The organism is Thauera terpenica 58Eu, assembly GCF_000443165.1.
Taxonomy (GTDB): domain Bacteria; phylum Pseudomonadota; class Gammaproteobacteria; order Burkholderiales; family Rhodocyclaceae; genus Thauera; species Thauera terpenica.
The window spans coordinates 1-43,511 of the sequence record NZ_ATJV01000057.1 but is presented as its reverse complement, the minus strand read 5'-3'; the positions used below and the strand labels follow the sequence as shown (position 1 = coordinate 43,511).

The window sequence follows — 43,511 nt, the reverse complement described above, 5'->3', positions numbered from 1 at the left end:
GGACGGGGGAAAGGGGCGAATCATGCCAAAATCTCAGAATCTAGGCCATTGTTATATAAGCGTTTGTTAATAGTGCACCAACGCCGACGGCGCCCCTTGTTGCCCGTGGGTTCGACAGGCGCAGGCGTTTCGAGCTTGACGCGCCACTGGCGGTAGCCCTTCTCCCGCAAGATCGGGTCGATCAACTCATAGCGAGTTTCGGCTTCGTTGTAGGCCACGTGGTCGCTCCCTCATTCCTGTTCTTTGTGCTCGTCGGCACCACCTGCACGCACCCATTCATCAACTTCGGACACTTTGAACTTCCACAGACGCCCGACGCGGTGCGCGGGCAGATGCTTGCGGTCGATCCAGCGGTAGATGGAATCGCGCGTGACGCCCAAGTGCTCGGCAATCTGTTCGACAGACACCCATGGCTCACTCATGGAAGGTCTCCAGTTGATGAAAGACGGGTGGCATAAAGTCGCAATCGGTCGTAAAGACCATAATTTATCAGCTACAGGCTGGGTCAGCCAGATTTCGATGCAAAAAGCATCCGATGGACGCTTGGCTTCTTGATCGTTCAGCGCGTGAATGGTGGCGTCATCCACCAACCAAGGAGCCAGCCATGACCGCCCAGTCCACCGCCCTCGACACCTACCTCCAGCGCCTGCCGATGATCCTCGACAAGGTCGAGGCCCTGCGGCAACTGGCCGACGACCACTTCGGCCACGATCCGGACGCCATCCACTGGGGCCACGTCGGTGACCTCGGGCGGGTGGATCAGGCGCTGGATGACCTGCTGGCGATCTTCGACGGCCAGGCCGAGTGACGGAGGCCATGATGGAGACCCTGCTCAAACTCTCCCCGGCTCAAAGCCTGCTGCTCCGCACTGCCGCCCGCCGTCCTGATGGGCGAGTGATCCCGCCCGACACGCTGCGCGGCGGCGCACGGGTCAAGGTGCTGACCTCACTGCTGCAGCGCGGGTGGATCGAGCCTGCCGACGACGGCCACGTCATGACCGACGCGGGCTACGCGGCCATCGGCCAGCAGCGACCAGCACCGCTGGATGACGTCCAGCCGATGGACACCATCGACGATCTCCAGCTTCTGGAGGGCATCCCGGTGCGATCAGGCACCAAACTCGCCGCGATGGTCGTGGCGCTGCGTCGCCCGCAGGGTGCGACCAGCCTGCAACTGATGCTGGCGACCGGCTGGCAGCCGCACACCGTGCGTGGGGCGATTTCCGGGATGCTGCGCAAGAAGCTCGGCCTGAACGTGGTGCTGGCCCACAACAACAGCGGCGAGCAGGTATACCGGATGGTCTGATCTGCCGCCAAGGGTGTCCAGTTTCTGGAGGCCCTTGCCGATACCCAGGCGCGTCTGACGCATCGGACACAGGTTGTCGTAATTTCCCGTGAGGCGCGCACACGCGCACGCGTATAGAGAGTTACGTAGAGATGTGTCCGATGCGTCAGACGGTTTTCATCGCGCTTTTGCGCACCCTCACCGTTTTGCCCGGTTTTTGACCATCAACGGTCGCAAGTCCCCGCCAGTACTGGCTTTTCCACGGTCACCGAATCTGGTTCGCTCGTGGGCCGATTTCTGCAATTCAGGCGGCAAATCAGCCGCAACCCCGCACCAGCATTGAGTTTTTGTCCCTGGCCATTTTCCGCGCGGACGGGGTGCAAACCTGCAAACCGGGTACGCACCCAGGTTCGCACCTTCTGCGTTACCGCTATCCCGCACAGGCCCGCGCTGATGCGGAATTCAACCCATCGACCCGCGCCGTCAGGTGCGAACCGCAAACCCTGCAAACCTTGTTTTCTGGCCAGACGGTAGCGCAATGCTGCGCTTGCGCCCCCGTATTGGAATATCGCTGGGAAGGACCCCTTTCGCCTGGGACTTGTATGCGTGCGCCGACCATAACAATAGGCGGTGACCATCACCATCGTCACAACCATCACAGGCACTGGCCCGGCGTGACAGTGGTGATGGTTGTGACGGTCGCCCCTTATTGTTTACACCGGCGAAAGCACAGATATGCCCTTGGCACGATCATCACGCAGGGCGCGTAGCGGCGGATCGCACAGGGCGATGGCGAACCAGTATGGATGAACGTGGACGGTGCTGGACCGCCCTCGGTAGACTGATGGGCAATGAACCCGCATCTGCTGACCCTGGCCCTGACCACACCGCTCGAACAACTGCTGGAGTTGCCAAACGCGGTGCGGATTGCTGCCTGCGCCCGAGAAGATTTGCAGCGCTTCAGCGCAGAGCAGTTGCAGCGGATGTTGGCCAGCATGGATGCAGCCATCACCGATACCGTGACATTGGCGCAAATCAAGAACGGCGGCGAGTTGGTCGATCGTCACGAACAGCGCGACCTGGACTGGTTCATCGAGGTCACCAATCAAGCCGAATGGCCACGCCTCAGGTCAGCCACTGCAACGGACCGCGATTACCTCCGCCTTTTGGCGCTCTACAAGTTGGGCGTGGTGATTGAGGCCACGGCAGATACCCCGCCCGGGATCATCATCAGGCCGGCGGTTGATGCGCTGATGGAATCGCTGGAATCCTTGGTGCTGGCCGATCTGTTGCCGGAACCGCCATCAACAGAACAGATCATCGAAGATGCGTGGAAGACCGGACTCACGCCAGAGCCCGTTGCCGCCGACGAAGTGCGCAAGGCGCAAAGCAAGGCTGTCAGACGGGCGGCCGATGCTCGCCACGCCAGCAACCGGGCCGCCAAGCAAAAGGCTCTGGAACTGTTCGCTTCGAATACCTACCGCACCAAGGAAGAAGCCTACCGCATCATCGGCGCGCAGGTCTGCAAGGCACCGGGCACGATCAAGAATTGGATCGCGGGCATTCCAAAGGACTCGCCGCCCAAGTAATTTCACTGCGAACCTTCACGCTGCGCGCAGCGTGATCATCGTGCGCGCACCGTGTCTATGAATGCCGATTCTTGTGGCATTCAATACAGAGCATCCCCAAACGACCACGGATGCTCGCCATGTACCAACCCCGTCCTGCACTGCCCGAAACCGGCTTCGTTCGGTTGCCGCAGATTCTGTCCCTGATCCCCATCAGCCGTTCGGCCTGGTGGGCGGGTATCCGGGAAGGCAAATTCCCCCAAGGCATCAAACTCGGCAGCAAGACCACGGTCTGGCGCGCTGAGGACATTCGCAATCTCATCGAACACTCGCGCTGATTCGGGCTGTGACGATGAGCGCGTCCATCCCTTCTCCGGACGGAGTAGTAGAGAACGACCGTCACCACCATCACGACCATCACACGGTCGAGATGGATGCTGAGGCCGCTCCGGCACCGACACCTCACACCGATCCCGTTGGTGTGATCGAGGCGGCACTGGTCCGTCTGGTCGATGACGTGGGCGTGCTAGCCGAGGAAGACGTGGTGCGCGCCTTCTCGATCCTCAAGGCCACGGACCTGCCCGGCTACTTTCGCCTGCGTCACGCCGCCAAGAAGGCCAATCGCGATTGCTCGGTAACGGTGCTCGACAAACTGGTGCGCGACGAACTGCCCGGCAGCGATGACGATGCCAGCGCGCTCGATGAACTGGTCGCCTTGGCCCGGGCGCAGTGCCAGTTGCACCACGATGCCGATCGCAACGCGGTGGCCGTCATTCCGATGCCAGGTCGGCGCGAAGTGTGGCGCGTGTATTCCTCCGGCTTTGAGGACTGGCTGCGTGCCGCGTACTGGCGAGCTAAGGAAATGGGCGTGCCGGAGACCACGATGAAATCGGCACTGGCCACGCTCGCCGCTGCAGGCATCAATGATGGCGACGAGATCGAAGTGCACGTCCGCGCCGCCCGGTATGACGATGGCTACCTGATCGATCTGGCCGATGAGCAGTGGCAGGCCATCCACGTCACCCCCCAGGGCTGGCGGGTGGTGAACGAGTCGCCAGTGTATTTCACCCGTACGCCCTCGATGCGTCCGCTGCCGATGCCTGTGCCGATGGGGGTGACCCATGGCGATGTCGGATTGCTCTGGCAGCACACCAACATCCCGCCACACAGCCGTGTGATGGTGCTGGCGTGGCTGCTGGACTGCTTGCGCCCGGACACGCCGTTTCCGGTGCTGGAGCTGGTAGGCGAACAAGGATCGGCCAAGTCCACCACGCAGTCCGTGCTGCGCAGCCTGGTCGATCCCAACAAGGTGATGCTGCGCGGGCGGCCCAAGACGGTGGAGGACGTGTTCGTCGCCGCCGCCAACAACTGGCTGGTCAGCTACGAGAACCTCTCTGGCCTAACGCCCGAGCAGCAGGATGCCTTTTGCACCCTGGCCACTGGCGGTGGCTTTGCCTCGCGCCAGCTCTACACCAATGGCGAAGAGCACGTGATGGAGACCAAGCGACCGGTGGTGCTCAACGGCATCGCCGTGGTTGCCACGCGACCGGACCTGATCGACCGGGTGATCCACGTCGACCTGCCGACCATTCCCGCCGATGCCCGGCGTGACGATGCCGATACGCACGCGGGCTGGGAACGTGATCAGCCCAAGGTGTTTGCCGGCTTGCTCGATCTGTTCTCGGCGGCGCTGGCCATCCTTCCGACGGTCAAGCTGACCCAGAAGCAGCGCATGGCTGATTACGAACGGCTGGACGAGGCAGTAGCCCGCGCCCTGGGGTTTGCCGCTGGTGAATTCCAGCAGCAGTATGCCGAGCTCGTGCGTGCGGGCATCGACCGGGCCTTGGAAAGCAACGCCGTCGCGCAGGCCCTGGACAAGTACCTCGCGGACCGTGTGCTGCCCTTGAACTGGCAGGGCACCGCCGGCCAGCTCTACGACCTGCTGAACACCCACAGCATCCCCGACCGCAGCAGTTGGCCGCGCTCGCCCAAGGGACTGTCGGATCAGTTGCGCCGCATCGCCCCGGCCTATCGCGCCAAGGGCATCGACATCACCCACCTCGGCCACAGCCGGGAGGGAGCGCGCTGGCGCATCGCACAGATCCGTTCCCAAACCAATCCTGCCACGCCACCCGGCATCGAGGGTGGCACTCGATATGGAGCTCACCGTGAGTAATTCCAATTTGCACCCCGTCTGGGCCAAGGCCCTCGGCGTTCCTACGCCGTCATCGACAGTGTTGCCGCCCAAGCCAGCAAACGCCTCGGTTACGGCATCTGAAGCGACAGACGGCTGGCAAGTCATCGCCGCCGTCAATCCACGCCCCGGCGCACCGGTCGGCATCAAAAAGCAGGTCGGTCCACACCTGTGGATCAGCACGACCGTGCGTCCCGGCGACCCGCGTTACCCATCCACCCTGCATGTCTGAAACCCCAACCTATTGGAGCCACCATGAGCCTGCTTTCTCAACTCAAAACCACTGTCAAGAAGTCACCTGCCAAGCCCGCCGTTCCGGCCATTGAGCCCCCGACGCCTGCGGCTACGGAATCTGTTTCAACCAGTCCTGCCGACGATATCTGCGATCTGGAGACCCTGGCCGGGATGCTTCAGCAGCTGCAGACCCGTAATCAGCAGTATCAGCGCGCCATTGACGCTCTGGTCGCCGCACGCCGTGTCGTCAACGGCTGGGACCCGAAGCCCGAACCCGAATTGATCTGGTCGGTGCGCCGCGAGGTGCTGGTGGCGATGGATGACCAGGATGTCCTGGCGCGCTTTGACCGCGACCACGCGCAAGACCTGGCGGCCGAGCAGGCTGCACGCCACGCGGCCACCCAGCAAGCGCTGGAGGCACCGGCACGGGTCAAGGCCCTGGAGCAGTGCATCAAGGACCTCGCTGCTGAAATGGCGGGCGATGTGGATGAGAGCTTCATCCACAAGGAAATGAAACGGCTGTTCGAGCCCAGTGCACAGCGGATGCTGACGGCGGCACAGGCTTTCGTACAGGCGTGGAGGGAGATGAGGACGGTCGAGTCCAGCCTGAAGAGCGCGTTTCGGCTGACCCACTACAGCGTCCAGGGTGATCGCCGCAGCGGTTACGAGATGTCCTTGATCGGCAAGGCCAACGATGGCGACCTACTGCCCAACCTGATCGAAGGCGTTGCTTATGACGATCTGGTGGACCTGAATCGCCAGTTCCGCCGTGGTGACGATGTGCTGTCGCGCCAGATCAATCAGCAACTGACCGAAGCCGGAATTTCTGCAGGGACCCTGCGTGTGTATCACCCTGGCGCTGCCAGCGACGACCGTCCGATCTACGCCCCCGATCCGAACCCGCCGCGCAAGCGCCCTCCGGAGTCGCCCTTCGGCGGTGCCACCGTGGTCACGATCCAGACCTGAGGCACTGCACCCCAGGCGAAATGGGTCCTTCCCCGCCATCAAGCAATACGGGGGGCGCGAGCGCGCTGCCCCGCCAGTGACAGGCCCCGAAACAGGGTTGCCAGTTACCGCCCCGGTTACCGCCCGGCGCCGTGCCGGGTTACCAGCCTTCAAGGAGTTGAAATGAACGTCACGACAACCAACAACATTATTCCCGGCCAGCCTTTGGCTCACTACGACCCTGAGGTCGCACAGCGCGTGCAAGGTTGGCTCGACGGTGGGAAGCCGCTGGTCTGGATTCCCATCCTCAGCCAGGAAAACTTCCCCGACACACCACCCGAGATCCTGCAGTGGGCGGATTCACATCAGGCCGCATTCCACGTGCAGATCCACGAACCCGCTGACCTGTTACTGATGCCAGAAGGTGTGACCGGGTGGTTGATGCCCACCGATGCGAACGACACCGATGTGGCCTGCGGCGTCTGGAATGGCGAGGTCTACATCCTGGGCGTCAAGGACCAACGCACCGGGCGTGCGCAGACCCTGCTGGGCGAGCGTTTCGATGTGGCGACAGGTCAGGTCGATGACGTTGACCAGAGCGCGGTTTGACTTGGCTTCTGGTCGCCACAGCGCGTTCATGGACCTGTCTCAACAACAGGAGCAATTGAAATGACGGACACCCACAATGGCAGCGTCTCGGCCCAACTGGCCGCGCTGCCATCCCTGCCGATGGCCGATCTCTGGGCGCTGTGGGATCAGCACTTCCCCAGGCGGCCCAGCCACCGCAATCGCAACTATGTCGAATCGCGTCTGGCCTACCGCATCCAGGAACTGGCCTACGGGGCTCTGCCCACCAACATCCGCAAGATGCTGGTCGAGGCCGGTGCCAAGCATTCCAAGATCAAGACCAGTGTCGGCCGCAGCGCGCAGACCCTGTTGATGCCCGGCACCACGCTGATCCGCGAATGGGATGAACGTCAGCATCGTGTGACCGTCACGCCCGATGGCCTGTACGAACTCAACGGACAGGTGTTCAAAAGCCTGTCGGCGGCGGCGCGCCACATCACGGGCACGCGATGGAACGGGCCGAAGTTCTTCGGCCTGCGCGATGGCAAGGCAGGTGGCCAATGAACGCGCCCCTGCTTGTGCCACAGACCACACCCATGCGGCGCTGCGCGGTGTACTGCCGCGTGTCCAGCGACGAACGGCTGGACCAGTCCTTCAATTCCATCGATGCCCAGAAGGAAGCCGGGCACGCCTTTATCAAGAGCCAGAGCCACGAGGGCTGGATCGCCGTGGCCGACGACTACGACGATGGCGGTTTCTCTGGTGGCAATATGGAACGGCCTGCCTTGAAGCGACTGATGGCGGACATCCAGATGGGCAAGGTCGACATCGTGGTGGTCTACAAGATCGACCGCTTGTCGCGCTCGTTGGCCGATTTCGCGCGAATGGTCGATGTGTTCGACCGCCACCGCGTCAGCTTCAGCGCCGTCACGCAGCAGATCAACTCGGCCACCTCGATGGGGCGGCTGATGCTCAACGTGCTGCTGTCCTTCGCGCAGTTCGAACGCGAAGTGACCGGGGAACGCATCCGCGACAAGATCGCCGCCAGCAAGGCCAAGGGAATGTGGATGGGCGGGCCGCTGCCGCTGGGGTATGACGTGCGCGACAGGCTGCTGGTGTTCAATGAAACCGAGGCTGCCCTTGTGCGCCGCATCTTTGATGACTTCGTGACCGTGCGCTCGGCGACGCTGATGGCCAAGGCCTACGGCGCAGAAGGCGTGCTCACCAAGGGCGGCAAGCCCTTCACCAAGCAGACCCTCTACAAGATGCTGCACAACCGGATGTACCTGGGCGAGATCGTGCACAAGGGCCAGAGCTTCCCCGGCCAGCATCAGGCCATCGTGACGCAGGCGCAGTGGGATGCCGTGCAAGCACTGATCGCCACCGATGGCATCGAACGGCGGCGCGAGACCAACGACCACCAGCGGGAACCGGTTCTGCTGCGTGGCCTGCTGTTCACGCCCGACGGTGAACGGCTGGTGCCCAGCTACACCGTCAAGAAGGGCAAGACCTACCGCTACTACACGCCGATCAAGCATCGGCGCTTTGGCGCGTGGGCCAGCCAGCACGGGCCGTTGCCGGCGGCGCCCATCGAGGAATTGGTGACCCAGCAGATCGTAGCGGCGCTGTCAGCGCCGCACATCGTGCAGTCGGTGCGGGATCGAATTTGGACAACCCGCCCAGACCTGTCAGAGCCTGAGGTGGTGTTGCCGATGCGGAATCTGGCTGGCCTATGGCAACAGCTGTTCCCCGCTGAACAGTGTCGACTGGCGCAGTTGTTGATCGAGCGCGTAGTGATTGCCGACGGCGGGCTGGAGATCATCTGGCGCGACCACGGGTGGCAGGAACTGGCCGGGGAACTGCTGCCCGGCACCATCGGCGCGGAGTTGCAGGAATGGGAACAGCAGGAGGTGGAGGCATGAAGCCGAAAGTGCAGGCTTTGGGCGGACCCGTTGCGCGCGAACGCCGGGATGGCGGCCAGGTGAAACTGTCCACCTTCATCCCGCTGAAGATCAGGAAGCGCGGCGCCAGCAAGGTGGTAGTACGGCCGGATGGGGCGGTCGAGTCGCCGGGCAGGGTCACCAGGCAGATTGACCAACCCCTACTGGTGGCCCTGACGCGGGCCTTCTACTGGCAGCAGTTGCTCGATGATGGAGTGGTCGACAGCGGCAGCGAGATCGCCCAGCGCGAAAGCCTGCACCACTCGACGGTCAACGAGCTGCTGCGACTGACCCTGCTGGAGCCGGCCATCATCCAGAGCATCCTGGCCGGGCAGCAGCCCCGGTGCATGAGCCTGCTGTGGTTCCAACGGAACCCACTTCCGACCGACTGGGTGGCGCAGCGGGAGGTGGTGGCGAGGTTTGATGCTTGACCGGGTTACGAGCCCTCGATCACCCGTGCCACATCACCGTGGCATTCGGCGCACTTGCCCACCAGCAGCAAGTCGCCACCCTTGATGGCGCCGCTGAAATTGGTAATCGTTGTTTCGTGACGGCACTGGCCGCACCAGACGTTGGACAGCAGCCGCTGGCGAATGTCGGCAGGGATGGATTCCCAGCGCTGACGGGCGGGTTTGGTGAAAGTCGGCAGTGATTCAATCGCCACGGATCACTCCTCGAACAATTCAGAGTGCGTGCCCGTCCGCACAAAGATGATGGCGTTGCCATACAGGCGGTAAATGAGCAGGAAGTCGCCGCCGATGTGACATTCGCGGTGGTCGGCCCAATCACCCCTCAGCGGGTGATCCAGCCATTCAGGCCCCAGCGGGGCATCGTTGCCAATGAGCAGCAACATCGCCTCCTTCAGCCGCTTCAGGTCGTAGCGGCCCGAACGCGAGAGGCGTTCCCAGTCTTTGAGGAAAGTCTTGGTGTAATCGCTCGCCCTGGGCAGCGGCGCCCGCTTACTGCTGGCGGGCTTTTTCGAGGTCATCGATCAGGGCGTCTGCAGACTCAAAACGGGCGGTGCGCGCCTTGGCTATGGTGCGGGCTTCTTCCATCGCCGCGCGGGTCTGGGCGTTAGGCACCTTCAACTCCAGCGGGAAGGCCTGGTCGTTCACCACGCGCTTGAGCAGGATGCGCACGGCATCAGACACCGACAGCCCCATGGCTGCCAGAGCCTCACTGGCTTGCGTCTTGATTTCGTCGTCCACCCGGACGTGCAGCATCGTGGAATGAGCCATGATCGAATCCTCCGTTTCCGCAATTATGTATCTCGATTGCGATACGGTCAAGTAACCGCTGACGATGCTCTGGCGGCCTTGGTTGACGATGAACCGCCGCGCGCAAGTTGTTGATTTTGCTAGGTCACCATCTGCGCCTACCCGCAGGCCAAACGGAGAACGGAGACGGCTTTGGCAGAGAAAGTGGCCGATTTCGCGCGTTTCAGCGGGTGGCCACCCGCCGCACGGATGGCCAGAACCCCCGCATGGAGCGGGGATTTCAGGCAAGAAAAAGGGCCCGGAGATTATCCGAGCCCTTCAATTTGGTGGACCGAATGAGGATCGAACTCACGACCTCCGCATTGCGAACGCGGCGCTCTCCCAGCTGAGCTATCGGCCCTGAAAGAGGGCAAATTATAGTAAGCCGGCGGATGAAATGGAAGCCCTTTCCAGCGTGATGCCGCCGGACAAATCCGCAGCAGGCGCTTGGCTCCAGGCTAATCCGCCGCTGCCCCCGAACCCACCGCCGCTCGCCCGAGGCGATCGGCGAGCGCGCGCCAGGCCAGGCCTTCGGGTAGGGCTTCGATGAGGATGAAGTCGGCGTTGAGCGCATCGAGCGCGCGCAGGCTGGCGTAGAGCTCTTGCGCGTAGGCGGCGGGGTCGGCGGGCATGGCCTGCCAGATCAGGCGCGAATCATCGGGATTGGGCACGGCATGCGCCAGCACGGCAACCCGGCTGCCCTCCCCCGCCAGCACGGCGGCGTGATCGGCAAGCTGGGCTGCATGCACCAGACGCAGCGGCGTGCGCGGGGCGTAGTGGGCGGCAAGCGCGCCGGAGACGCGGGGCGCGGGTGTTGCGGCGGCAGCAGCGCTGCCGTGAGCAGCAGCATCGGTGGCGGCGTCATTGGCCGCTTCACCGGCAACACCGCTCGGCGCGGTCTCGCCACGCACGCGCGGCCGGCGGCCGATGATGCGGGCGATGTCCTCGGCGGTGATCGCCCCCGGGCGCAGGATTTCCGGCACATCGCGCGAAAAGTCGAGGATGGTCGATTCGATGCCCACCGCGCAGGGGCCGCCGTCGAGGATCATCGCCACGCGCTCGCCGAGCTCTTCGTGCACGTGCGCGGCAGTGGTCGGGCTGATGCGGCCAAAGCGATTGGCGCTGGGCGCGGCGATGCCGGAGTCGAACACCTGTAGCAAGGCGAGCGCAATGGGGTGCGAGGGCACGCGCAGGCCGACGGTATCCTGTCCGCCGGTGACTTCGTCGGGCACCTCGGAGGTGCGCTTCAGGATCAGCGTCAGCGGGCCGGGCCAGAAGGCGCGCGCGAGCGCGATGGCGTCCTTGGGGATGTGCGCGGCCCAGCGCGGCAAGTGCTCGGCCGAGGGCAGATGCACGATGAGCGGATGGTCGGCGGGGCGGCCCTTGGCGGCGAAGATCCTGCTCACCGCCTCGGGGTTGAGCGCATCGGCCGCCAGGCCATAGACGGTCTCGGTCGGCATGCCGACGATGTCACCCGCACGCAGCAGCGCGGCCGCTTGGCGGATGGCGACCAGCGTGGGCGGCTCGATGCGACCGCGCGGCGGCGCGCCGGCTGCGCTCATCGACGGGCTCTCATCGCTGCGGCCTCACTCGTCGCGGATGCCGATTGCGGCGCGCGCCTGCAGGGCGCGCTCCAGCACCTGGGCGGGGTCGTCGCCGATGACGACGAAGTGGCCCATCTTGCGCCCGGCGCGAGCGTGGTGCTTGGCGTACAGATGCAGGCGCAGGCCGGGCACCGCGTGCAGCACCGACCAGTCGGGTTCGCGATAAGGGCCGTGACCCTTGCCATCCTCATACCAGAGCTCGCCCAGCACATTGACCATGACCGCGGCCGAATGCTGGCGCGGCGTGGCCAGCGCCAGGCCGCACAGCGCCCTGACCTGCTGTTCGTACTGGCTGACGTCACAGGCGTCGATGGTGTGGTGACCGCTGTTGTGCGGACGCGGCGCCATTTCGTTGACGAACAGCTCGCCGCCGCAGACGAAGAACTCCACGCCCAGCGTGCCGACATAGCCGAGCTTATCGGCGATGCGCTCGGCAATACGCTCGGCGCTACCTTGCATGTCCGCACTCAGACTGGCCAAGGCCAGCGCCGGCGCGATGGTGACGTCAAGAATGCCGTTGCGGTGGCGGTTCTCGCCGGGCGGGAAGGCACGCACCGTGCCCGCCTCGTCACGTGCCAGCACCACCGAGACTTCAAAGTCCAGGGTCAGCATCTTCTCCAGCACGCAGGGCTCGGCCTTGAAGTGCTGGAAGGCGGCCAGCGCCTGCTCACGGTCAGCCACGCGCGCCTGACCCTTGCCGTCGTAGCCGAAGCGCGCCACCTTGAGCACTGCGGGAAACAGCCCGGCATCGGCCGCACGGATGTCGTCCTCGCCACGGATGACCGCAAACGGGCCGTGCGGCAGGCCGTGCTCGGCGAGAAAGGTCTTTTCTGCGATACGGTTCTGGCACACCGCCACCGCGCTCGCCGCCGGATGCACCGGGATGAACTTGCTCAGGTAGTCCAGGGTGTCGGCGGGAACGTTCTCGAATTCGGTCGTCACTGCAGCGCACTCGGCGCCCAGGGTGTCGAGCGCCACGTAGTCGTCGTAGGCGGCGATGAGGTGGCGGTCAGCGACGAGGCCAGCCGGGCTGTGTGGATCGGGGTCGAGCACCCACACCTTGTAGCCCATCTCGTGCGCGGCCGAAACGAAAAAGCGGCCGAGCTGGCCGCCGCCGAGCATGCCAAGGGTGGCAGGCGGGAGGATCATGATGCGGCTCTCAATCCAGGGTCATGTCGAGCACCGCCTGGGTCTGGCGGGCACGGAAATCGGTGAGTCTGGCGGCGAGCGCGGCATCTTCATTGGCCAGCAGCGCCACCGCGAACAGCGCAGCATTGGCCGCACCCGCCTCGCCGATGGCGAAAGTGGCCACCGGGATGCCCTTGGGCATCTGCACGATGGACAACAAGGAGTCCTGCCCGGACAAGGCTTTCGATTGCACCGGCACGCCCAGCACCGGCAGCGTGGTCTTGGCCGCCACCATGCCCGGCAGATGGGCTGCGCCACCGGCACCGGCGATGATGGCCTTGAGCCCGCGTTCGCGTGCGCTCTCTGCATAGTCGAACATCAGGTCGGGGGTGCGGTGGGCGGAGACGACGCTGGCCTCGAAGGGCACGCCGAACTCTTCCAGCACCCTGGCCGCGGCCTTCATCGTGGGCCAGTCCGAGTTGGACCCCATGATGATGCCGACAACGGGCTTGGCTTCAGTCATCCTGCCTCCTCACTTGCGTGCCGCGCGCGCAACGCGCGCCGCGGAAATCACGGTATTTTCCAGCAACATGGTGATCGTCATCGGTCCCACGCCACCGGGCACCGGGGTGATGGCCGCGGCCACGGCCTTGACCGCCTCGAAATCGACGTCGCCACACAGCTTGCCCGCATCGGGGCCATCCTGCAGACGGTTGATGCCGACGTCGATCACCGTGGCACCGGGCTTGACCATGTCGGCGGTGACAAAGCGCGGCTTGCCGATGGCGGCGACCAGGATGTCGGCACGGCGGGTGTGGGAAGCAAGATCACGCGTTTTGGAGTGGCACACGGTGACGGTGGCGCCGGCATTGGTCAGCAGCATCGCCATCGGTTTGCCGACGATGTTCGAGCGCCCGATGATCACCGCCTCGGCGCCCTGCACCGGCACCTCGGCGCTTTCCAGCATCTTCATCACGCCATGCGGCGTACAGGGGATGAAGGCTTCCAGACCTTGCGACAGACGGCCGACGTTCTCGGCGTGAAAGCCGTCCACGTCCTTGGTGACGTCGATGGTCTCCAGCACCTGGGTCTCGTCCAGATGCTTGGGCAACGGCAGTTGCACCAGGATGCCGTGCACCGCGGGGTCGGCGTTGAGGTCGGCGAGCTTGGCCATGACCTCTTCCTGGGTGGCGTTGGCGGGGTAATCGAAGCGCAGCGACCGGATGCCGGCCTTTTCGCAGCCGGCGACCTTGTTGCGCACATACACCGCGGACGCGGCATCGCCGCCCACCAGGATGACCGCCAGACAGGGCTGCACACCGCGTGCGGTGAGCGCTGCGGCACGTTGTGCGATTTCATCACGCACCCGCGCCGAGAGCGCGTTGCCGTCGATGATGCGAGCGGTCATCGGTAGAGCCTCAAAAAGCTCGCGATTTTAACAGCAAGCGGCCCCGGCCGAGCACCTGACTACCGACTTTGCCCACCATCGCCCTGGCAAACCCACGCTCGCGTTGTGTTTTTGCTATTCGCGCTTGAGCCCGGCAAGCGGCGGACATTTGAGGCCGACAGCAGAAATCACCCCGCTCGCGCTCATTTCGCGCACGGTGAGCACGAACGCCCCCAGCTCCACCCGGTCACCGACCACCGCCGGGCGATTCAGGCGCCGGCGCATCATGTCGTGCAGACGCAGGCCGGACTCCTCGTCCCGCACCGTGAGGCCATAGGCCATCGCCAGCTCGCCGGCCAGCGCCGACGGATCGACCACGAACTCGCCGAAGAAGCTGGCATCGGCGCTCAATTCATCGCCACTGCTGCTGAACAGGCGCGCGATCTCGCCCGCCAGCTCGTTGGGCGCCACCAGCCACAGCGAGTCATTGCCCATCAGGCGCGTCTCCAGTTCCAGGCCATGGAGCTTGCCGCGGCGCACCAGCGCCACACAGCGCACGCTGCTGCCGCCGGCTTCGGCCGCCACCTCATCGGGGCGACGCCCTTCCGCGTGCGAGCCCGCCTCGACCCGATACTCCAGCAAGTCCAGCGCAGCCCGGCTGCCCACCCACACCTCGCGCACATCCACCGGTTCGGGCCGGCGCGGCACCTCGACCTTGAGCCAGCGCGCCGCGATCGGCACCGTGGCGCCCTGCACCGTCAACGACAGCAGCACCACCGCGAACGCCACATTGAACAGGAGCTGCGCGTCCGGCACCCCCATCATCACCGGAAAGATCGCCAGCGTGACCGGCACCGCGCCCCGCAGCCCCACCCAGCTCACGTAAGCGAGCTCATTGCGCTTGTAATGGAAGGGCCACAGACCGATCAACACCGCGATCGGGCGCGCGACCAGGGTGAGAAACACCGCCATCGCCAGCGCCTCCCAGATGTACTCGATCATGTTGGTCGGATTCACCAGCAGGCCCAGCACCACGAACATGCCCGCCTGCGCCAGCCAGGCCAGGCCATCCATCACCCGCAGCACATGCTCGGTGGCGTGGCTGCGGCGGTTGCCGACGACAATGCCCGCCAGGTACACGGCGAGAAAACCGCTGCCGTTCATCAGGTTGGTAGCGGCGAAGATGAGCAGGCCGCCCGACAGGATCAGCAGCGCATACAGGCCTTCGGCGAGGTTGAGCTTGCCCATCAGGCGCGACAGGATCCACCCGCCCACGATGCCGATCAGCCCTCCCAGCCCGAGCTGGCTGACGAGCATCCAGGCAATGCCGCCCACACTGCCCTGCTCCGGGTTGAGCAACAATTCGACCAGCGCCGTGACCAGCAGGATCGCCATCGGGTCGTTGGCGCCGGATTCGATCTCCAGCGTGGCCTGCACGCGCTCGTTGAGCCGCACCCCGCTGTTGCGCAGCAAGGCGAACACCGCCGCGGCGTCGGTCGAGCCCACGATCGCCGCCAGCAACATGCCCAGGCGCCAGTCCACATCCAGCAGCCAGGTGGCAAAAATACCCAACAGCCCGGCTGTGCCTATCACCCCCCAGGTCGCCAGCACCGCGGCCGGCTTCAAGGCCACCCGAAAGCTCGACACCCGTGTGCGCAAGCCGCCATCGAGCAGGATCACGGCGAGCGCGAGCTGGCCGATCAGGGTGGCGATGAAGTAATCGTTGAAGACGATGCCACCCGGCCCGTCCTGGCCGGCGAGCATGCCGACCGCGAGGAAGAGCAGCAGCAGCGGCAGCCCGAGGCGGGCGGAGATGGTGCTGGCCAACACGCTGATGAACAGCAGCAGGCCGGCCAGCAGGAAAAGTGCGTTGATTCCGGTCATCGCGCGAAATTATCACATCGGGCGATGACCATAATCGCGCTTACACAGCAAAACTGCCGGTCGCGCTCAACGCAGCACTTTGTCAGGGTCCACCGTCACCACGTGCTGCACCAGTTCGGCCAGCGAATTGACGCCCATCTTCTCCATCACCCGCGCACGGTGCACCTCCACCGTCTTGATGCTGATGCCCAGCACGTCGGCGATCTGCTTGTTGAGCTTGCCGATGATGATCAGGCCCAGCACTTCACGTTCGCGCTGGGTGAGGTGCTCGAGGCGGCGCACGGTGTCGGCCTCCTGCAGACGCTTGTCGCGGTTGCCGCGCTCCAGCATCAGGCACTGCTCGATCAGGCGCAGCATGTCGGCCTCGCTGAAGGGCTTTTCGATGAAATCGACCGCGCCCTTCTTCAGCGCCGACACCGCCATCGGCACGTCACCATGACCGGTGATGAACACCACCGGCAGGGTGCAGCCGCGCCGCCCCAACTCTTCGAACAACTCCAGCCCGCTCATGCCCGGCATGCGCACATCGAGCACCACGCAACCGACCATGACGGGGCTGATCACGCGCAAGAAAGCGTCGGCGGAGTCGTAGGTGGCGACCTTGTAATTGTTGCCCTCGAGCATCCAGGTCATGGAGTCGCGCAAGGCTTCGTCGTCGTCGACGACATGGATGATCTGTTCAGACGCTGTGGGCTGGGCGCTCACTGGCGGACTCCGTGGGCAAGGTAAACGAGAATATGGTACCGCCTTCGGGGTTCTCGTCGACGATCAGTCGGCCGTCGTGGAACTCGATGATCGAACGGCAGATGTTCAGCCCCATGCCCATGCCCTCGGTCTTGGTGGTGTAAAAGGCGGTAAACAGGCGCTTCCGGCCCTCTTCGCTGATACCGTGACCGCGATCTATCACCGCCACCTCGACCGCGCCCTTGCCAAAGCTGCGCGCGCGCACGCGCAGCACACGCTGCTCGGGCAAGGTCTCGGCCATCGCATCCAGGCCGTTGCGGATCAGGTTGAGCACCACCTGCTCGATCATGATGCGGTCGGCGAACACCAGCGGCAGCTCGGGCTCGATCTCGGCCACCAGCCGGATGCCGGTGCGATGGGCCTCGATCTCGGCAAAGCCCAGGGCGTCATCGAGGATCTCCGCCAGCGCCAGCGCGCGCCGCCGCGGCTCGCTCTTTTTCACGAAGTCACGCACGCGGCGGATGATCTTGCCGGCGCGATCGGCCTGAAAGCTGGCCTTCTGCATCGCGCTCAGCACCTCTTCGGGCTTCCACTTGCCACTCTGCATGCGGGTCACGCAGCCCGCGCAGTAGTTGGCGATCGCCGACAGCGGCTGGTTGAGCTCATGCGCCAGCGTGGACGCCATCTCGCCCATGGTGATCAGGCGCGCGGTGCGCTGCAGGCGCTCTTCCTGCTGGCGCGAAACCTCGGCGGTCTGCTTGCGTTCGGTGATGTCGGTGGCAATGCCCATGCGCACCACGCGCCCGTCCACCCAGCGCGTGGCCTGCTCGCGCACGTGGTACCAGCGCCCCGACAGCGGATGCTGCAACTCACCGTCAAACAGCTCACGCGGCACGTCAGCGGGTTCCAGCCCGCGCGGGTCGACGCGGTAGTCGCCACGCTCGGGCTGGGGCACGGCCACGCCGCGCACCGTGCGCCCCACGGTGTCGAAACCATGGATGTGCTTGAACGCACGGTTGGCAAACAGGATCTCATCGGTACGCGCATCGGCCACGAACACCGCCGCGTCCAGCCCGTCGAGCACCGCCTCGAAGCGCTCATGCGCCGCCTCCAGCGCGGCACGCACGCGCTTGGGCTCGGTGATGTCGGTGATCGAGGCCATCCAGCCGGTCTGGCGTCCGCTCACGTCGATCAGGGGCGACAGATAGAAGCGCGCATCGAAGCGCTCGCCGTTCTTGCGCTGGATGCGCATCTCGAAGCCACTCGCCGGCGCCTGCCCGGCCAGGGTCATTGCCAGCTTGCGCTCGCTCTGCGCACGCGTCTCCTCCGCCCAGTAGGGGAAGGGCGCCGACAAACCCACCAGCTCGGCCTCGTCCCAGCCCACCATGCGGCAGAAGGCCGAGTTCACGTAGATGATGCGGCCACTCAGATCGATCGCACGCAGGCCGGTCAGCATGGAATCTTCCATCGCCTTGCGGAAAGTCGATTCCGCACGCAGCGCTTCTTCCGCGGCCTTGCGTCCGGTGATGTCATGCGCCACCGCGTACACCAGCTGCTCTTCGCGCACCGGGTTGATGCTCCACACCAGCCACTTGTAGCCGCCATCGGCACAACGGCAGCGGTTCTCGAACTTCACCGCCTCGCCTGCCCCCAGGCGGCGCATCTGCTCCAGCGTGCTGCCGACCTCATCGGCATGCACGAAGTCGATCAAGGCCTGCCCGGGCAGCTCATCGGGGGCATGGCCAAGGATGCGCTCGAAGGCCGGATTGCAGCGCCGAAAACGCCCATCGAGGCCGACCACGCACAGGATGTCGAGCGACAGGTTGAACAGGCGGTCGCGCTCCTTTTCCACCTGCACGCGGCGCAGCACATGCGAGCGCAGGCTCCACAGACTCCACAGCACCAGCACCGACAAGCCGATGATGAGCACGCTGGGCAGGGCATGGGGCAGCTCACCACGGCTGCGCACGGCGGTGGCGCGCAAGGCCAGGCCATTGCCGGGTGGATCGAGCGCCAACTCGAAGGACAGCGATTCGTCGACGCTCTGCAGGGTGGAATTGGCGGCCAGCACCTCACCGCCCGGCTTGTGCAACACCAGGCGGTATTTGTCCGCGAACCAGGACGGCACCAGGTAGCGCACGATGCGCTCCACCGAATAAGCGCCCACGATCACGCCAAGGAATTCACCGCCGCGCAGCACCGGGGTGTACACCTCGAGCGCGGTGTCGCCGCGCGCGCTGCGGTAGGCGTCGCCGTAGGCCAGCCGGCCCGAGCTGCGTGCGCGCTCCAGCGCACGGATCTGCTCGCCCGCCAGCGCATCGCCGCTGAGCCAGTCGGTGGTGTCGAAGGGCGCGGTCCAGCGCACGATCTCGTCCGCTCCCACCCAGGCGATGTTGGCCAGCTCGCCATTGTTGGCGATGTACTGATTGGCGCGCAGCTGAAAGTCATCGTGATCGATGAACTCGGCCGCCAGGTCACGCCCAAGCTGGCCGAGAAACTCTTCGGTGGAGAGCATCTGCCGGCGCATGGTCTGCTCGGCCCACTGCAGGTCGCGCACGATGGCGCCGCGCTCGGCCTCGATCTCGCGCTGCTGCAGCAGCCACACCAGGGCCAGCATGCTGAGCGCAAAAAAAACCACCGCAACGTAAGGCGCGGCCCAGTACCAGCGCGCTGGGCTGCGGCGAACGGGGGCGGATTCGGGCATAGAGGCAGCAGTGAGAAAGGAGAAGGGAAGGCATCGCCCGCGCGCGCGGCGACAAATGCTGCACTGCGATTCTCAGGCACGCCCGCCGCCACGGTCATTCGGTGTAACCCTAATGCAGCCCCGCGCGGCCGCGCCGCCTCCTCTCATCCAGGCGGCAAGCACACAGGCGACTCCGTTCGCCCCGAGCCTGTCGACGGGGGTAGCGCCTGGGGTAGCGCGTGCCGGGCCGCACGGGCGAGGGCTAACCCGGGTGGGGTTTCCGCCAATTTTTCCTCATCACACCAGCCCCTAGAGTCGGCCCATGCCCCGCTCCTTCTCCCGGCGCCGCGTTCTCGCCGCGCTCCCTGCCGCCCTGGCCTGCGCGCTCGGCGCAGGCGCCGCCCGCCCCTTGAGGGCGCTCGGCGCGGGCGGCGAACCCATCCGCATCGGCGTCTCCGGCCCCTTCACCGGCGGCTCGAGCCCGATGGGCATCTCCATGCGCGAAGGCATCCGCATCGCCGCAGGCCTCATCAACGCCCGTGGCGGGGTGCTCGGCCGGGAGCTCGAACTCGTCGAGCGTGACGACCAGGCTGACAACAAACGCGGCGCGCGCATCGCCGAGGAGCTGGTGCACAAGGAAGGCATCGTCGCCGCGCTGGGCATCGTCAACACCGGCGTGGCGCTCGCCAGCCAGCGCCACTACCAGCTCGCGCGCATCCCCATGATCACCGCGGTGGCGACCGGCAGCCTGGTCACCCGCCAATTCCTGCCGCCGGAGTTTGCCGACAACTACATCTTCCGTGTATCGGCCAATGACAGCCTGCAGGCGCAGGTCATCGTCGACGAGGCAGTGACACGCCGTGGCCTGCAGCGCCTGGCGATCTTTCACGACGCCACCAACTACGGCGTGCTGGGCAGCGAAGACCTCACCACCGCCTTGCACCAGCGCGGCCTCGCGGCCGTCATCATCGAGCGCTTCCAGCTGCGCGAGACCGACATGGGCCCGGCGCTGCGGCGCGCACGCCAGGCCGGCGCCGAGGCGGTGCTGACCTATGGCATCGGCCCCGAGCTCGCACAGATCGCCAACGACCTGGCGCGCCTGAACTGGCGCGTACCGATCATCGGCAGCTGGACGCTGGCCATGTCGAGCTTCATCGACAGGGCCGGCCCCAACGCCGAGGGCGCGCGCATGCCGCAGACCTTCATCCAGGAGGCCACCAACCCCGCACGTGGCGCCTTCCTGGCGGCGTGGCAGCAGGCCACCGGCGTGGCGCGCATCCCGGTGCCGCCGGCGGCCGCGCAGGGGTATGATTCGATGCTCTTGCTCGCACAAGCCATCAGCCAGGCCAACAGCCTGGAAGGCCGCCACATCCGCGAAGCGCTGGAGGATCTACGCACGCCCGTCCAGGGAGTCATCATGACCTACCTTCGCCCCTACGCCCGCGATCAGCACGAGACACTCACCCACCCGCAGCAGATTCACATGGGCGAGGTGCGCGACGGCCGTGTGGTGTTTGCCTACGCACAAGACCGCCAGCGGGCGATGCAGTCATGAGCAGCGCGCACGCCCCTTTCCCGCCTTCAAGCCCGCCCCGCAACGGCGCACTCCCCCCGGTGAGTGCGCCGTTTGTGCGTCTACTCACGCCCTCCTTGCGGCTTTCATGCGCGCCTGCTGGCGCTGCTTTTCTTGATGAGCATATTGCACATTGCGAAAAGACGTTTTATAGTTTGAAAAGTCAGCCGGCCACATGACGGACTGGCTGTGCCCGTATCCACACAACGCCTGCCTGCAGGGGCAGGGTTCACCCACTGAAAGTCATGAGGAGACAAGCCATGACCGGAATCACCAACGTTCTCGCGCAACCCGACACGGATGCGCAGGAAACGAAGGAATGGCTGGAAGCACTGGCCGCCGTCGTTGAACACGAAGGCCCGCAGCGCGCCCACTACCTGATCGAGACCCTGATCGCCACCGCGCGCCAGGAAGGGGTGAACATCCCCTACTCGGCCACCACCGAATACATCAACACGATTCCGGTCGAGCAGCAGCCGCCCTATCCGGGCGATGCCGACATCGAGATCAAGATCCACTCCTACGTCCGCTGGAACGCGATGGCGATGGTGGTGCGCGCCAACAAGGGCACCAACGTCGGCGGCCACATCGCCTCCTTCGCGTCCGCCGCTGCGCTCTACGACGTCGGCTTCTCGCACTTCTGGCACGCGCCGTCCGAGCAGCACGACGGCGACATGATCTATTTCCAGGGCCACTCGGTGCCGGGCATCTATGCCCGCGCCTTCATGCTGGGTCGCCTGACTGAAGAGCAGATGGACAACTTCCGCCAGGAAGTCGGCGGCAAGGGCATCTCGTCCTACCCCCACCCCTGGCTGATGCCGGACTTCTGGCAGTTCCCCACCGTGTCGATGGGCCTGGGCCCGCTGTGCGCCATCTACCAGGCGCGCTTCATGAAGTACATGGCCAGCCGCAACATGATCGACCCCGTACGCGCCGAGCAGCGCAAGGTATGGGCCTTCCTCGGTGACGGCGAGACCGACGAGGTCGAGTCGCTGGGCGCCATCGGCATGGCCGCGCGCGAGCAGCTCGACAACCTGGTGTTCGTCATCAACTGCAACCTGCAGCGCCTGGACGGCCCGGTGCGCGGCAACGGCAAGATCATCCAGGAGCTCGAATCCCAGTTCCGCGGTGCCGGCTGGCACGTCCTCAAGGTGATCTGGGGCACGCACTGGGACAGGCTGCTGGCGCGCGACAAGGACGGCATCCTGCAAAAACGCATGATGGCCTGCGTGGACGGCGAATATCAGACCTTCAAGGCCAAGGACGGCGCCTATGTGCGCGAGCACTTCTTCAACACCCCCGAACTGAAGGCACTCGTCGCCGACTGGACCGACACCCAGATCTGGCGTCTGAACCGCGGCGGGCACGACATCTTCAAGATTTTCGCGGCCTACAAGGAGGCTAGCGAGCACAAGGGCCAGCCCACGCTGATCCTCGCCAAGACCATCAAGGGCTACGGCATGGGCCAGGCTGGTGAGGCGATGAACATCTCGCACCAGCAAAAGAAGATGGACACCGAGGCCGTCCGTCGCTTCCGCGACCGCTTCGGTCTGCCCGTGCCCGATGACAAGATCGAAGAGCTGCCCTACGTGAAGTTCGCCGAAGACTCGGTCGAATACAAATATCTGATGCAACACCGCCAGGACCTGGGTGGCTTCCTGCCCCAGCGCCGCACCAAGGCCGCGCCGCTGGCCGTGCCCGAGCTCGACGCTTTCGGCGCGCTGCTCAAGGCGTCCGGCGAAGGCCGCGAGCTGTCGACCACGATGGCGGTGGTGCGCATCATGAACACGCTGCTCAAGGACAAGCAGATCGGCAAGCACGTGGTGCCCATCGTCCCGGACGAGTCGCGCACCTTCGGCATGGAAGGCATGTTCCGCCAGTACGGCATCTGGAACCAGCAAGGCCAGCAGTACGTGCCGGAAGACCATGACCAGCTCATGTTCTACAAGGAGTCCAAGACCGGCCAGGTGCTGCAGGAAGGCATCAACGAAGCCGGCGCCATGGCCGACTGGATTGCCGCTGGCACCGCTTACAGCGTGCACAACGTGCAGATGATTCCGTTCTACATCTTCTACTCGATGTTCGGCATGCAGCGCACCATGGACCTGTGCTGGGCGGCAGCCGACCAGCGCACCCGCGGCTTCATGATGGGCGGCACCGCCGGGCGCACCACGCTCAATGGCGAAGGCCTGCAGCACCAGGACGGCCACAGCCTGCTGATGGCCAACATGATTCCCAACTGCATCAGCTACGACCCCACCTTCCAGTACGAAGTCGCGGTCATCGTGCAGGACGGCATGCGCCGCATGTTCGCCGAGCAGGAGGACGTGTACTACTACATCACGGTGATGAACGAGAACTACGAGCATCCCGAGATGCCCGCCGGCGCCGAGGCCGACATCCTCAAGGGCATGTACCTGTTCCGCCAGGGTGCCGACACCCAGGGTCCGCGCGTGCAGCTGATGGGCTCGGGCACGATCCTCCTCGAGGTCATCGCCGCGGCCGAACTGCTCAAGAGCGACTGGGGCGTCGAAGCCGACATCTGGGGTGTACCCAGCTTCAATGAGCTCGCCCGCGACGGCCATGACGTCGAGCGCTGGAATCTGCTGCACCCGATGGAAGAGCCGCGCCAAAGCCATGTGCAGCAAAAGCTCGCCGACAGGGAAGGCCCGGTCATCGCCGCCACCGACTACATCCGCATGTTCCCCGAGCAGATCCGTTCGCAAGTGAAGCGCACCTTCTTCACCCTGGGCACCGATGGCTTCGGCCGCTCCGACACCCGCGAACAGTTGCGCCACTTCTTCGAGGTGGATCGCCACTGGGTGACGCTGTCGGCGCTCAAGACGCTGGCCGATGAGGGCAGCATCGCGCGCGACAAGGTTGCAGCCGCACTGGTCAAGTACCAGCTCGACCCGAACAAGCCCAATCCGCTGTCGGTCTGAGCGCGCAAGGAGACAAGAACATGAGCCAACTCATTGAAGTGAAGGTGCCGGATATCGGCGACTTCGACGCCGTACCGGTGATCGAACTGTTCGTGAAGGTCGGCGACACCATCGCCGTCGATGACGCCATCGCCACCCTGGAATCCGACAAGGCCACGATGGACATTCCCTCCAGCCACGCCGGCGTGGTGAAGGAGGTGCTGATCGCGGTCGGCGACAAGGTCGCCGAAGGCGCGGTGCTGATCAAGCTCGAGGCCGCAGCCACGGCAGGGGCTGCGGCAGCAGCTCCCGCCGCAAGCGCACCGGCTGCGGCTGCTGCGCCCGCTGCCCCGCCAGCACCAGCCGCTGCACCCGCAGCGGCTGCCTCCGCGCCTGCAGCCCCCGCTGCAGGCGGCGGCATGGTCGAGGTCAAGGTGCCGGACATCGGCGATTTCGACGCCGTGCCGGTGATCGAGCTGTTCGTCAAGGTCGGCGATCGCATCGAGGTCGACGAGGCCATCTGCACCCTCGAGTCCGACAAAGCCACCATGGACGTGCCTTCATCGCACGCTGGTGTGGTCAAGGAAGTGCTGGTCCAGATCGGTGACAAAGTGGCAGAAGGCGCGGTGCTGATCAAGCTCGAGACGGCAGCAGGCGCCTCAGCGGGGTCGGCGGCCGCACCCGCACCCGCTCCGGCTGCTGCGCCAGCCCCCGCTCCCGCCATGGCTGCAGCGCCGTCAGCGGACGCCAGCTCCACCATGCTCGCCGACGGCGGCCCCGCGCTCAGCGCCCCGGCATCGATGCCGGTCGGCAGCGCCAGCCCGTCCGCGGTCAAGCTCGGCGGGCGGCTGCACGCCAGCCCCTCGGTGCGCGCCTTTGCGCGCGAACTGGGGGTGGATCTCGCTCAGGTCAAGGCTAGCGGTCCCAAGGGTCGCGTGCTCAAGGCCGACGTCGCCGCCTTCATCAAGGGCGCGATGAGCACCGGCGTCGTCCCCGGCAAGAGCGTGGCGGCAGCGGCCGTCGGCAGCCTGGGCGGCGGTCTGGACCTGCTGCCCTGGCCCAAGGTCGATTTCGCCAAGTTCGGCGAAGTCGAGGCCAAGCCGCTGTCCCGCATCAAGAAGATCTCCGGCCAGAACCTCGCCCGCAACTGGGCGATGATCCCGGCGGTCACCTACCATGAAGACGCCGACATCACCGATCTGGAAGCCTTCCGCGTCCAGATGAACAAGGAGTTCGAGAAGTCCGGCAAGAAGCTCACCATGCTCGCCTTCATCATCAAGGCTTCGGTGCGCGCGCTGCAGGAATTCCCCGAGTTCAACACCTCGCTCGACGGTGACAACCTCATCTACAAGAAGTACTTCAACATCGCCTTCGCCGCCGACACCCCCAACGGCCTGGTCGTGCCGGTGGTCAAGGGCGCCGACAAGAAGAGCGTGTTCGAGATCGCGGCCGAAACCGGCGCGCTCGCCAAGCAGGCGCGCGACGGCAAGATCAAGCCCGCCGACATGTCGGGTGCGTGCTTCACCATCAGCTCGCTGGGCGGCATCGGTGGCACCTACTTCTCACCCATCGTCAACGCGCCCGAAGTCGCCATCCTGGGCGTGAACAAATCGGTGATGAAACCGGTGTGGGACGGCAAGGCCTTCGTGCCGCGCCTCACCCTGCCCATGTCGCTGAGCGCAGACCACCGCGTCATCGACGGCGCCCTGGCCACCCGCTTCAACGTGTACCTGGCCCAACTGCTGGCGGACTTCCGCCGCGTGATGCTTTAAGGAGATCGCCATGAGCCTGATTGAAGTGAAGGTTCCGGACATCGGCGATTTCGATACCGTGCCGGTCATCGAGTTGTACGTGAAGGTCGGCGACAGCATCCAGGTCGACGAGTCAATCTGCACGCTCGAGTCCGACAAGGCCACCATGGACGTGCCCTCGAGCACGGCCGGGGTGGTGCGCGAAGTGCTGGTCCAGCTCGGCGACAAGGTCGGCGAAGGCGCGGTGCTGATCAAGGTGGAGGAGACGAGCGCTGCGGCAGCGACCGCGACCTCAGCTGCGCCAGCTCCGGCTGCTGCCTCCGCCCCGGCTGCGGCGCCGGCCGCGCCCGCTGCGGCGCCGGTCAGCGCTGCCCCTGCTGCCGCGTCGCACAGCGGCACGGCCGATGCCGAATACGACCTGGTCGTGCTCGGCGCCGGCCCGGGCGGCTACTCGGGCGCCTTCCGCGCGGCCGACCTCGGCCTCAAGGTCGCCATCATCGAGCGCTACGCCACCCTGGGTGGTGTGTGTCTGAACGTCGGCTGCATCCCGTCCAAGGCCTTGCTGCACGTCGCCGCCGTCATCGATGAGGCCGCCCACATCGGCAGCGCCGGCGTCAGCTTCGCCCAGCCCGCCATCGACATCGACGCCCTGCGCAAGCACAAGGACGGCATCGTCGGCAAGCTCACCGGCGGCCTGACCGGCATGGCCAAGGCGCGCAAGGTCGATGTCATCCGCGGCTACGGCCACTTCCTCGACCCCCATCACCTCGAAGTCGAAGAAACCAGCGGCAGCAGCCAGGACAAGACCGGCGCGAAGAAGGTGATCAAGTTCAAGCAGGCCATCATCGCCGCCGGCTCGGCCGCGATGCACCTGCCCTTCATCCCGCAGGATCCGCGCATTGTGGACTCCACCGGCGCGCTGGAGCTGCGCCAGGTGCCGGGCAAGATGCTGGTCATCGGCGGCGGCATCATCGGCCTGGAAATGGCCACGGTGTATTCCACCCTGGGCGCGCGCATCGACGTCGTCGAGATGCTCGACGGCCTGATGCAAGGCCCGGACCGCGACGCTGTCAAGGTGTGGGAAAAGCAGAACACCCACCGCTTCGACAAGATCATGCTCAAGACCAGGACCGTCGCCGTCGAAGCCAGGGACGATGGTCTGTGGGTTACGTTCGAAGGGGTCGACAGCAGCGCGAACGCACCCACCGAACCGGTCCGCTACGACATGATCCTGCAGTCCGCGGGTCGCGCGCCCAACGGCAACAAGATCGGTGCCGACAAGGCCGGCATCGCGGTGAGCGAGCGCGGCTTCATCGCGGTGGATGCGCAGATGCGCACCAACGTGCCGCACATCTTCGCCATCGGCGACGTCGTCGGCCAGCCCATGCTCGCCCACAAGGCGGTGCATGAGGCCCACGTCGCGGCGGAAGTCGCGGCCGGTGAGGCACAAGGCAAGCCCGAGCTTGCCCGCGCCGCCTTCGACGCCACCGTCATCCCCGGCGTGGCCTACACCCACCCGGAAGTGGCCTGGGTGGGCTACACCGAAGCCCAGGCCAAGGCCGAAGGCAAGAAGATCGACACCGCCAAGTTCCCCTGGGCGGCATCGGGCCGCGCCATCGCCAACGGCGCCGACTACGGCTTCACCAAGCTGATCTTCGACGCCGAAACGCACCGCATCATCGGTGGCACCATCGTCGGGCCGTCTGCCGGCGACATGATCAGCGAAGTCTGCCTGGCCATCGAAATGGGCGCCGACGCCACCGACATCGGCAAGACCATCCACCCCCACCCCACCCTGGGTGAAACCGTGGGCATGGCCGCCGAAGTCGCGCACGGCAGCTGCACCGACCTGCCCCCGATGCGCAAGAAGTAAGCGCGTCGCGCAAGGCAGCAGCAGCGCATGAAGACGAAACCCGCCGTGAGGCGGGTTTCTTTTTTCGGGCGAACAAGCGTATTGCCCTCCAACCTCAAAACGCCCATCCTCGACCATCACAACGACTTGGTTCGCAACTGGGAACATGCCCAGCGCTTCGAACCAATGGAACGAATACCGGGAGCCGATCACGATGATTAAGATCCTTCAAGCAAGCAGCGTGGCCGAATTCACGCTTCGTATCGCATTCTCCGATGGCGCTGAAGGGGTATTCGAGGGCGCGCAGCTTCTCGCTCGCGAGGGCCCCTTGCTTGAGCCTTTGCGTGACCCCACTTATTTTGCCCGTGCCTTTGTCGACGCAGGCGGCTTGGCGTGGCCGAACGGTCTTGAGCTCTCCGCGACACGCGTACGCGAGCAATGTCGCATCCTGCAAGCCACTTGATACAAGCCTTCACCTTCTGAGGCCCGAATCACCCACGATCCAGCGCAGCCCAACCTCGTCAATCGCTCGCCCAAGGGTCGAACAGCTCGATCGGCGCCTGCACGAAATCACGCACATTGCGCGTGACCAGGCACAGACCATTGGCCAGCGCGGTTGCCGCGATGATCGAATCGAAGGCCGCCATCGGCTTGCCCACCGCCTCAGCACGCGCACACATCTGCGCCCACGCATGCGCGGCATCCCGACCAAAGGGCAGGATGCGCTCTCCAAAGCCGTCCTCCACCTGCTGCAGCCACAGCTGCAACTCATTGCGCCGACGCGACAGCGGCAGCTTTGCCACGCCGCGCTGCAGCTCACCAAGCGTCATGGCGCTCACAAACAGCTCATCCGCCTTGCGCCCGGCCATCCAGGTCATCACGCCCGGTGCCGGGCCCGGCTTGACCAGTTCGGAAAGCACGCAGGTATCGAGCAGATACCTCACAGCTCGATACCTCGGACCGGCTCCCGCGACCGCTCCAGCTCAAGCGCCGCGCCACGCGGAGCATTCAACAAGGTATCGAGCAAGGACGGCGCCGCGCTCATGCGGCGGTATTCATGCACGGAAATCACCACCACCGCATCCTGCCCCCGCCGCGTCACCAGCTGCGGACCCTCGCTGAGGGTGAGTTCCACCAGCTCGCTGAATCGATTTTTTGCGTCCTGCAATTGCCATGTGTGCACGGCTGACTCCTGTCTAGTCTGTCTAGCTTGATTATTGCAGCAAACCAATCACAGTCAAGCCCGCCGCACGCTCCGGCAAGCTCCCGAGTCTGTCACCAGTGCGCGGCCCCCCGTCGCGCCGCCTTCATCACCCGACGGATGAACCCCGTCTTCGCCTTCGCATACGCCTTGCGGTCATCCGGATGCTCGGCCGCGATGCGGCGCTTGAGCGCGTCGTATTCCTGTGCGGCGGCGGGATGCGCGCGCAGATAGTCGCGAAACAGCAGCCGCTCCCAGCCACTCGAGCGCCCTTCCAGGCAATGAATGTGATGCGTGCGCCGTCCGTGCGCATCACGCTTGATGAACCACGCGTAGGCAATGCCGGGCAAGCCGGGCTCGGTGTCGCGCCAGAAGAACTCGTAGCCATGCTCGCGCAGCAGCGGCGCAATATGCTGCGCCACATCCTCCAGCGCACGCACCTCCACCAGCATGTCGATGATGGGCTTGGCCGACAGGCCGGGCACGGCGGTGCTGCCGAAGTGCTCGATGCGGCCGATCAGCTCGCCAGGCAGCAGGCTGCGCAAGTGCGCCGCCTCGGCCGCAAAGCGCTGCGGCCAGGCGGGGTCGTAGGCGACGATCTCGACGTGCTCCTGCAGCGCACGCGCAACCGGGTCGGACGAAGGCTTCATGAGCGGGACTATAATCCCGGAGACGTATGACTGAACATCGCCAGCCCTACCGTGTCACACCTCGCAGTACGCCCAAAACAGCGCTTTACGTCGATTTGCCTCAAGGCACAGCAAGTGCACCGAAAGTCGCAATGAAGCTTGCTGCGCACGGAGATGGACGCCATGACCGCCCGAGACCTTGAATCTGCATTGCTCACCCGTTGCGCGGCCGTCGCGCGCGGAACGGGCTCAAGCGCCCAGGATCAGCGCGAGGCCAATGTATTTCGCCTGGCCGCGATGGTGCTTCAGTCGCAGTTTCCGCGCGAATCCGACAGCTTGATGCTGGCCAGCGAGCAGTATTTCGCCGCCCATCCGGATGAACAACTGGCCTCTGCTGCGGTACTCAGAAATGGCTGGGTTCTGAGCCTGCCACGCCTGCGCGACAATCTGACGCGCAGGCTTTCGTGAATGGCCCAGGATATGGTGCTCAGCAAGCTTGCCTGCTGCGCCAGCCGCAGCTTATTGCTACGCTGATGCACGTTGATTTGACGACCACGGACGAAATCGAACAGCGAGCGCCGAGCGCCCCATCACCGCGACCCTCCCAGCAACGTATCTCTCGCCGGAAGAACACACCATGGCCCTGCCCCAGCCCACGCCCGCTTTCACTGCCGCCGACTACCTGCGCTGGGAAGCCGAGCAGCTCGACAAGCACGAATACCTGCGCGGCGAGACCTTCGCTATGGGCGGCGCCAGTCGACGCCACGTCACCATCTCGCTCAATGTCGCCTCTGCCCTCGACGACGCCCTGGAAGGCACGCCCTGCCGCGCCTACATGGCCGACATGAAAGTGCAGGCGGCGGCCGACGAAGCCTATTTCTACCCCGACGTCCTCGTCACCTGCGACCCCGCCGACCATCGCGCCGACCAGTTCATGCGCGCGCCCAAGCTCATCGTCGAAGTCCTGTCCCCCGCCACCGCCGCCTACGACCGTGGCGAGAAGTTCGCCGCCTATCGGCGCATCGCCTCGCTCACCGACTTCGTCCTCATCGACCCCGACCACCGCCGCATCGAGCACTACCGCCGCATCCAGGACAGCCGCTGGGAGTTGCAGGAAGTCGAACCCGAACAGGCGCTGCTGCTGCAAAGCCTGGATGTCAGCATTGCGTGGCAGAGGGTGTTTCGCAACGCGGATTGAGGCCGCCGGCGAAACTAGCAGGAGAACACCATGAGCAAGAACTCCTTCCCCCTACGCATTCAGGATGTCGAGCGCGAGCGCGGCCGACGGCTTGCAGAGGAGCTGGGCGTTTCCGAGAACCGCCTGTATTCCGAGCTGATCCATGACGGCCTGCTCATCCGCGAACAGATGCTGTACATGTCCAAACTACGTGAAATCGCGGCAGTGACCAGCAAGGCCGACGCGCTCAACATTCTTGCCCGCGCAGGCGACGAGACCCCGTCTGCAACCGACAGCTATTGACCAAGGAACAAGCCCTGCCCCAGCCCACGCCCGCTTTCACTGCCGCCGACTACCTGCGCTGGGAAGCCGAGCAGCTCGACAAGCACGAATACCTGCGCGGCGAGACCTTCGCCATGGGCGGTGCCAGTCGGCGCTACGTCACCATCTCCGGCAACGTCTTCAGCGCCCTCGACGACGCCCTGGAAGGCACGCCCTGCCGCGCCTACATGGCCGACATGAAAGTGCAGGCGGCGGCCGACGAAGCCTATTTCTACCCCGACGTCCTCGTCACCTGCGACCCCGCCGACCATCGCGCCGACCAGTTCATGCGCGCGCCCAAGCTCATCGTCGAAGTCCTGTCCCCCGCCACCGCCGCCTACGACCGTGGCGAGAAGTTCGCCGCCTATCGGCGTATCGCCTCGCTCACCGACTTCGTCCTCATCGACCCCGACCACCGCCGCATCGAGCACTACCGCCGCATCAAGGACAGCCGCTGGGAGTTGCAGGAAGTCGAACCCGAACAGGCGCTGCTGCTGCAAAGCCTGGAGGTCAGCATTGCGTGGCAGCGGGTGTTTCGCAACGCGGATTGAGCGCACATCACAGCCTGGCCCCGCTCAACACCAGGCGCACAGCAATACATGGTGGCTGGCCGCCTGCCGGCAAGCGCTGCGGTGTCGCTGCCGGCAATCCTGGCAATCCTTGCCGCATGACGGCAAAAATGGGTTGCGCGCCGCCGCCAGCCTCACCAATCAGCCGCTGAGAAACGGCTTTCCTGAAAAAATCTGAATCTGGCACGACTCTCGCTATGACTCCGTCAGAGAGCTCGGGCACCGGCATTCGCTGGCCTGCAAGAACATGACCCGAGCCCACTTCGAATCGGACATATCCGGAGATTCAAAATGGCACAGGTCATCAATACCAACGTCGCTTCGCTCAACGCGCAGCGCAACCTCAACACCTCGCAGAGCTCGCTGGCTACGTCGCTGCAGCGCCTGTCCTCCGGCCTGCGCATCAACAGCGCCAAGGACGACGCCGCCGGCCTCGCCATCTCGGAGCGCATGACTTCGCAGATTCGCGGCCTTGACCAGGCGCGACGCAACAGCAACGACGGCATCTCGCTCGCGCAGACCGCCGAAGGCGCACTGCAGGAGTCGGGCAACATCCTGCAGCGCATCCGTGAGCTGGCCGTGCAGTCGGCCAACGCCACCAACTCGGCCTCAGACCGCCTCGCGCTCAACTCCGAGGTCAACCAGCTCATCTCCGAGCTCGACCGCATCTCCAACACCACCAGCTTCAACGGCATCAAGCTGCTCGACGGCTCCTACAGCGCGCAAACCTTCCAGGTTGGGGCTTCGGCGCGCGAGACCATTTCGGTCAACATCGGCGCCTCGACCTCGGACCGGCTGGGGATCAACAAGGTTTATTCGAACAACCCGGTCGCAACCGATGCGATCAGCGCTGCGACGCTGAGCACGACGGCCGCTGTAGTTCAGCAACGCGGCGCGTTTTCGACCGCGACAACGGATGTCTCGACCGCACTTGCTGCGGCCATTCCCGCGCAGAACCTGAGCATTGCCGACGCTCAGGGGAACACGGAAACAGTGCCCGTTGCTGCCGGCTCCGGACTTGTGGCGCTTAAAGCAGATCTTGATGCCTCCACGCTGGCGTCCACCGTCACCATCGACCACGAACCCCATTCCCTGAAAGTCTCTCTGGCCGCGACCGGTAGCTGGGATGGCACAGACGACACCTACAGCCTGACGATTGGCAACGGTACAGCTACCCTTGCCCTCGGCATCACTTCCACCTCCGCTGACCGTTTCGAGGAGGATCTCGCGACGGCGGTTACAGCCTTCAATGCATCGACCAGCAAACCTGCTGGCATCACACTCACGCTGGACGGCACCGCCCTTACGATCAACCAGAGCAGCATCGGAACAACCGACGCAACAACGCGTATCACGGTTGGGATCGCAACAGCAGTTGGCGGCGCAGGTATCACCACCACCATCAACGGCGGAACGCTCGCCGCCGCTGGCGGCGCTGCAGACACCTATGTCCAGGAGGCCGGTGGCACCCTCACCTTCGCCGCAAGCGACGAAATCGTCAGCGTGACCTCGGGTGCGAGCGCAGCAAACAGCATCTTCGCCGCCGACCAAGGCGCCATCGGCCTCGCCCACACCAACACCGCCGCCGGCAACAACGTCGCCGCCCAGACCCTCACCATCAACGGCCAGACGCCCAGGACCGTCGCTGTCGCCGACAACGCCTCGGCGCGCGACATCGCTGCGGCCATCAACGGCGTCGCTGGCGAGACCGGCGTGCAAGCCAGCGCGCGCACCATGGCCCTGCTCAGCGGCCTCAGCGCCGACGGCGTGGTGTCCTTCAACCTCAACGGTACGGACATCTCATCCTTCATCACCCCCCGCGACATGTCCAACCTGGTCGATGCGCTCAACGCCAAGAGCAGCGCCACCGGCGTGATCGCCAAGCTCAGCGTCGACAAGCAATCGATCAGCCTCGAAGCGCAGTTTGGCGACGACATCGCCATCAAGGACTTCACCAGCTCGGCCGCCACCTCCGCCAGCCCGGTGACGCTCGCCGTGCAGGGCCTCAAGAGCCAGGACGGCGTCGGCGTGGCCAACAGCGGCCTGGCCGTGCGCCTCACCGACAACAAGAACGCCAGCGCGGCCGACTCGACCGTCATCGGTGGCGAAATCGAATTCAAGTCCCCCGGCAACTACTTCAGCGTCGCCAGCAGCCTGAGCGAAACCGCCGGCGGCCTGTTCCAGGGCACGGCCAACCAGCTGCAGGCCGGCGCCCTGCAGGACCTGCACTCCGTCAACATCTCGACCACCGAGGGCGCCGCCCGCGCGCTCGACATCGTCGACGGCGCCCTGGCCAAGATAAACGGCATCCGCGCCGACCTGGGTGCGGTGCAAAACCGCTTCGAGGCCACCATCGCCAACCTGCAGATCAACAGCGAAAACCTCTCCGCCGCGCGCAGCCGCATCCGCGACACCGACTTCGCCGCCGAAACCGCCGCGCTCACCCGCGGACAGATCCTGCAGCAGGCCGGCACCGCCATGCTCGCCCAGGCCAACGCCCTGCCCAACCAGGTGCTCAGCCTGCTGCAGGGCTGAGCGCGGCACGCCTGACCGATTCGAACCTGTGCCCTGACCGGGCCTTGCCCCGCGGCATGCGAATGCCAGCGGGGCTTTTTTCATGTGCCTGCCCACGTGCTGCGCGCACCGCCTAAAAAGCACTCAAGAAATCCCGCTGCTGCCCGTTAAATGCTCCAACGGCACACAGATCACGCAAGGTTCAGCAGTCCGAGGCGCGTCCAAGCCGGGTTAATCGAAGTTCTTCCACTTTCCTGGAGAAGATCATGGCAGCAGTCATCAACACCAACGTACAGTCGCTCAACGCCCAGCGCAACCTGAGTTCCTCGCAGTCCTCGCTGGCCACCTCGCTCACCCGCCTGTCCTCCGGCCTGCGCATCAACTCGGCCAAGGACGACGCCGCCGGCCTCGCCATCTCCGACCGCATGTCCGCCCAGATCAAGGGCCTCAACCAGGCCACGCGCAACAGCAACGACGGCATCTCGCTGGCGCAGACTGCCGAAGGCGCGCTGTCCGAATCGGGCAACATCCTGCAGCGTGTGCGCGAACTGGCCGTGCAGTCGGCCAACTCCACCAACTCCGCATCCGACCGCCTCGCCCTGCAGTCGGAAGTGAACCAGCTCGTCTCCGAACTGGATCGCATCGCCAACACCACCAGTTTCAACGGCCTCAAGCTCATCGACGGATCGTTCTCGCAGCAAAGCTTCCAGGTCGGCGCTTATGCCAACCAGACCATCAACGTCAACGTTGGCGCCGCCACCACCGACCGCATCGGGATCAACAAGATCGACAGCAACAACGCCGTCGCCACCAATGCCATTACCGCCGCGACGATGTCCACTTCCGCAATTAACATCGCGGGTGGCTCAGCTGCAGGTACAAGCTTGGCAGCGGCCAAGGCTGCAGCCTCGCCAACCCAAATCATCACCGTAACTGACGACGCGGGCAACGCCAGCACAGCCTCATTCGTAGCTGGCACTGCCTACGGTGCGACGGCGACCAACGACTACGGCGCGTTCAAGACCGCACTCGATGCTTCGGCACAGGTCGGGACAACGACTGCTTCGTATGCAGCGAATTCGCTGACCGTCAACTTCAATGCAACGACGTGGGACGGAGCTGCAACAGCAGACACGGTGAGTCTCAACATCAACCAAATCGCCTTCACGGTGACTGCGACCGGAACAGACACGACAAGCTTTGAAACAGACCTGCAGACTGCGGTTGCGGCTTGGAATACTGCGAACACTACCGCCTCTGGTGTGACCCTGACTCGCGATGGATCGTCAGTCAAGATTGGCACCAGCGGAGGGGAGAGCATCTCGATCGATACGGCAGCGACTGCGAACGGCGCCGTCGTCACAACGACCTACGGCGACAATAATGCCACGCTGAGCACTGGCGCCTACGTCCAGCGCGCTGCGGCCACCTTCGCCTTCGAAGCAGCCGACAAGATCGTTTCTGCCACCTCGACAGGCGGCGCCTTGGGCGTGGCTGCAGGGCAAGATGGCCTGAACGGCGTCGGCAATACCACTGCCGGCGCCAACAACGTGGCGGCACAGAGCCTGACCATCAACGGCCAGGTGCAGGAGACGGTCGATATCGCCGCCGGCACCGACGCCAAGGGCATTGCCGCCGCCATCAACGCCGTAGCCGGCAAGACCGGCGTGGAGGCCAGTGCGCGCACCACCGCCACCCTCAGCGACGTGTCCGCTGCCGGCGTGATTTCGTTCAATCTGAACGGCCAGGACGTCTCGGCCAACGTCAGCAAGACCAGCGACCTGACCAACCTCACCGACGCCATCAACGGCCAGAGCGCCAAGACCGGCGTCACCGCCAAGCTCAACGTGGAGAAGGACAAGATCGAGCTCGTCGCCGCAGACGGCCGTGACATCAAGATCGAGAACTTCAACAACTCCGCTGTCGACGACCCGAACGTCACCGGCGCCAGCATGAAGGTGCAGGGCGGCATCGGCGACGACAAGAAGGGCCTGGCCACGGTGCTGAGCGACACCAACGCCCCCACCACCGACACCGACTCCACCACCATCGGCGGCAACGTCGAACTGAAATCGACTGGTGGCTATTTCAGCGTCGCCAGCGACAAGGCGGACAGCGCAGGTGGTCTGTTCTCCGGTGATGCCAAACAGTTGCAGGCCGGTGACTTGAAAGCGGTCAACAGTATCGACATCTCCACCGTCGCCGGCGCGACCGCCGCACTCGACATCGTCGATGGCGCACTCTCCAAGGTCAACAGCATCCGCGCCGACCTCGGTGCGGTGCAGAACCGCTTCGAGTCGACCATCGCCAACCTGCAGACCAGCACCGAGAACCTGTCGGCCGCGCGCAGCCGCATCCGCGACACCGACTTCGCCGCGGAAACTGCCAACCTGACGCGTTCGCAGATCCTGCAGCAGGCTGGCACGGCGATGCTGGCTCAGGCCAACGCCCTGCCCAACCAGGTGCTCAGCCTGCTGGGCTAAGAACTGGCGCTTGAAGCACTTGGCTGAACCGGGGCGCAGGGTGAAAATACCCTGCGCCCCTTATCGCATCAGGAGTTCGACATGAATGTCCAGCCTCCGGGCCCCAGCGCGAACATGCTGCCGCCCACCGCCCCTGCCCCACCCATTGCCCCCAACCCCAGGCCAGCGGACATGGACGGCGCGAACGCCCACGGCGCTGGCCTGGCGCAGGGCGACATCCAGGCCAGTGGTGTGCGCGCCGCACCACCTGCCGGCCCCCAGGCGCTCACCTCGCAGCGAACACAGGGCGCGGACGAGCCCGGCGCAAAAGTCGTCAGCCCCGGGCAAGTCGAAAAAGCCGTCGAGGACGTGCAGCGCTTTGTCGAAACCATGACCAACAACCTGCAGTTCAGCATCGACGACGATTCGGGCCGTACCGTGGTAAAAGTGGTGGACCGCCAGACCGAGGAAGTGCTGCGCCAGATCCCGTCCGAAGAGATGCTGGACATCGCGCGCGCGCTGGGCAAGCTGAAGGGCTTGCTGGTGGAACAGAAGGTCTGATTCTTGCTTCTGGATTCGGACCGGCGTCGCCGGTTTGCCTGCAGACAAGCAGATTCACAGGAGAAACGTCATGGCTTCGTCCCTTTCCGTTGGTGGCCTGGGTTCCGGCATCGATGTCAGCGGCATCGTCAGCCAGCTCATGGAAATCGAGCGCCAGCCGCTGAAGGCACTCGACACGAAGGAAGCCAGCGTACAGGCAAGAATCTCCGCCTTCGGTTCGATCAAGAGCTCGCTGTCCACGCTGCAGAACGCCATCGCCGGCCTCAAGCTGCCGGCGGGCGGCAATGCGCTGGATTTTTACTCGACTTACAGCGGCACGCTTTCCGATGACGGCGTGGCGAGCGTCACCGCCACCGACGGCACGGTGCCGGGCAAGTATTCGCTTGAAGTCACCCAGCTGGCGAAGGAAAACCGCCTCATCTCCGCCGCCGGCACCAGCATCGGCAGCGGCGAGCTGACGATCTCGCTCGGCTCGGCCGACGGCACGGCCACCACCAGGAGCACCACGGTAAGCATAGGCGACGGCAGCCTCAGCGCCGTGCGCGACGCCATCAACGGCGCCAATGCCGGGGTGACGGCGGCAGTGATCAACGGCGACGCCGGCCCGCAGCTGGTGCTGAGCGCCAACGAAGGCGGCTCGAAACAGTTCATCAGCCTGTCGGGCGTGAGCGGGCTGGACTATTCGCCCGCGGCGCCCACCGCCAACTTCACCACACAGCAGACGGCACAGAGCGCGCTGATCACGCTCAACGGTGTGGCGATCGAGTCGCAAAGCAACAAGATAAGTGACGCACTCGAAGGCGTGACCATAGACCTGAAGAAAGCGACCGAGGCCGACAAGCCGGTGACGCTGACGCTGGCGCGCGACACCTCGAGCATCAACAAGGTGCTGGAGAAGTTCGTGAGTGCCTACAACGAATACAACACGCTCGCACGCGATCTCGGCCGCTACGACCCCAGCACCGACAAGGCCGGCGCGTTGCTGGGCGACTCCGCGTTGCGCGGCGCGGACTCCAAGATGCGCTCGATGCTGTCGAGCGTGCCCGCCGAGCTCGCGGGCCTGGACAAGAAGACCCTGTCGGACATCGGCATCTCGACGCAGAAGGATGGCAGCCTGAAACTGGACAGCGGCAAGCTCGACAAGGCGCTGGCGGCAGACTTTGCCGGCGTGGCCAAGGTGGCCGCGGGCTACGGCCGCTCGATGGACGGCATCATCACCGGTCTGATCGGCTCGGAAGGGGTGATCACCGGCAAGACCACCGGGCTGCAGAGCTCCATCACCAGCATCGACAAGCAGCGCCAGACACTCGAGCAGAGGCTGGACGGCATAGAAGCACGCTACAAGGCGCAATACACCGCACTCGACACCCTGGTTTCGGGCATGTTGCAGACCAGCACCTATCTCGAACAGCAGCTGGCCTCCCTGTCCAGTTTCAACAAGAAATAATCCGTTTTCAAGAGGGCAAGATCATGTTTGGAAGCTCCTTTGCCCGCGCCAATGCCTACGCCCGAATCGGGGTGGAAACCGGCGTCAGCGCTGCCGATCCGCACAAGCTCATCCTGATGCTGTTCGACGGCGCCATCATGGCGGCCACGGCGGCCGGCGTGGCGATGGACAACAAGCAGATTCCGGTCAAGGGCGAACAGATCTCCAAAACGATAGAGATCATCATCAACGGTCTGAAGATCAGTCTCGACCTGAACGCCGGCGGCGAGCTCGCCGAGCGCTTGTACGCCTTGTACGACTACATGGCCGACCGCCTGCTCTATGCCAACCTGCACAACAACCGCGCCGCACTCGACGAGGTGATCGAGCTGCTGAGCGGGCTGCGGACGGCATGGCAAGGCATCGCCGTCAACACCACCGCCGGCGCCAACGCCGCACAGCCTGGCTGAGGAAATCCCATGCCCACGACGCTTGAAACCCTGCACCAGATGCTGGCACGCTACAACGACATGCTTGACCTGGCCGAAGCCAACAACTGGGAGGCGCTCGCCGCCATGGGCGAGCAGTGCGCCCAATTGCGCACCGCCCTGCAGGCGACCGGGGGCTTCGTCGACCACGCCAAGCCTGCGGATCTGCCCGCCCTGCATGAGGCACTGCAGGCGATCCTCGCGCTTGACGCGCGCATCCGCGAACACACGGTGCCCTGCCTGGAAAGCACCCGCCAGTTGTTGTCGGGCGCAGTGCGTGACCGCAGCGTGCGCCAGGCTTACGCCGCCTTCGGCGCATAGCGGGGCCGCTCAGCCGCCCCTCGCCGGCCATGATCCCCGCCGACCTCGCCGCCCGCCTGCGCCTCATCAACGAAGCGAGCTTCTTCAATACCGAGCCGCCCGTAGCGGGCTTGCAGCGCGCGCGTCAGATCCAGGCGCAGCTGCCCGAGCTGGTGCCGGGCCAGCGTTTTTTCGCCACCCTGCAGCGCGCCCTGCCCGACGGCACCTTCCGCGCCCTCGTCGCCGGACAGCAGATGACGCTGTCGCTCAACACCGCGGCAAAGTCGGGTGACACGCTCGAACTCGAAGTCTCGCAGCTAACGCCACGGGCGGTGTTTGCGCGCATCGTTGGTCAGGACGCCGGCACGCCCTCGGCCGCCCTTTCCGCCCAGCCCGCGCTGAGCCAGACCGGCCGCCTGATCAGTTTTCTGCTCACCGGCCAGCCCCCGCCCCCACCACCCAGCCTTGCCGCCAACCAGCCCCTTCTTGGCGCGCCACCGACCAGCGGCGCCCAGCTCGCGCCCTTGCTGCGCCAGGCGCTGGGGCAAAGCGGCATGTTCTACGAAGCGCATCAAGCCGAATGGGTGATGGGCGCGCGCGACACCGCCAGCCTGATGCGCGAACCGCAGGCGCAGGCGAGCACCGGCCGCCCCGCAGGCACGCCTGCCCAGACTCCCGCGCAGACTGCGCCGCCGGGCGTGCGCTCTGAGGCAGCCGAGGCAGGCGGGCGCCCCAGCGCCGCAGCGCTCGCCGCCAGCGCCGACGACAGCGCTGCGCTGCGCACCCAACCCATACCCGAGCGGCTGCTCCCGCTGGTGCATCAGCAACTCGACGCGCTCGCCACGCAGCAATACATCTGGCAGGGCCAGGCCTGGCCGGGGCAAGCCATCGAATGGATCATCGAAGACCCCGAACACGATGGCGAGGACGGCGAGCAGACCGAACAGAACTGGAACACCACCTTGCGCCTCACCCTGCCGCGCCTGGGCAACGTGGAGGCGCAGCTGCACCTCACCCCGGCCGGCGTGGCCCTGCGCTTGCGCACCGATGACGCGGCGACGATGAGCGCCCTGGATGCACGCGCGGCCGAACTGGCCTCGGCCCTGGAGGCCGCCAACCTCAAGCTGACCGGCCTGGTGGTGGAGCGCCAGCATGACTGAGCCCGGCCCCAACAGCCCCAAGTCACCCGCACGCAACGAAGCGGTGGCGCTGGCCTACACCGCGGGCGAAGCCGCGCCGCGCGTGGTCGCCAAGGGCAAGGGCGTGGTGGCGCGAGAGATCATAGAGCGCGCACAAGAAGCCGGCGTGTACGTGCACGAATCGCCCGAGCTGGTCGGGCTGCTGATGCAGGTCGACCTCGACACCCGCATCCCGCCCCAGCTCTACGTCGCGGTCGCCGAGCTCCTGGCCTGGCTGTATCGGGTGGAGCAGGACGCGGCCCAGGCCGCCGCACCGCCTCAGCCGCAGAACCTGCCCGCGTCGCTGCGTCCGCGACCCGAGACGCCCTGAGCATGGCTGACCCTGGCACCCACCACAGCCGCGCACACGGCACCCGGCTGATTCCGGCCAAGGCACGGCGGCGCACAGTCGTGCTATAAGCAGGGACATCGAGCGCGGCCCCACAGCGGCCGCCCCACCCCGAACCCAGCCCATGGCCATCGAACACGAACACACCCGCGTCGAGCTGATTCACGCCGACGACGAAGCGCGCTATCTGCTCAGCGATCGACGCGAGATCGCCGCCATCCTGCGTCAGCTCATCGAGGCCCACGCGCTGCTCAGCGCGCGCCTGCGACCGGGCACGGATACCTTCATCACCGCCATCCTGGGCGTGGCCGAAGACGGCGAAAGCCTGGTCATCGACGCCAGCCGCGACGACGCGATCAACGCCCGCATCATGGGCGAGGCCAGGAACCCGACCGCGGGCGCAAGCAGGGCTGAAGACGCTGCGACCACGGATCCCGATCAAGCCGTGGTGCTCGACTGCGTGACCCAGCTCGACCGCGTGCGCATCCAGTTCGGCCTGAAAAGCCTGCAGCTGACCAGCTCGGAAGGCAGCGCGGCCTTTCGGGCCGCGCTGCCGCAACAACTGCTGCGCCTGCAAAGGCGTGAGTTCTACCGCCTGCAGGCCCCGGTGACGCAGTCACTGACCTGCACCCTGCCCTTGCGCCACACCGACGGCGTCGTGCGCAACGCCGATCTGCGCGTCCTGGACATCAGCGGTGGGGGTGTCGCCATCGCCGTACCGCCAGCGGATGCGGCGCTGGAAGCCGGCATGGAACTCATGGACTGTCAGCTCAAGCTGCCCGGCAGCGCACCCATTCCTGCCCGGCTGAGCGTGCGCAACCTGTTTCGCATCACCACCCCCAACGGCATCGAGATGCTGCGTGCCGGCTGCCAGTTCACCCACATGCCGCGCGGCGCCGAAGACACCATCCAGCGCTACATCCTCAAGGTCGAACGTGCGCGCAACGCCCGCCAACGCGCCTTGCGCTAGACCCGCCCGCCATGTCAGACGAAATCCAACAGGCACCTGTCGACATCAGTGGCAGCGATGAGCTGGAAAAATACACCCTCCATGGTCGCCGCCAGATCCGCCAGCTGCTCGAAGAGCTGATGGAGCATCACGCCCTGATCGCCGCCCATTTCGGCAACAAGCAGTCCTTCGTCACCGCGCTCATCGGGCTGTCCGAGGATGAGGACAGCCTGTTTCTCGATGTCAGCCCGGACACAAGCATCAACCGCCGCGTGCTGGCGGACGATCGCCTGTTGTGCGTGACCCAGCTCGATCGCATCCGCATCCAGTTTGCACTGAGCGAGTTGCAGGAAGTGAGCCGCAGCGGCCACAACGCTTTCCGCGCGCCGGTGCCCGAGCGCATCCTGCGCCTGCAGCGCCGGGAGTTTTTCCGGCTGCAGGTGCCGATCGCCCACGCACCGAGCTGCATCCTCAACGCCAAGGGGGTGGATGACACACCACGGCAAGTCGATGCGCGCGTGCTCGATATCAGCGTCGGCGGCGTGGCGCTGCAACTGCCAACCGCGGTGGCGGAGTTCGTCATTGGCGGCAAGCTCGACGACTGCACCCTGCGCCTGCCAGAGCTCGACCCCATCCCGCTACGCCTGGAAGTGCGCAACATCAACCACAACACCCAGCGCAGCGGCACCGAACTGCTGCGCCTGGGTTGCCAGTTCGTCGGCCTTTCACGCAGCGGCGAGAATGTCATCCAGCGCTACATCTTCAACACTGAACGCGAACGCAACGCGCGCGAGCGAGGCGGCATCTGAAACGGCTGGCAGCGGCGCACGTAAAAAAGCGGGCCTGGGCCCGCTGATGCTGTGTCTGGGTGTCTTGCAGAGGACGACGCACGCTCAAAGCGCCGTGCCGATGCCGCAAACTATCACACCGGCATGTTCATGATGTCCTGTACTGCCGAAAACACCGCAACCTTCATTTATTGCTACAATTTTCAGCGCATCTATTCCGATTTTACCCACATACTTACCCGCATGATGGTTTGATGCCGTTTGCTGTCAACGCCGACGTAAACCTGACCCGTGGGTCAGATTCACATCGACGCTAACAGTTTGCCGCGAACGTCGCCGCTCCGCCTCGCCTGTGCCGACCGCACACCTCGCGCTAATGCGCTCACTGAACATAGCCCTTGACCTGCGTCAACAACGCACTGCGAAGGCGGCAGTGAATGCACAGCTACCGGCAAAGACAGCGCATTGAACACGCGCAGCCATGATCACGGAATCGAGCACGGATTCCCTGCTGGTTCGATAGGTGCCACGCGCGTTCGGAGCACATGACTGACCGTTTCCATGACTGACACACGAAGCAATTGCTTGTCGGTTTCGACGCCGCGGACCGCTCTCGCGGTGAAACCTGAGACGATCGCACTAATCATTTCATACTGCACCGAAATAGTCTTCTCAAGCACTTCGCCGTCCAGGGCTCCGTTTGCAAGACGCAAGATCTTGTACGCGCTCTCTCGCGCGCGCAGATCCAGCGCACGAACAAGAGCCAAAATGCGCGGGTTCCGCGCGCCTTCGGCAAGGATTTCCAGTCTCAGACGCGCGTTCTCCGGATTCGCGTAATACAGAGCCACGTCGCCCGAACGCCTGACGATTGCTTCAACCACATCGCGTTCATTGCGCACGCTGTCATGGATCTCGAGCAAGGCTTCGAGCTCGGCTTCTGCGATTGCGGCAATGATCTCTTCCTTGTTCGCGAAATAGTAATAGATGTGCCCGGCACTCACCCCTGCCAGGGTGGAGATGTCAGTGATGCTTGCACCATGGAACCCCTTCTCCCTAGGTGTTTAGTCCCACGGTGTGCTGGTGTAATTTATAGCCAGCTACGGAGGGAAGATCTATGGGACAGGTACTTCACGGATGCGCCCGC

46 protein-coding genes and 1 tRNA gene are annotated in these 43,511 nt (G+C 65.0%); 30 read left to right on the top strand and 17 right to left on the bottom strand.

Features of this window, described 5'->3' with window-relative positions:
• Window positions 1-20: 20 nt before the first annotated feature.
• Window positions 21-218, bottom strand: coding sequence for a hypothetical protein (locus tag M622_RS39690; RefSeq protein ID WP_084520734.1), 198 nt, complete (start codon window positions 216-218; stop codon window positions 21-23).
• 12 nt (window positions 219-230) lie between these two features.
• Entirely contained in the window at window positions 231-587 is a 357-nt protein-coding gene (locus tag M622_RS40920) for a helix-turn-helix domain-containing protein (RefSeq protein WP_245543066.1), read from the bottom strand.
• 17 nt (window positions 588-604) lie between these two features.
• Here M622_RS40920 and M622_RS30850 point away from each other — a divergent pair, with 17 nt between their 5' ends.
• The 11 genes from M622_RS30850 to M622_RS30805 all read left to right on the top strand — a co-directional run bounded on the left by M622_RS30850 (window position 605) and on the right by M622_RS30805 (window position 9,163).
• The gene (locus M622_RS30850) at window positions 605-808 is read left to right on the top strand and encodes a hypothetical protein (protein ID WP_021249521.1); all 204 of its coding nucleotides are present in this window, start codon (window positions 605-607) and stop codon (window positions 806-808) included.
• Window positions 809-816: 8 nt separating this feature from the next.
• Window positions 817-1,305 (top strand): DUF3489 domain-containing protein, encoded by a 489-nt coding sequence (locus tag M622_RS30845; RefSeq protein WP_031346916.1) that lies wholly within the window; start codon window positions 817-819, stop codon window positions 1,303-1,305.
• A gap of 830 nt (window positions 1,306-2,135) precedes the next feature.
• The gene (locus tag M622_RS30840; protein WP_021249519.1) at window positions 2,136-2,873 is read left to right on the top strand and encodes a hypothetical protein; all 738 of its coding nucleotides are present in this window, start codon (window positions 2,136-2,138) and stop codon (window positions 2,871-2,873) included.
• A 119-nt stretch (window positions 2,874-2,992) separates the two neighbouring features.
• On the top strand, window positions 2,993-3,190 hold the full coding sequence (locus M622_RS30835) for a helix-turn-helix transcriptional regulator (RefSeq protein ID WP_031346915.1): 198 nt from the start codon (window positions 2,993-2,995) through the stop codon (window positions 3,188-3,190).
• 14 nt (window positions 3,191-3,204) lie between these two features.
• On the top strand, window positions 3,205-5,028 hold the full coding sequence (locus M622_RS30830; protein ID WP_217995314.1) for an AICE element replication initiation protein: 1,824 nt from the start codon (window positions 3,205-3,207) through the stop codon (window positions 5,026-5,028).
• Window positions 5,021-5,278 (top strand): hypothetical protein, encoded by a 258-nt coding sequence (locus M622_RS40155; protein ID WP_157282023.1) that lies wholly within the window; start codon window positions 5,021-5,023, stop codon window positions 5,276-5,278. Before M622_RS30830 ends, M622_RS40155 begins: the two co-directional genes overlap by 8 nt.
• A 173-nt stretch (window positions 5,279-5,451) precedes the next feature.
• The gene (locus tag M622_RS30825) at window positions 5,452-6,246 is read left to right on the top strand and encodes a hypothetical protein (RefSeq protein ID WP_021249516.1); all 795 of its coding nucleotides are present in this window, start codon (window positions 5,452-5,454) and stop codon (window positions 6,244-6,246) included.
• A 162-nt stretch (window positions 6,247-6,408) separates the two neighbouring features.
• On the top strand, window positions 6,409-6,834 hold the full coding sequence (locus tag M622_RS30820) for a hypothetical protein (protein WP_021249515.1): 426 nt from the start codon (window positions 6,409-6,411) through the stop codon (window positions 6,832-6,834).
• A gap of 60 nt (window positions 6,835-6,894) precedes the next feature.
• On the top strand, window positions 6,895-7,356 hold the full coding sequence (locus M622_RS30815) for a DUF2924 domain-containing protein (protein ID WP_021249514.1): 462 nt from the start codon (window positions 6,895-6,897) through the stop codon (window positions 7,354-7,356).
• A complete protein-coding gene (locus tag M622_RS30810) occupies window positions 7,353-8,714 on the top strand; it encodes a recombinase family protein (protein WP_021249513.1) in 1,362 nt (453 codons plus the stop codon). The genes M622_RS30815 and M622_RS30810 overlap by 4 nt, the downstream gene beginning before the upstream one ends.
• Window positions 8,711-9,163, top strand: a complete 453-nt coding sequence (locus tag M622_RS30805) for a hypothetical protein (protein ID WP_021249512.1) — start codon at window positions 8,711-8,713, stop codon at window positions 9,161-9,163. Before M622_RS30810 ends, M622_RS30805 begins: the two co-directional genes overlap by 4 nt.
• Window positions 9,164-9,168: 5 nt before the next feature.
• Here M622_RS30805 and M622_RS30800 read toward each other — a convergent pair whose 3' ends face one another.
• The 11 genes from M622_RS30800 to M622_RS30750 form a co-directional block, all read right to left on the bottom strand.
• Window positions 9,169-9,396, bottom strand: a complete 228-nt coding sequence (locus M622_RS30800; protein WP_021249511.1) for a hypothetical protein — start codon at window positions 9,394-9,396, stop codon at window positions 9,169-9,171.
• Window positions 9,397-9,399: 3 nt separating this feature from the next.
• A complete protein-coding gene (locus M622_RS30795) occupies window positions 9,400-9,720 on the bottom strand; it encodes a type II toxin-antitoxin system YafQ family toxin (RefSeq protein WP_021249510.1) in 321 nt (106 codons plus the stop codon).
• On the bottom strand, window positions 9,692-9,970 hold the full coding sequence (locus tag M622_RS30790) for a type II toxin-antitoxin system RelB/DinJ family antitoxin (protein WP_021249509.1): 279 nt from the start codon (window positions 9,968-9,970) through the stop codon (window positions 9,692-9,694). The genes M622_RS30795 and M622_RS30790 overlap by 29 nt, the downstream gene beginning before the upstream one ends.
• 303 nt (window positions 9,971-10,273) lie before the next feature.
• Window positions 10,274-10,349, bottom strand: a tRNA-Ala gene (locus M622_RS30785).
• A gap of 97 nt (window positions 10,350-10,446) precedes the next feature.
• A complete protein-coding gene (locus M622_RS30780) occupies window positions 10,447-11,550 on the bottom strand; it encodes an L-threonylcarbamoyladenylate synthase (RefSeq protein ID WP_021249508.1) in 1,104 nt (367 codons plus the stop codon).
• 24 nt (window positions 11,551-11,574) lie between these two features.
• The gene (locus tag M622_RS30775; RefSeq protein ID WP_021249507.1) at window positions 11,575-12,741 is read right to left on the bottom strand and encodes a 5-(carboxyamino)imidazole ribonucleotide synthase; all 1,167 of its coding nucleotides are present in this window, start codon (window positions 12,739-12,741) and stop codon (window positions 11,575-11,577) included.
• A gap of 10 nt (window positions 12,742-12,751) precedes the next feature.
• Entirely contained in the window at window positions 12,752-13,243 is a 492-nt protein-coding gene (gene purE / locus M622_RS30770; protein ID WP_021249506.1) for a 5-(carboxyamino)imidazole ribonucleotide mutase, read from the bottom strand.
• Window positions 13,244-13,252: 9 nt separating this feature from the next.
• Window positions 13,253-14,128: a bifunctional methylenetetrahydrofolate dehydrogenase/methenyltetrahydrofolate cyclohydrolase FolD gene (gene folD, locus M622_RS30765; protein ID WP_021249505.1), complete on the bottom strand. Its 876-nt coding sequence runs from the start codon at window positions 14,126-14,128 to the stop codon at window positions 13,253-13,255.
• Window positions 14,129-14,242: 114 nt separating this feature from the next.
• Window positions 14,243-15,991 (bottom strand): potassium/proton antiporter, encoded by a 1,749-nt coding sequence (locus tag M622_RS30760; RefSeq protein WP_021249504.1) that lies wholly within the window; start codon window positions 15,989-15,991, stop codon window positions 14,243-14,245.
• A gap of 66 nt (window positions 15,992-16,057) precedes the next feature.
• Window positions 16,058-16,696, bottom strand: coding sequence for a response regulator transcription factor (locus tag M622_RS30755; RefSeq protein WP_021249503.1), 639 nt, complete (start codon window positions 16,694-16,696; stop codon window positions 16,058-16,060).
• Entirely contained in the window at window positions 16,671-19,379 is a 2,709-nt protein-coding gene (locus M622_RS30750) for a PAS domain S-box protein (RefSeq protein ID WP_021249502.1), read from the bottom strand. The genes M622_RS30755 and M622_RS30750 overlap by 26 nt, the downstream gene beginning before the upstream one ends.
• 301 nt (window positions 19,380-19,680) lie before the next feature.
• Between M622_RS30750 and M622_RS30745 the strand changes: the two genes are divergently transcribed.
• From M622_RS30745 to M622_RS30725, 5 genes are all read left to right on the top strand, one after another.
• A complete protein-coding gene (locus M622_RS30745; protein WP_021249501.1) occupies window positions 19,681-20,913 on the top strand; it encodes an ABC transporter substrate-binding protein in 1,233 nt (410 codons plus the stop codon).
• Between the two features lie 278 nt (window positions 20,914-21,191).
• On the top strand, window positions 21,192-23,873 hold the full coding sequence (gene aceE / locus M622_RS30740) for a pyruvate dehydrogenase (acetyl-transferring), homodimeric type (RefSeq protein ID WP_021249500.1): 2,682 nt from the start codon (window positions 21,192-21,194) through the stop codon (window positions 23,871-23,873).
• 20 nt (window positions 23,874-23,893) lie between these two features.
• Window positions 23,894-25,624, top strand: a complete 1,731-nt coding sequence (aceF, locus tag M622_RS30735) for a dihydrolipoyllysine-residue acetyltransferase (protein WP_021249499.1) — start codon at window positions 23,894-23,896, stop codon at window positions 25,622-25,624.
• 10 nt (window positions 25,625-25,634) lie between these two features.
• Window positions 25,635-27,476 (top strand): dihydrolipoyl dehydrogenase, encoded by a 1,842-nt coding sequence (gene lpdA / locus M622_RS30730; RefSeq protein ID WP_021249498.1) that lies wholly within the window; start codon window positions 25,635-25,637, stop codon window positions 27,474-27,476.
• A gap of 193 nt (window positions 27,477-27,669) precedes the next feature.
• Entirely contained in the window at window positions 27,670-27,918 is a 249-nt protein-coding gene (locus M622_RS30725) for a DUF2442 domain-containing protein (protein WP_021249497.1), read from the top strand.
• Between the two features lie 58 nt (window positions 27,919-27,976).
• Here the strand turns inward: M622_RS30725 and M622_RS30720 are convergent, their stop codons facing one another.
• From M622_RS30720 to M622_RS30710, 3 genes are all read right to left on the bottom strand, one after another.
• Window positions 27,977-28,399 (bottom strand): type II toxin-antitoxin system VapC family toxin, encoded by a 423-nt coding sequence (locus M622_RS30720; protein ID WP_021249496.1) that lies wholly within the window; start codon window positions 28,397-28,399, stop codon window positions 27,977-27,979.
• Complete coding sequence (locus M622_RS30715) at window positions 28,396-28,638, bottom strand: type II toxin-antitoxin system Phd/YefM family antitoxin (protein ID WP_031346912.1); 243 nt, start codon at window positions 28,636-28,638, stop codon at window positions 28,396-28,398. Before M622_RS30715 ends, M622_RS30720 begins: the two co-directional genes overlap by 4 nt.
• Before the next feature lie 92 nt (window positions 28,639-28,730).
• Window positions 28,731-29,306, bottom strand: a complete 576-nt coding sequence (locus M622_RS30710) for a GrpB family protein (RefSeq protein WP_021249494.1) — start codon at window positions 29,304-29,306, stop codon at window positions 28,731-28,733.
• Window positions 29,307-29,459: 153 nt separating this feature from the next.
• Between M622_RS30710 and M622_RS30705 the strand changes: the two genes are divergently transcribed.
• The 14 genes from M622_RS30705 to M622_RS30640 all read left to right on the top strand — a co-directional run bounded on the left by M622_RS30705 (window position 29,460) and on the right by M622_RS30640 (window position 42,388).
• The gene (locus tag M622_RS30705) at window positions 29,460-29,753 is read left to right on the top strand and encodes a hypothetical protein (protein ID WP_021249493.1); all 294 of its coding nucleotides are present in this window, start codon (window positions 29,460-29,462) and stop codon (window positions 29,751-29,753) included.
• A 169-nt stretch (window positions 29,754-29,922) separates the two neighbouring features.
• Window positions 29,923-30,483 (top strand): Uma2 family endonuclease, encoded by a 561-nt coding sequence (locus M622_RS30700; protein WP_021249492.1) that lies wholly within the window; start codon window positions 29,923-29,925, stop codon window positions 30,481-30,483.
• A gap of 30 nt (window positions 30,484-30,513) precedes the next feature.
• A complete protein-coding gene (locus M622_RS30695) occupies window positions 30,514-30,765 on the top strand; it encodes a hypothetical protein (protein WP_021249491.1) in 252 nt (83 codons plus the stop codon).
• Entirely contained in the window at window positions 30,762-31,334 is a 573-nt protein-coding gene (locus M622_RS30690) for a Uma2 family endonuclease (protein WP_021249490.1), read from the top strand. The genes M622_RS30695 and M622_RS30690 overlap by 4 nt, the downstream gene beginning before the upstream one ends.
• Window positions 31,335-31,643: 309 nt before the next feature.
• Window positions 31,644-33,887, top strand: a complete 2,244-nt coding sequence (locus M622_RS40715; protein ID WP_021249489.1) for a flagellin N-terminal helical domain-containing protein — start codon at window positions 31,644-31,646, stop codon at window positions 33,885-33,887.
• Window positions 33,888-34,132: 245 nt separating this feature from the next.
• Entirely contained in the window at window positions 34,133-36,349 is a 2,217-nt protein-coding gene (locus M622_RS40710) for a flagellin N-terminal helical domain-containing protein (protein WP_021249488.1), read from the top strand.
• Between the two features lie 81 nt (window positions 36,350-36,430).
• Entirely contained in the window at window positions 36,431-36,889 is a 459-nt protein-coding gene (locus tag M622_RS30675; protein WP_021249487.1) for a flagellar protein FlaG, read from the top strand.
• A gap of 70 nt (window positions 36,890-36,959) precedes the next feature.
• Window positions 36,960-38,336 (top strand): flagellar filament capping protein FliD, encoded by a 1,377-nt coding sequence (gene fliD / locus M622_RS30670; RefSeq protein ID WP_021249486.1) that lies wholly within the window; start codon window positions 36,960-36,962, stop codon window positions 38,334-38,336.
• Between the two features lie 23 nt (window positions 38,337-38,359).
• A complete protein-coding gene (gene fliS / locus M622_RS30665; RefSeq protein ID WP_021249485.1) occupies window positions 38,360-38,785 on the top strand; it encodes a flagellar export chaperone FliS in 426 nt (141 codons plus the stop codon).
• A gap of 9 nt (window positions 38,786-38,794) precedes the next feature.
• Window positions 38,795-39,124: a flagellar protein FliT gene (locus M622_RS30660; RefSeq protein WP_021249484.1), complete on the top strand. Its 330-nt coding sequence runs from the start codon at window positions 38,795-38,797 to the stop codon at window positions 39,122-39,124.
• A gap of 29 nt (window positions 39,125-39,153) precedes the next feature.
• Window positions 39,154-40,263 (top strand): flagellar hook-length control protein FliK, encoded by a 1,110-nt coding sequence (fliK, locus tag M622_RS30655; RefSeq protein ID WP_021249483.1) that lies wholly within the window; start codon window positions 39,154-39,156, stop codon window positions 40,261-40,263.
• Window positions 40,256-40,612, top strand: coding sequence for an EscU/YscU/HrcU family type III secretion system export apparatus switch protein (locus M622_RS30650; protein WP_021249482.1), 357 nt, complete (start codon window positions 40,256-40,258; stop codon window positions 40,610-40,612). Before fliK ends, M622_RS30650 begins: the two co-directional genes overlap by 8 nt.
• A 142-nt stretch (window positions 40,613-40,754) precedes the next feature.
• Window positions 40,755-41,600: a flagellar brake protein gene (locus tag M622_RS30645; protein WP_021249481.1), complete on the top strand. Its 846-nt coding sequence runs from the start codon at window positions 40,755-40,757 to the stop codon at window positions 41,598-41,600.
• Window positions 41,601-41,611: 11 nt separating this feature from the next.
• On the top strand, window positions 41,612-42,388 hold the full coding sequence (locus M622_RS30640; protein WP_021249480.1) for a flagellar brake protein: 777 nt from the start codon (window positions 41,612-41,614) through the stop codon (window positions 42,386-42,388).
• A 464-nt stretch (window positions 42,389-42,852) separates the two neighbouring features.
• On the opposite strand, the gene M622_RS0120295 is transcribed toward M622_RS30640, so the two are convergent.
• Window positions 42,853-43,368: a hypothetical protein gene (locus M622_RS0120295; protein ID WP_021249478.1), complete on the bottom strand. Its 516-nt coding sequence runs from the start codon at window positions 43,366-43,368 to the stop codon at window positions 42,853-42,855.
• Window positions 43,369-43,511 lie beyond the last annotated feature (143 nt).

Coding starts and splice junctions, on each gene's coding strand:
- M622_RS30850 (WP_021249521.1), top strand. CDS start 605: ATGACCGCCCAGTCCACCGCCCTCGACACCTACCTCCAGCGCCTGCCG.
- M622_RS30845 (WP_031346916.1), top strand. CDS start 817: ATGATGGAGACCCTGCTCAAACTCTCCCCGGCTCAAAGCCTGCTGCTC.
- M622_RS30840 (WP_021249519.1), top strand. CDS start 2,136: ATGAACCCGCATCTGCTGACCCTGGCCCTGACCACACCGCTCGAACAA.
- M622_RS30835 (WP_031346915.1), top strand. CDS start 2,993: ATGTACCAACCCCGTCCTGCACTGCCCGAAACCGGCTTCGTTCGGTTG.
- M622_RS30830 (WP_217995314.1), top strand. CDS start 3,205: ATGAGCGCGTCCATCCCTTCTCCGGACGGAGTAGTAGAGAACGACCGT.
- M622_RS30825 (WP_021249516.1), top strand. CDS start 5,452: ATGCTTCAGCAGCTGCAGACCCGTAATCAGCAGTATCAGCGCGCCATT.
- M622_RS30820 (WP_021249515.1), top strand. CDS start 6,409: ATGAACGTCACGACAACCAACAACATTATTCCCGGCCAGCCTTTGGCT.
- M622_RS30815 (WP_021249514.1), top strand. CDS start 6,895: ATGACGGACACCCACAATGGCAGCGTCTCGGCCCAACTGGCCGCGCTG.
- M622_RS30810 (WP_021249513.1), top strand. CDS start 7,353: ATGAACGCGCCCCTGCTTGTGCCACAGACCACACCCATGCGGCGCTGC.
- M622_RS30805 (WP_021249512.1), top strand. CDS start 8,711: ATGAAGCCGAAAGTGCAGGCTTTGGGCGGACCCGTTGCGCGCGAACGC.
- M622_RS30795 (WP_021249510.1), bottom strand. CDS start 9,720: ATGACCTCGAAAAAGCCCGCCAGCAGTAAGCGGGCGCCGCTGCCCAGG.
- M622_RS30790 (WP_021249509.1), bottom strand. CDS start 9,970: ATGGCTCATTCCACGATGCTGCACGTCCGGGTGGACGACGAAATCAAG.
- M622_RS30780 (WP_021249508.1), bottom strand. CDS start 11,550: ATGAGCGCAGCCGGCGCGCCGCCGCGCGGTCGCATCGAGCCGCCCACG.
- M622_RS30775 (WP_021249507.1), bottom strand. CDS start 12,741: ATGATCCTCCCGCCTGCCACCCTTGGCATGCTCGGCGGCGGCCAGCTC.
- purE (WP_021249506.1), bottom strand. CDS start 13,243: ATGACTGAAGCCAAGCCCGTTGTCGGCATCATCATGGGGTCCAACTCG.
- folD (WP_021249505.1), bottom strand. CDS start 14,128: ATGACCGCTCGCATCATCGACGGCAACGCGCTCTCGGCGCGGGTGCGT.
- M622_RS30760 (WP_021249504.1), bottom strand. CDS start 15,991: ATGACCGGAATCAACGCACTTTTCCTGCTGGCCGGCCTGCTGCTGTTC.
- M622_RS30750 (WP_021249502.1), bottom strand. CDS start 19,379: ATGCCCGAATCCGCCCCCGTTCGCCGCAGCCCAGCGCGCTGGTACTGG.
- M622_RS30745 (WP_021249501.1), top strand. CDS start 19,681: ATGCCCCGCTCCTTCTCCCGGCGCCGCGTTCTCGCCGCGCTCCCTGCC.
- aceE (WP_021249500.1), top strand. CDS start 21,192: ATGACCGGAATCACCAACGTTCTCGCGCAACCCGACACGGATGCGCAG.
- aceF (WP_021249499.1), top strand. CDS start 23,894: ATGAGCCAACTCATTGAAGTGAAGGTGCCGGATATCGGCGACTTCGAC.
- lpdA (WP_021249498.1), top strand. CDS start 25,635: ATGAGCCTGATTGAAGTGAAGGTTCCGGACATCGGCGATTTCGATACC.
- M622_RS30725 (WP_021249497.1), top strand. CDS start 27,670: ATGATTAAGATCCTTCAAGCAAGCAGCGTGGCCGAATTCACGCTTCGT.
- M622_RS30710 (WP_021249494.1), bottom strand. CDS start 29,306: ATGAAGCCTTCGTCCGACCCGGTTGCGCGTGCGCTGCAGGAGCACGTC.
- M622_RS30705 (WP_021249493.1), top strand. CDS start 29,460: ATGGACGCCATGACCGCCCGAGACCTTGAATCTGCATTGCTCACCCGT.
- M622_RS30700 (WP_021249492.1), top strand. CDS start 29,923: ATGGCCCTGCCCCAGCCCACGCCCGCTTTCACTGCCGCCGACTACCTG.
- M622_RS30695 (WP_021249491.1), top strand. CDS start 30,514: ATGAGCAAGAACTCCTTCCCCCTACGCATTCAGGATGTCGAGCGCGAG.
- M622_RS40715 (WP_021249489.1), top strand. CDS start 31,644: ATGGCACAGGTCATCAATACCAACGTCGCTTCGCTCAACGCGCAGCGC.
- M622_RS40710 (WP_021249488.1), top strand. CDS start 34,133: ATGGCAGCAGTCATCAACACCAACGTACAGTCGCTCAACGCCCAGCGC.
- M622_RS30675 (WP_021249487.1), top strand. CDS start 36,431: ATGAATGTCCAGCCTCCGGGCCCCAGCGCGAACATGCTGCCGCCCACC.
- fliD (WP_021249486.1), top strand. CDS start 36,960: ATGGCTTCGTCCCTTTCCGTTGGTGGCCTGGGTTCCGGCATCGATGTC.
- fliS (WP_021249485.1), top strand. CDS start 38,360: ATGTTTGGAAGCTCCTTTGCCCGCGCCAATGCCTACGCCCGAATCGGG.
- M622_RS30660 (WP_021249484.1), top strand. CDS start 38,795: ATGCCCACGACGCTTGAAACCCTGCACCAGATGCTGGCACGCTACAAC.
- fliK (WP_021249483.1), top strand. CDS start 39,154: ATGATCCCCGCCGACCTCGCCGCCCGCCTGCGCCTCATCAACGAAGCG.
- M622_RS30650 (WP_021249482.1), top strand. CDS start 40,256: ATGACTGAGCCCGGCCCCAACAGCCCCAAGTCACCCGCACGCAACGAA.
- M622_RS30645 (WP_021249481.1), top strand. CDS start 40,755: ATGGCCATCGAACACGAACACACCCGCGTCGAGCTGATTCACGCCGAC.
- M622_RS30640 (WP_021249480.1), top strand. CDS start 41,612: ATGTCAGACGAAATCCAACAGGCACCTGTCGACATCAGTGGCAGCGAT.